Raw genomic sequence first — 57,671 nt, forward strand, 5'->3', positions numbered from 1 at the left:
CTGAGTCCGAACCATCTGGCCTCGTAAATACTGCACTGTAAACTGTAAAATCGTCGACTGACCTCGTAAATACTGCACTGAAACTGTAAACTCGCCGTCTGACCTCGTAAATACTGCACAGTAAACTGTAAATCACCGTCTGAGCGTCTTAGCTATTTCGGCAGAACAAAAGTGGCGTTAGTGCGGTACAAAAGTTTGCTAATTTGGTGCTAATGTGGCGTTAATATGGCGCTAGTAGCACTAATATGGTGCTAATTTGGTGCAAAGGTGGCGCTAATGTGGCAACTAAGTTAGTAACTTTTCTCGTTGTAGTTATGGGAGTACGTGTTCAGTGATTAGTTAGTCGCATTAGTCGAGTTAGTTGCTGTAATTTGTTATCAACCATTCCTTGTTTGACCAGGACAATTTGCCTGCCCCTGAGCCGTCAACAGAGGTAAGTCTAGATTTTAGACTAGCTGGGTCATCTGAAGTGTAGCTATAAGGTAGTGTTGTTAATCCGTTCCATGCAAATGCTTTAACGGCAGCGGGTGCAGGGGAGAGAGGGCTGTTCTTAGCTGTACTGTCTCCTCTGAACGTTGCTCCATCTAGTGAATAGATCGTATCTAAAGCTGCGATTGCACCTGTATATTTGCTATTACTTGCATCCGCTTGATTGTTGCGAAGAGGATACACTACATCAATGATTACAGAACTTTCAAGTAATACAGCTCCTCCTTCTGTCGAGATGGCTCCGTTACTTGTAACCCCGAAATGATACCCCTTGCTTGAGATCGCTTTTTCCATAGCGGAGGTTAGACGTTTTTTAGCCAATCTGGTATCTTCGTTGTCCATTACAATGTTATAGGCATGCGCATTACCACTACGAAGGCGGGGCATGCGGTCTTGTATATCTTTATAGTAGTTGTGATGGAGCGTCACAGAAAGAAGCGCATTATCAGCTGCAAATTCTGTTGCGCCTATTAAATGGCCCTTTTTTTGACTAGCGGCAATCGCAATGATGTCGTCTTTACTTAGGCCAACTGAGCTGCTTCTTAAATAAGCGTACATGGGATAGGCAGCCTTGTCGGCTTCCATTGCATTAATTTGCTGAGTAACCCAGCTGTTTGCGTTTCTATCATCCCCTAAGAAGGATGACCATGAAATGGTGACGCCGTTACTGCCTTTTTTAACATCGACAACTCCGTCATAAGATTTATTGAAGGTGCAGTGGTCGATCCATACGTTGTTGCTGTTCTCAATGGTGATGTAGTCCCAGTCGTTTTTATCGTAATTTCCTTTGGTTGCTTCATCCCATTCCCAAAGCTCATCAAATTCAAGGTTGCGGATGATGACGTTAGAGCTTCTTTTAAAAGTAAAAGCGGCATGTTTAATGGTTGCACCCTTAGCTGAAAAAATGGTCAAACCGTCGAAGTTGTCTATAGACAATTTGCTGACACCAGTCTCTATTAATACGGGATGTGTTAAAGCACTGTTATGAGCGCTAAATGGGGAGATCTTTGCCGCATCAGAAATTTCATTCCATCCCAGATCCAAGTCGTTCATAATTTCAATAACCTTTATTTTGGATCCTTTTCTCAGTGCAGTGGCAAGATCTGCTGCGCTATATACCTTTTTATAGAGTGGACTGGTTTCTTGGATATTTCCACCACCTGTTGTTCCTGTGGCAAACCCAGCCAAATCATATTCACTAACCTGAACCGGTGTAGGCGTGGGTGAAACAGTAGGTATCGGTGTAGCAGTCGGTATCGGTGTAGCAGTAGGTATCGGCGTAGCAGTAGGTATCGGTGTAGCAGTTGGTGTTGGTGTAACAGTCGGTGTCGGTATAGCAGTCGGTGTCGGTGTAGCAGTAGGTATCGGCGTAGCAGTAGGCGTTGGTGAAGCAGTCGGTATCGGCGTAGCAGTAGGCGTTGGTGAAGCAGTCGTTAATGGCGTAGCAGTAGGTGTCGGCGTAGAAGTAGGTGTTGGTGTCGGCGTAGTGCCATTGGTGTCAGAAACGGTCACGTTGTCGAACATCGTAATTGTTTTAAAGGTAACGAGCCCTGCTGCACCTTTTTTTAATTTGGAATCGGAAGCTGAGAGCTCCAGCGTATCATTTATATACAAGTTGATGGTATTTCCGCTCATTTCGAGTTTTACATTATACCAAACTCCTGTTTGCAGAGCGTAAGGTTTGCTGGACAAAGTTGTAGTAGATCCAGAAACCTTCTTTCTGATTTCCAGCATGCCATCATTATTATTATACAAAGAAGCTGCATAAAAATTATTTCCATCTATGTATCTGCCTGCAACATAAGTTCTGTTTGAGCCATTAAAATCAACAACTTTTACATCCGCTTCCACAGTGTAATCGCTCCAGGCTGGATCACCTGCAGAAGTACGTCCTTCTTTTGTGGCAGACTGGTAATATACGCTGTTGCCTTCGTCCTCAACAATAGTCCAATTCCCACTATTGGACGTCCATAGATTATCGCCCTCTTCAAAGCGGTCTTGGAAGAAGGTAGAAGCACTTGCCGGATACACAATAAAAAGAGAAAAGAGCAGGGTTATGCACATAGTAACACTCACATTTTTCTTGATTAATTTTAGTAAACTCATTGTAATCCTCCTTATATATTTATAAATTTATATTAATATAAATACATATATCGGAAATAAATATAAGTAATAATATGATTATAAAGTCCTTTTTTTAATTAGTGCTATAATAGCTTTTTGGGTATTCAACGATGAATTCTGATCTATACGAACTAGGAGTGATAGACTTGAGCGTAATCCGAATGGAGAACGTAACTAAGAAATATGAGAATACATTGATCTTTCGAGATATTTATTTTCGTGTGAGCAAGGGCGAACGTATTGGCTTAATCGGACGAAATGGAGCAGGTAAATCTACTGTTTTTAAGCTAATAATGGGAAAAGAGGAGCCAACGGCAGGAAAAGTAGAATTAGATCCCAATGTGAAGATCAGCTACTTCTCTCAATTTTCGGAGCTTTCCGGGTCTTTGTCTGTACAACAAGAGCTAGAACTTTGCTTCGAAGAGGTAGCAAACATTGAACAGGAGCTTAACCAAATAGGAGAACAGCTTGGGCAGGTGTCGGATGATGTCCAGATGAATGCACTTTTAGAGCGCCAAGCTGAGCTTTTTGAACAAATGGAGCATTTGGATGGCTGGAATGTATCTGTGGAAATCAATACGGTGCTGAGTAAATTAGGATTCGATGAGAGATCGCGGCATCAACCTGTAGAGGAGTTATCTGGAGGCTGGAGGAACCGCGCGGCACTGGCTAAAGTCTTAATTGAAGGGCCCGATGTTGTATTGCTCGATGAGCCTACTAATTTTTTGGATATGGAAGGGATCGTATGGTTGGAGCAGTGGCTGCACCGTTTCAATGGGGCGATGCTTCTGGTCTCTCATGATCGGCAATTTATTGACAGAGTGGTCACGCGGACGATAGAAATCGAGAACTATCATTTCCAGGAATATGAAGGGAATTATACCGATTACGTTCGTAAAAAGAAGATGCGCAAAAAAGTGCTCGATCGGCAATTTGAGTGGGAAGAAGAACTTCTCCTTGTGGAGTCTGAGGCCATTGAAAACCGCGGTAGTAAGAAGTCCTCTAAGGATCGTCTTTCGCGTAAGCTAACGGATATGAAAAAACGAGTGGAACCTCATCCTGTTAACGTATTAATCACTGATATCTATAGCAATTTACGTTTTCCTGACAAGCTGGGGGAAGTGAAGCGGATTGGACAAAGTTATGATGGCCGCTCCATCTTCCAGAACATTAGCTTCGATATTCAGAAGGAAGACCGGATAGCTATCGTGGGTCCGAACGGCAGCGGAAAGTCGACACTCATCAAGGTACTGACTGGACAAGAAGCACCGGAATCGGGGGAAGTGACTTGGGAACGAGGGGTCGGTTATGCGTACTTTAATCGGATGTGGGATGAGCTGGATCATAAAGATACTGTCAGCCATGCCGTAAATGTTTATGGACTGGGACTGGACGCACCGCGGAAAAAGGTGAATAAATTTCTATCGATGCTGCAATTCTCGGAAATGGATCTGAGTAAAACGATTGGCAGCCTTTCAGGTGGACAGCAGGCCAGAGTGGCTTTAGCGAAATGCCTTCTCTCCGGAGCTGCTGTCATTATTTTAGATGAGCCCACTAACCATTTGGATTTAACTAGTATTCAGGTGATGGAGCAGGCGTTGATTCATTTTCCTGGCGCTGTAGTAACAGTTAGTCATGATCGGTTTTTTATTGATAAAATAGCGACGAAAATGCTCACCTTTGAACCTGAATTAGGCATTACTGAGCAAAATGTCTAGGATTACGCGGGAAGTCGGATGATCACTGTCGTTCCTTCACCTACGTGACTGGAAATTTCAATTCCATATTTTTCGCCAAAATGAAATTGAATGCGATCATGAACATTTTTAATGCCAATATGTTCTTCATCTAAGGTATCTGAGGGTTGAGAGAGACGGAAACGCAGCTGTTTAAGTTTCTCTTCCTCGATGCCAATGCCGTTATCTTTAACGATAATCAGCATATCCTCCCCCGATATCACTGAGGATACCTCAAGCAGACCTGGTTCACTGCGACTTTCTAGGCCATGTACGATAGCATTCTCTACGATGGGCTGCAAGGAGAAGTGCATGACCTTAATGATCTCGCATTGCGGATCTAGCTGCTCCATGTACTGTAATTTATCTCCAAAACGCAACTGCTGAATCTTCACATATAGCCGGACATGCTCAAGTTCTTCGCGCAGGGTAACGGTGATTTTCCCGGTCTGGATATGAATCCGAAACAATCTCCCGACGATCCCCACCATCTCGCCAATCTCTCTCTGCCCATTGATGATGGCTTTCATTTGAATAGATTCAAGGACATTTGCCAGGAAATGCGGATTGATTTGGCTTTTGAGCGCACCATACTGGGCTACTTTTTGTTGAGCCTTGGCCATCGAAGATCGCTCAATATAGTTTTGCAAATCTTTTACCATCTTACGAATTCCATTATATAGAACCCCAAATTCATCTTGACGATTACTGTACAAATCCACATCGAAATTCCCCATCCCCACCAGCTTCACCTTCCGGCTTAACAGAATAATAGGTTTGGTTACGCGTTCCGAGAGGATATACATAAATAAGAGTGCAGTAACAAGCGATAAGAGCGCCAAAGTTAAAATGATTTTGCCAAGAAAAGAAGCCTGCTTAGTCATCTCTTTTTCATCAATATATTGAATGACCTTCCAGTTGGAGTAAGGAGAAGTAACAAAATTAATGTACGAATCCTTGTCATCAAAAGTACCATATAAGCTCCCGGCGTCATTGTTCATAAAAGTGTTAAGCGCCTGTTTGTCGATGGGGACTGGCTCTAAAGGACTCGTCTCCAATGAATCTGAACTGTAAACATTGCCCCCCTTATCGTCTAAAATAATAAATTTCCGCTTGCTATTCTCGGACAGCTTTAAGATTTCCCGTAATGAATCCAGCCGGATATCGATTAACATAACACCTAAGGGCTGCTTGCTTCCTTTTTTATTAATGACTCTGGCGATGGAGATGACGGATTGTTTGGAATTGGTGCGATAGAAGGGGAGGTGACTTCCAAACAGGATTACGCCCCCCTTTTTTTGCTGCGTCTGTAAATACCAATCCTCTTGGGTGTAGTCCTTCACATCATAATCCGCACGATTGAAATTGGCAGAATAGAATACACGTGACCCCGCGAAAATCTGCACACTGTCGACATTTTTAATCGTCATTTCAATCCCGCTGATGAATTGTTCAATCGTGTTTCCATACTGAATACTTAGATCATTCCCGATATTATCTTTGTTGATAGTCCAATGCTCGAGAGCGGTTTGTAATTGACTATCTACTTGGGCATTAAGGGTCCCTTTTTCAATACTTTGCAGGTACTGGTCGATGTTGAAAGAAAGATTATTAAGGATAAGATTAGAGCTGCTTTGATATTCATTTTTGACGGCTTGATTTGAAAATATATAGATAATCGCTGATATAATTAGCAAAGGAATAGTAATGGTCAGGATCATCAGCACAAAAATCTGCCGATTGACATGCCGCATCCGATAGCGTTTTTTTGGCTGGTTTATTTGCATCATTTTGCTTACCACCCCGATTGTTTTCTATAGTCTGATGGGGTCATGTTGGTGAAGAGCCGGAACGTTTTAACGAAATGCTTATAGCTCTTATAACCACACATTGTGCAGACATCGGTCACTAGAATTTCCGGTTTTTTTAAGCATTCCTGCGCGTATTCCATACGGATTTCGGTTACAAATCGCATATAGTTCTTATCGAGTTTTCTTTTGAACAGACGGCTTAAATAAGAAGGGTTATAGAAGAAGCGATCCGCTACCATTTGTAGAGTAATATCTTGATCAATATTAGCTCTAATAAAGGATTTAATATGTTCAAAGATAATCACATCCTGCTGATGGTTATCCGTCAGACCTTCGGTATATATGTTCCCCAGATGAACCATCCAATTCCCCAGCCACTCGAACATGACCTCAAGGGAGTGAAAATCCTCAACAAAAGTAAGGTTTAATAGTTTATCGCTGTACACACCATCCCTATGAATGTGGTTTTTATTAGCAAAGCGGATAATGACACTTATGATTTCTTGTACATACGCAAGCCATAGATCAGGTGAATGGCCATCTGTTTTATGCAAAATATCTTGTGCCAATCGTTGCATTAATTGTAGGATCTCTTGTTTATTGGCGTTTTCGATGCAGGAGATTATTCGTTTCTTATCGTTGTCATCTAGTTGGATAAGTGTTGGTTTAGTAGCTATGGCGCCTGCCTTTATAGATGAAATATGGAATATATTGCGTTCACTTTGATAGAAGCGTTGGTATAACAGCTTTTCAGACTCGTGAAGTAATGAAGTGATTTGAGGCAGTTCGTTCGTCAATGTACCTATGGCAAGATAAAGGGCAAGATGATGTTCTAACGTAAGCTTGTTCAAATGCTGATCGAGTTCAGTAAGTACTTGGGTCTCAAAAGGGACAATGCACGTTGCAGTCTGTGATCCCATGACTATTAGCCCGTATAGTTTGGATTTAGCAGCATATGTAAAAATAGATCGTGGCAGACTTGCCGGGAGATAGGCCTCCGTAGCAAGATGTATGAACTTAGTCGCCAGTTCTCGCATCCACCTTGTGGATGGTGAAGGTGTTTCTCTGATAGGGAAACCTGCCAAAACAAAAGGGAGATACAGATAATGTTTACTTTTAAAATTACATAATTCAGCGATTAAATTAGTGTCAATTGCAGGTTGTTCTTCTTCGAGTAGTAGCTTTATAAGCTGTGAGCCTTCCAGAGTAGAACGTTTCCTTTGTTCTTGTTGTTTAAGTTGCAGCTTGTTCATACACTCTTGAATCACGGTTAGGCTTTCTTCATATTCCAAAGGTTTGAGCAAAAAAGCATGCACACTCCCAAGTTTGATGGCTCGTTGAGCGTATTCGAAATCATTAAATCCTGTCAAAATAATAAACAAAGTATCAGGAAGGAATTGGCGAAGCTCTTCTATCATCTGAAGACCATCCATTTCGGGCATGCGAATATCAGTGATCACTAAATCTGGTTGCTCACGTAGTGCGGTAGCGACACCTTCTTTTCCATTCTCCGCTTCAACAATACTCTGAACACCAAGCTCCTGCCACGAAAAGTAATGTTTTAATCCCGTCCGTATTAACGGTTCATCCTCTACAATCATAAGCTTGTACATGAAATCCCTCCGGAAGACTAGATTTATAGTGGATTTTTAATCAACTATACCATCAAATGTAAGTTATAAGCTTAAGATTAAAATAATTATAGGTGAAATATGTAATGTATTATAACATTGAAGAGGAGCTGAAAGAAGGTATAGGTCAGAATACGACCCTAAATGTAAAAGGAGTGGGATTCTCCTAAATTTATAATTGATTTATGATTAGCGCAAGGAATGAGAAAGCATTTTATTCCACAAAAATAATAGGGGGTAGCACATGAGAGCAATGAAAAAAGGGCTAATGAGCATTGTTGGTGTCGCACTTTTAGGTACACAGTTAGTTGCATGCGGAAATACGAATACAGCGAATTCCGCCAATGAACCAAGTAATAATACTGATAAGAGTGAGCCCGCGGCCACTGAGACTGCTGCTAAACCAGTAGAAATAACATGGTGGAATTTTCCGAGCTTTCAAGCTTTAGATGGTGAAGTTGGCAAATACGAGAAGGAAATCATTGCAGCTTTTAATGAGAAGAATCCGGAAATTAAAGTCAACCTTGAAATGATCACCTTTGAAGGCGGCCCTGAAAAACTGAATGTGGCGATTGCTTCGAATACTGCACCTGATGTAATTTATGATGCTCCTGGACGGATTATTGACTGGGGTAAAAAAGACTTATTAGCACCTCTTAATGATATGGTGACCGATGAAGTGAAAAATGATATTTCGGAAGCCTTTTGGAAACAGTCAAGTGTTGGCGATGAGATCTTTATGTACCCGATCAATACAGCTCCTTTTATGATGGCGGTAAACAAGACCGTTTTTGAGAAGATTGGCGCGTTAGATTTGCTTCCTCTGGATAAGGAAGACCGAACTTGGACGTTTGAAGAATATAAGAAAGCGCTGGAAGCTGTTAAAGAAAAAGCACCTGATGTTATCCCTACAGGATTCTTCGCGAAGAGCCAGGCTGGAGATCAAGGTACTCGCGCGTATCTTGCTAACTTAGGTGTATCCAGATTTCTAAATGAAGATAATTCCGCAGTCGCGATCAATACTGATAATGCTGCGAAAGCGTTGGATTGGATCGTTCAAGCTACAAAAGATAAACTTAGCGTTTCTGGTGCGGCTTCCCTTGCGGCTGCTGACGTGAACGACTTATTTTTACAAGGAAAATTAGCCTTTACACTCAACTATTCTGCAGTACTTAAAGCTCAGAACGTATCTAAAAAAATGGTTGAATTCGAAGATGTTCTGCTTCCTTTCCCTACTTTAGATGGATCGGAACCTAAGCTTGAACCTTACCTCGGTGGTATGGCTGTATTCAATAATGGTGATGAAGCTAAGATTGCAGCTTCTAAGAAGCTGATTGATTTTATTGCTAATGATCCTGTATGGGGTAAGAAAAACTTGATTCAAACAGGTGGTCTGTCTGTTCGTAATTCGATTACAGGCCTCTATGATGATGCAGAGTACAAATACGCTGAGTATGCTCGTAAATTCACAACAGATGCACCTACCATTGCCGATGGATATGCTGATATTCGTACTTTCTGGTTCCCTGAATTACAACGTGCTTTAACTGGAGGCGCAACCGGTAAAGAAGCTTTGGACAGCTTTGCTGCAAAAGCAAACGAAGCGATTACGAAAGCAAAGGCTGCAATGAAATAAAAAAAGTGAATGGTGTCCAAAAGAATAGAGTGCGGGAAGCACTCTTTTCTTTTTAAATCATCGAAGAAATGGGGAAGGACTGTGGGGACAACGGTTCGCAAAATAAAAGGTTATGTGATTCGCGACTGGATGATGAGTTATCTCTTTTTAGTGCCGGCATTTGGGTTTTTCCTGCTTTTTGTAGCTTATCCGATGGTGAAAGGGGTCTATATTAGTTTCTTCGATTATTCGTTGAGAGATTTTAGCTTTATTGGCCTCGATAATTATATCTCCTTAATAAAAGATGATAATTTCAGGAAGTCGATGGGAAATACATTATTGCTTGTACTCATCACCGTACCCATCGTTATTATTTTCTCGTTATTTATCTCTATGAATATTTATAAGAAAAAAGAGTTTGCCAGATCATTTTTCCGCGGAGTGTTCTATTTGCCGGCTGTATCCTCGGTCGTAAGCATTACAGTCGTTTGGGGCTGGATTTATCATCCGAACTATGGGATTCTAAATTATTTAACCAGCTTTTTGGGAATGGAGCCTATATCCTGGTTAGGAGATACGAGGACTGCACTGCTTGCAATTATCGTGGTTCTGATAACGACCTCTGTAGGGCAGCCGATCATTTTATATGTGGCATCTATTGGGAACATTCCTACTTCTTACATAGAAGCCGCTGAGATTGATCGGGCGACGCCTTGGCAGATTTTCCGAAAAATATTATGGCCCATGCTAATGCCAACGAACTTATATATTATCGTGATTACCACGATCAACACCTTTCAATGTTTTGCGCTAATTCAGCTGCTCACCTCGGGTGGACCTGTGTATAGCACATCGACTGTAATGTATGGCGTTTACGAACAAGCCTTTATGCTCGGTCATTTTGGATATGCCTCGGCGATGGGTGTCATCCTTGCGATTGTGATCGGGATCATTTCTATCATTCAATTTAAATACTTTGGCAGTGATGTTGAGTATTAAGGAGGGGACATCATGAATTCTACGAATCCGTTAGAACTGAGAGCACCTATTGGCCAATCTAAGAAAGTAAGCAGATGGAAAAAAGAATTGACGATTCCAAAAATATTAGCCACTATCCTGTTGATTCTGGCAACGTTGTTTTTTATCTTCCCTTTTTATTGGGTGGTTTCAGGGGCATTTAAGCTTCAGACTGTAGCAACAACGATCCCCCCGGAATGGTTTCCGGCTAAGCCGACTCTGCAGAACTGGACCGAGTTATTTAAGAATCCCGTTGAGCGCTGGATGTTTAACAGCTTCATCATTGCTTTTTGTGAAATGGCAGCGATTTGTATCGTTTCTTCCTGTGCTGGATATGTGCTTGCCAAAAAGTCTTTTCCTGGCCGAGGGATTATTTTTACGATGTTTGTTGCCGCAATGGCATTGCCTAAGCAAGTTATTCTTGTCCCGCTGTTTACGATGCTTGCAGATTTTGGTTGGGTCAATACGTATAAAGGGCTTATTTTACCAGCGATTGGCTGGCCATTTGGAGTCTTCCTAATGAAGCAGTTCGCGCAGACCATTCCAGGAGAATTAATTGAAGCAGCCAAAATAGATGGCAGCTCTGAAATTCGTTTGTTCGGCACCATCATTTTACCTTTGTTAAAGCCTGCAATAGGGGCACTGGCAATCTTTACCTTCATCACTTCTTGGAATGATTATTTCAGTCAGCTGATCATGACCAGATCGACTTCAATGATGACATTACCACTTGGGGTAGCGACTCTTCGGGGTGAATTTACAACAAACTATGGACTGCTTATGGCGGGTGCTGCGTTAGCCTCTATTCCTATGATTGCAATTTTTCTAATGTTCCAAAAAGCCTTTACCCAAGGGATTACTATGGGGGCTGTAAAAGGCTAAATATTCTTATAACAACGTAAATTAGTAGTATGAATTAAACGACGGAGGCTGTAATTTATGAAATCATATGAGCTTGAATCCTTTAAAGGCATTATTATCGCTATGTATTCCAGTTATGATGCTGAGGGGGAAATCGATAAAGAAGCAGCCCGGAAATTAGCTCGTCATTATGCTACTACCGGAGTAAAAGGTCTTTATGTTGGCGGAAGCTCTGGCGAAGGTATGCTGCAATCTGTAGAAGAACGCAAACAAATGCTCGAGGCAGTTATAGCAGAGGTTGGAAAAGAGCTTACAATCATTGCTCACGTGGGTGCTCCATCTACAAGAGACAGTGTTGAACTAGCTATCCATGCTGAGAAAGTTGGCGCAAACGCAGTATCGGCTGTTCCAGCGATTTATTATCGTCTGTCACCGGACAGTGTTGAAAGTCATTGGCAGGCGATTATTGATAGTACGGCGCTTCCATTTATTATCTATCACATCCCGCAAACTACAGGCTTTCAATTATCGAAAAGCTTGCTGATTAAGATGGCAGCTCAGGATAAAGTAATCGGGGTGAAAATATCGGCGGAGAGCACGTTTGAGCTTCAGCAATTTAAAGCCGCAGGCGGGAAGGGTTTTCTAGTCTTAAATGGACCTGATGAGCAGTATTTGGCGGGCCGCAGTATTGGGGCAGATGGCGGGATTGGTGGAACTTATGGGGTGATGCCCGAGTTATTCCTAAAAGTGGAACAATGTTATGTGCAAGGAGAGATGGCTGAGGCGCAGAAATGGCAGTTCATCATCAATGAGCTCATTGTTGAATTGCTATCCTTTCCTTCATTATATGGTGCGTGTAAAGCGATCCTTAGTGTGCGTGGATTTGAAACAGGTCAGCCAAGGATGCCACTTTTACCGGTTAAGGATTCCGATCAGGAGCGGGTAGAAGCTCTGAACAATAGAATATTAGACTATATTCTTGAAGCGAAGGGATAGGGTTAATAATGACTCGAATAAGTGATATCTTTCCGGTGAAAGGTCTGATTGTTTCCTGTCAGGCACTTGAGCATGAGCCGCTTCATGGTGGGGATACAATGGCTAAAATGGCAAGAGCAGCGGTTCAATCAGGAGCTATAGGAATCCGGACAAATGGTGTTCCAGATATTGTAGCTATCAAAAAAGAAGTAAATGTACCGGTCATTGGACTTATTAAACGGGATATACCCGGATCAGCCATATTTATAACACCAACCTTAGATGAAGTGAAGGCGATTGTTTCTGCAAAAGCAGAGATTATTGCGCTTGATGTAACGAATCGGGAAGAACGCTTAGAGTCAGTAAAGCCATTAATAGAATATGCACATCTGAGAGGTGTGCTTGTTATGGCGGATATTTCGACATTTGAGGAAGGGCTTGCCGCCGAGAAATTAGGTGTGGATTTCATTGGTACCACGCTTTCAGGCTACACCCCATACAGTACACAGCAGGAAGGACCGGACCTTGTCTTAATTCAACAATTAAGCGGATCTGTGAACATTCCTGTTGTTGCGGAAGGACGGATATGGACACCGGAAGACGCAGCAAAAGCTAAGAATGCAGGGGCATCATATGTTGTTGTAGGAAGTGCAATTACTAGGCCACAATTAATTACTTCGAGATATGTTAAGGCCGTGAGCAATGTCAATGACTGACGGAGGTGAGTCCGTGATGGAAGGGTATGATCCTCATATAGAATATGCGATTGGAGTAGATATTGGCGGCACGAAAATTAATGCCGGACTCGTCTCTTCACAAGGGGACGTTTTACATACTGTAAGCTTAAGCACATTGGCTGGACAGAGGAAAACAATGGATCGCATTATACTAGCAATTCGGACATTAATGGATGAAATAACAGCACAACAAGCGGGAATTCAACTCCAAGGAATTGGCGTAGGATCAGCAGGGCAAATGGATTTGGAGGCGGGGCGTGTCCGCTCCGCTTCGGAGCTTATCCCTGGCTATGCTGGCACAGCTTTGAAGGATTTACTTCAGACACAGTTTCAACTTCCGGTAATCGTTGATAATGACGTGAATGTATTAGCATTAACAGAGAAATATTTAGGCTCAGGCAAAGAGGTAAAAGACTTTATCTGTCTTGCCCTTGGTACGGGCGTGGGTGGAGCGATAGTCGTAGACGGCCATCTTGTTCATGGTTCTTGGGGTGGGGCTGGAGAGTTAGGCCATATGTCCGTAGATTTCAAAGGACCTGCATGCGTTTGTGGTGGAACAGGCTGCTTGGAGCAGTATGCTTCAGGCACAAGCATCGCACGTCGCATGCGCGACAAGCTTTTATTACATAACCAGTCTCCAGAGAACGTAGACTCACGGGAAGTGTTAGCGAGATGGAGGGCGGGTGACTCTCTGGCTACAGAGTTAATGGAAGACACGATTGCTGCGCTCGGATCCGCGATCGCTTCATTAATCCATATTTTTAACCCTAAAGTCATCGTCATTGGCGGTGGAGTTGCTGAAGCAGGCGAACTTTTATTTGAAGGTATTAGAAGAGAAGTAAGGGGCAGAGTAATGCCATCTATGCTGGAAAATGTTCGTATTGAAGCGGCTTATCATGGTAATTTATGTGGAATGATCGGAGCGGGGCTGCAAGTGTGGGAGTATAGTCCCAATAAAGTAAAGAGAGCAGAGTTATAAGGGGCTATTCACCATCTATCTGTATAGCGAGTCACGGGGAGCAATACGTAGAAGCATTTAATTGTACATCGTACAACTATATTTCTCGAATCCCTCCAGCCGATGGGTATAAGTGTATTTTGTACAGCTATTTTCTTGATTTACAGCCTTAGTGGTGGCTTCTCGTGTTTTTAGTTGTATAAAATGCAGCTAAAGTCAAAATGATTGCATTCGCCTACGAAATAACTGTATAGAATACATTTATTCTATTTCTCAGATTCCCCAGCGATCCGGTGTAATTGAGCCATTGAAGATTGATTAGTGTTTTGGGATTGATTAATTTTTTAAATAATTAAGTTAGAACCACATGTGAATAATACTCCATGTGGTTTCTTTTATTAGTTATAGCCCACCCCGGTACCCAATGCCGAATGAACCCTTCGTTCAACCATCAACACAACTAACCCATGTTATAGGAAGCAGTTTTTCGCTTTTTACGTTGAATTTATGATGGTGATTCATTAATGTGAGTATATCACACGATATCGCTACGACGAATTCAATGTGTCCAAAGACTCGGGGAAATTCGACCTTAACTGGTCCGTCTCGGATAACTTATTTGACCAAACCAGCCTAGTTAAGATTTTAATTAGGCTTAAGGGATACAAATTTTCCAGTTTGTATCCCTTAACTTATATAACAAAGGATGGGAAAATTATGGTCGATTACAATAACAACGAAGGAATAGGCGGTTTTCAACAAGTCAGCTATCGTTCATTAGCTATTCATCCCATTGAGGCGAATTGGACCAGACAATCCCGATTCAGAGCTCCAACATCACTTTCAGTTTTGAAGCGAGTTGTTGACTCGGGGCGGCCGGATTTTTCATATGGATTAAGCTCGTTTACAGTGGATGAACAAGGGAGAGCCATTCTAGCTGTGGGGCAGGGTGATTTCGAGCTTAATCATCAATACGGCAAACCATATTTACCTATGTACATATGAAGATGAGTCACAAATTATTGGGAGACTCTATGCTTTTGACGCGGATGGAACCATAAGATGGGTTTACAAGTGCTCGTCCATATTTTGGTGCGATCCGGTTATTTCCCGTGAAGGAATCATATATGTTGGTCAAAATGTGAATTCCAAACTTTATGCTTTTAGTCCTGATGGAGAGTTGTTGTGGGAGAAACGGATGGGTCAAGGAGAAGGGCACCGTCCCCCTGTCATAGATCAGGATGGGGTTATGTATTGGTGTCTTTCTAGCCAGTTATATGCCATTGCTCCGGATGGCGAAGTGAAATGGATATACCAACCGGAGGAAAGTTACGTTGACACCAGCCCTTCCCTGGGCGCAGACGGTAATTTATACGTAAATTTGACCGGCGGGGAATTTATTTGTTTAACGCGAGACGGTGAACAGCTATGGAAAGCGGAAACTAAAGGTTTTGCAATAACTCAACCAATTCTCGGCCGATGCGGCAACGTTATTCAAAGTCGCTTAATGGATAACTCGATTGAAAGCTACTCCGTTGTTGATATTTTTTCCCAAAAAGGAGTGCATTTAGCGGAGACCGCAATCAAAGGTTCCATTCATTCGGTGATTTTGGCAAATGATGAAGTGATTTACGTCCTGTCTTCCTATTGGACGGCTAAGATGGAGCCTAAATGGGAACTCGTGCGGTTACAACCTGAAAAATTTTAAATAGTAGGTGGTTGAATAATGGGAACTTCATTTGCAAATCTCCATCGGGCAGTCCCAAGGCTGGACAACAGTCCTGGGGGAGAAATTCAACTGGGAAACGATTGGTGAAAGCGCAAGATCTTTGTCTAACTTGATCTCTTCCCTTGTACTTGCTATAGGATACTTTGATGATGATGTGCGGGAGAGTGTAGAGCAACTGGAGACTGTTGTGCCTGCTCCGCTTATTCTGAAATATGACTGGGTAGAGGAAGATGAGTCGCTCGGTCGGGAATTTGTTCAAGTCCGCAGAGACCGTCAAACTATCAAATCCTAAGGGGATTTGCTCCGGCACAGTGAATCATATAGTCCTAATTAAAAAATGTTTTTTTATAAAATGCTATAGATATGGTGGGAGAGTAAAAGCTCTGCCTATCAAATTCCCTTGATTTAATAGAATAATTTACCGATAATGTTAATGAGGGGACCCAAAATCAAATCCGTCATGAAGCAGGAGGCACTATCGGACAATGATGACTTTAATGAACATGGTGCGGGGAACGGAGAACGATCTTCCTGCTAAAGAGATGATTAAGTATTGGAATCATGAGCCTGGAACTTTAAAGATGGTAAGGGCCAGCAGCAATTTTATTTATAGCTTTCAGTGGAATGGTAAACGCTTTTATTTAAGGTTTACTCATGAAGAGGATAATTCCGCAGACAATATCCAGGCAGAGCTGGATTTTATGATGTATTTATTAGAGCAAGGTTATGAGACCGTCGCTCCTGTGCGTTCTAAATCTGGCAATTGGATTGAGACGTTGTTAACGAATCACGGGCGATACCACGGGGTAGTTTTTGAACAGGCCCAGGGTGAATATGTTTCACTTGATGAGATGAAGGAACCTCATTTTTATCAATGGGGCCAATCGCTTGCACGTCTGCATAATTATTCGGAAACCTATGCACCGAGCACGCCTTATCGCAAAAGCTGGGTCGATTCATTAAATTTTATTTATTCCGTATTGAGCAGACATCCTGAGGAGCATAAGGCGCTTAAGGAATATGAGCGGATTGAAGCTTGGTTATCAGAGCTCCCTTTTGGAGTAGGGCATACTGGGCTCGTACATTATGATTTTGAGATGGATAATATCTTTTATATGCAAGAAGAATCCCGCTACAGTGCCATCGATTTTGATGACTCTATGTATCACTGGTTTGCGATGGATATTACATCGGCGTTAAGAGACCTGACGGAATCGGATGATAATGAAAGTAGAAGAAACATTGACCATTTTATTAGTGGATATAGATCGGTTAAGCAGCTAGATGATGAGTATATTAAGTTGATACCTGAATTTCAAAGATTTGCAGACTTATACAGTTTTGCTAGATTACTTCGGTGTATGGAGAATACGGATGATTCTATTTTCCCGGATTGGGCGAAACAGCTTAAACTGAAATTAGAAAGAGTTTGTGACCGATTACGAACCGGCTTTCAACCACATATAGTGCTGAAGGATATCACTGAAAAAAACTGGTACGCTTGTACTCAATTAGAAGTATCGGATGAGCAAAAGGCTATTTTTCCTGAACCGGTGGTCTATTGGTTAGCAGAAGCAGCTTATTGTGGTATGACCCCGCTCGCTTTATACGCAGATGAAGAATTGGTAGGTTTCTCTGTGTATAGCGTAGATCCTGAGGACGGAAGTTATTGGATTATGGCTTTCATGATTGACCAGAAATACCAGAACAGGGGTTTAGGCAGAACGGGTATGGATACCTTAATTCGTTATATTAAAGCAGAACATCATTGCGACAAAATCGTTATTGGCTATCGGATCGAGAACGAACGTGCTTCGAATTTATATACATCACTCGGGTTCGTTGAAGTCAGTAGGGACGAGGTTGAAGTTATACGAGGGTTGGTAGTGTGAAAAGGAAGAAGCCGCCAAGCGTTTGGCGGCTCTTTTTTATATATGGAAATTAAATTAATCTACAGAGCCGGTACTCAGCAGCTGATCAAAAGAGACAGGGAATAGTGGCTCAATCAGCGATAGAATTGCTTTTGCATACTCCTGAATTTCTTTCTGAGCGTCATGCTCCAGTCTTTGATTTAAAAAATGAGCTACAGATTGAACTGAAGCTGTCCAGTACCATCGAACGAATAGTCCATAAGCAGGTAGAAACAGTCTTGCTTGTTCAGCACATATGCCATCTGCTAAAGCTGCTTCATACTTAGATAATCCTAACTCGGTGTATTCTTGAAGCTCGCGGGTGTATTTTTCACCAAGCTCCCATGCAATAATGTCACCACTGCCTTGTTTGGAATTCTCTGGTTTGGACCTCCATTCTCCCGCAGCAGGTTGATAAAAAACGGGTTCTTCTGTTATGTATCTGCGGCTGGATTCGTTCCAGGCTTCCAAGCTATCTCCAGTACCTTCGTAATGAGCAGAACCGACTACGTATTTCCACCACTGTCTCGCAACCATTAATGGGGCATAAACCTCAAATTGTGTGATGGCATGGCGGAAAGGAGAGGTATGTCCTTCACGGGCAAGGAATTTTATTAGTTTAATATCCCGATCACTAAGCTCAAAAGATTGTTTAGCATAAGATACACGCGCAGCGTTAGCAACCGTTAAATCTGAGCCCATATGATCTACTAATCTTACATAACCTTCATTTAAAACTTTGATTGTTGTCAATTTAATGCAGCCTCCTTTTCCAAAGCAGAGTAAATGAGTTCGTCACACCATTGTTGATTGCAAAATCTAGTCTCTCTGAGGATTCCATCCCTAATCATTCCTGCTCTAATCATAACTTTTTCAGATTGAAGATTCTCTGCATTGGCATATGCAACGACTCTATGGGCATTAAGTGAGCTAAAGGCGTAGCCTATCAGTGTTTTGACGGCTTCTGTCGCATAGCCCATTTTCCAGTATTCCGGCAGTAGGACCCAGCCAATCTCCCACTCTCTGATCTCTTCCCAATTTAACTTTATACTTACATTACCTATGGGTGTACTATTTTGCTTAGTACATACTGCTAAATCATAATGCTCACGCGGATCGCTGGTAGTCTGAGTCAGAATCGAAAGGAAGTTCTCTTCAATTTGTTTTGCATCTGGTGCGGTGTTTTCATATTTGTGAGACAAAGGATTAAGTTCCAGTTCTTCATAAAAAGAAAAATCATCGCTTGTATAATCTCTTAATATCAATCTATCGGTTATTATTTCCATGAGCTAACACCTCCTAATCCATGATTATAATGGAAGACTCTGTAATTATCACGGAGTAAATTCACTAGAAATACAAAAAAAAATTTCTGTAAATTTTTCTCTAGTAAAATTGTGGAATTGTGATACAGTAATTAAGGTTTATATATTTAGAGGGGGATGTAAGAAAAATGAAAGCTATGAAATGGAGCATCACTGCAGCGTTAGCAGTATCTATGTTGGGTCCAATACATACAGTGAAGGCGGCAGATACGCGTAACGTCGATTACGATCAAAGTAGTATTTTACGGAGTGCCAGTTCAGTTTCTTCATCATACAATGAAGGCAATCCGCAGGTTGAAGATTTGATTTTTCAGATGGATGCTACGGAAATCACTGTTGGGGACAATGTTCCGGTACAAATCTATGCTAAAGATGCCGATGGCATATCCGAACGCGTTCCGTTAGCTCAAGCAAATGTCATAATTGAAAAGCCTTATTTGCTGCAAAAACAAGCCGATGGCACAATGAAAGCCTTAGCGGTAGGAGAAACGAACGTAACGGTCAATTCAGGATCAGATTCCAAAACAATAAAAGTTTCGATCAGTGCGGACCATGATATTGATCAAGGTGCATTTGTTAATGGAACAATGTATTTGCCGGTTCAATCGGTTTTTCAAACGTTGGGAGCAACAGTCCAAGTTAATACAACAACTAAAACCTTTAGCATTCGTCTAGGTGATTTGCCAATACAGCTTCAACTCGGAAGCGATATTGCAATGGTGAATGGTGCGAAGGTCAAAATGAGTGGTAAGGTGCAAAAGATCGACGGATCTACAGTTTTTCCTGCCACGCTTTTAAAGACTGCACTGTCAGCAGAGTTAATTTGGGATGGAAATTATCAGACGATGGAGATCTACTTCGGCAAAGCAGAGTTGTTCGCCTATACGAAACAAACCGCACAGATTTTTAAGAAGGAAGAACAAGGAAACCTCGTTAAGTTCATTGGAAAAACATATTGGCTCAATCAATTCGACTCCGATTATAAGTTCCAAAAAGTCACTATTGTAGATATTCTACCTGATTATGAAGGTGAATTTGCCATTTCATTTAAGGTTTTATCGACGGGGCAAATTCTTAACTCTTATAAAATGTCGGGAGATGAGTTGATCCGTACATTAGGAAATAAGGAATATTTCTTAACAACGGATCCATTTAAAACCTATAAGTGGTCGGATGCGATTTGGAGTAAGATTAAAAAAAGCATAGTTGCTACTGGGATGACCAAGCAACAAGTGGAGTTTAGTTGGGGTAAGCCTATAAGTAAATCCACATTATCAGGTAGTGGCATTCAAGTGGAGACCTGGCAGTATGGTAATTATAACTATGTTACCTTTACGAACGGTGTTGTCTCCATGATTTATACGAATTAATACTTCCTAATTTCTGCGTTACTTTAGTCATAGAGCCTGTCTTTGCGACATATCATTTTGGAGAAGCACTTTCAGAATTAAAGTGTTGACTATTGTTGGCCGAAATGAGGGGTTTATTCATGGCAAAGTCAAAACGTGGACATGCACTTTGGAATTTACCATCTAGGGGCAGGGGGACTTGCCCAATCTGTCAGAACACCCGTATTAAGCTGCTTTATCCCAAGAAAAAAACGGATGGAGCAGTCGTTAAGGTCTGTAAACGCTGTGACAAGGCTCCGCAGACGAAAGTGGATGCCGTGTTGATTTAAAAAGAGGCTGTCTCAAAAGTGGATTTTTCTACGTATGAGGCAGCCCTTCTCATGAATAAAACAAAGAAGCGCTTCTCTAATAAGAGAGGCGCTTCTTTTAAATTCTACGGAGATTTAGTACATGTATGATTATTTCGTTATCCGATTAATGACCTGTTCGCGTCTAGGACCCACGGAAATCGTAGTAATACGCGTGCCAATAGAGGTTTCAATAAAATCAATGTAAAGCTTAGCTTGTTCTGGCAGATCTTCGAAGTCGGTGATCTGAGAGATATCGCTGTTCCAGCCAGATAAATGCGTGAATATCGGTTTTGCAGAGTTCAGTTTATTCGTAGCCGGGAACTTGTCGGTGATCTCTCCATTTTCAAGCTCATAAGCCACACAAACCGGAATCTCATCCAAATAACCAAGCACGTCAAGATTAGTCAACACGACTTCAGTGGCACCCTGCATTTGGCAACCGTAACGAGTAGCTACAGCATCAAACCAGCCCATACGTCTAGGACGGCCAGTCGTAGCCCCGAATTCCCCGGCATCGCCACCTCTTGTACGAAGTTCATCCGCTACGGGCCCTTCTAATTCCGTAACAAAAGGTCCAGCGCCGACACAACTGGAATAGGCCTTGGTTACAGCGATGACATTCGTGATAGCTGCTGCAGGAAGACCTGCACCAACAGGTGCAAACCCGGCAAGTGTTGAAGAGGAGGTGGAGTAAGGATAAATACCGTGATCAGGATCACGCAGAGCCCCAAGCTGACCTTCAAGTAAAATAGTCTCTCCCTTGGCATAAGCCTCTTGCAGTAGGTCTGTTGTATTGGCTACATAAGGCGCTAGCTGTGCAGCTTCTTCTTGCAGCTGAACCATTAATTCCGAGATTTGGACAGGCGCTTTCTTATATAAATGCTCAAGTAATATATTTTTGGAAGCGAGTAATTGTTCAAGACGTTTCTCAAGTCGGGCAGGATCAAATAAATCCGCTACCTGTATGCCTAGCTTTGCATATTTATCTGCGTAAAATGGTGCGATTCCTCGTTTTGTTGAACCGAATCCTTGAGATCCCAGACGTTCCTCTTCTAGTTCATCAAACAAACGATGGATTGGAAGCACGATTTGCGCCCGTTCGGATACGAATAATCTAGGTTTTGGCACGCCTCTATCCGTTAAAGCTTTCAGTTCTTTTATTAATACTTCTGTATCAAGTGCTGTTCCGGGTCCAATAATGTTTGTAACGGAAGGATAAAATACCCCAGATGGCAGCATATGCAATGAAAATTTTCCATATTGGTTTATGATGGTATGCCCAGCATTACTACCACCTTGAAAACGAACGACAAAGGAAGATTGTGCAGCTAGCACATCCGTCATTTTTCCTTTTCCTTCGTCGCCCCAGTTTGCTCCTACAATTGCAATTACGGTCACGCGTTTTCGCCTCCCAAGCTTGTTTTTGGCTACAGGACTAAGTATAATGCTAGTTAAATCATTAGAAAAATTGATATAAGTTATATCTATTATAAGGTGGAGTAATGACGTGGGGATGGACATTAATTTGGAGTGGTATCGCTCTTTTTATTGGGTAGCGAATACAGGGAGCTTAACTGCTGCGGCAGAACGACTCAATATTACACAACCGGCAGTAAGTCACACGATTAAACAATTGGAAGAGAAAATGGGCGGCCCGTTATTTTTTCGCACTTCTCGCGGGGTCGATCTAACAACAGAAGGAAAAGTACTGCTTAGCTTTATTGAGCAAGCCTTTCATCATGTAGACATGGGCGAAAGAGCGATCGCAGATATGAACAATCTGAACAGCGGCGAGATTCATATCGGAGCAAGTGACACCTTATGCAAATATTATCTGTTGCCTTTTTTGGAGCAATTTCATGAACAATTTCCCAATATCCGCATTCATATTACGAATCGAACGACACCAGAAACACTTACGCTTTTAAAAGAAGGAAAAATTGATTTTGGTATCGTCAGCTTGCCGACATCTGATAAACAGATTGATTTTCGCAAAAGTACTCAGCTCCAAGATTGCCTGGTAGGGGGCAAAGGTTTTCGTCATCTGGCGGACAAGACCATGCCGCTTGCAGACATTCAGCAGTATCCGTTGTTATGCTTAGAAGCGGGTGGGAGCACCAGAAAGTATATGGATCAGTTTTTAGCATCTAATCATCTGACGATTACACCTGAATTTGAACTGGGTAGTGTGGATTTGCTGGTTCAGTTTGCGAAGCGTGGTTTTGGCCTTGCTTTTGTTATTCGTGATTACGTAACCGAAGAATTGAAGAAAGGTGAGCTTGTCGAGATTCCTCTGGACCCACCTTTGCCAGAACGTAACATAGGAATTGCTACCCTGCGTGGAGTTCCTCTTACAGCTGCTTCAAAGTCTTTTCTAACATTATTAGAGTAGAATCAGGATAAAGAGCTATTTGAGCATACCTAGTGAAGAGGAGGAAAGGTAATGAATTCTTTACTGGCTCGGCTGCGTAAGGGATACGGGAAAAAGCTTCGGGCGCTTCATACCTGGAATGGCTGGCTGGTTGTGTTGCTCACACTCACAGGACTTGTGCTTGTAGGTGGCTTCTGGCGTGGCTTCTTAGGGGAAGGCAGAGTATGGATCAAAGGGCTTCATATCGTGATCGGTGTCGCTTCGATTATTCCGGTTATTTATTATTTGCTGCTGGCAGGGAAACATTGGAAACAATTGAAGGAGCGGCCTTGGCAACGTTTTAATGTAATCGTTGTACTTTCATTGCTGCTAGGCTGGTTCGTTTCAGGAGTGCTACTTTGGCAATTCCGCGTGGTGGGTCCACATGTATCGAACGTTGCTCTGGTCGTCCATGACTTATTGACCTGGATAGGCCTTCCTTATATTATTTATCATTCTTTGACCCGGGTAAAATGGCTTAAAGAACCGAGCCGGCGGGTAGTGAAAAGCGGCATTGAGACAGGTAGCCCTTCGAATCATCGGGAAACCCCGCAGCCGGTTTATACACGTAGAGCTTTCATACGCGGATCGATTGGTGTTGGGCTTGCGGTAACTATAGGTCCATCGTTTATAAAATGGCTCGGCAGTTCAATTGGAAATATCGGGGGCAGCGAAACGATTGAAAAGCTGATCGAAAGTGATCGCAATCAGTTGTTGCCTGCACCCCAGCCACTGGCAGCATCCTCACCCCCTCTCGGAGGAGGGGCGCAAGGTCAATTCCGTGTTTATACAGTCACTCCGATTCCGGAGTTTACGAACAACAATTGGTCTTTTACGATAGATGGGCTTGTGGAGCAGAATTTTAAGTGGAACTGGGAACAGTTCGTAAAGCTGAAGCGGACCGTTCAGGTGAGTGATTTTCACTGTGTGACAGGCTGGTCAGTCTATAAGAATACCTGGGAAGGAATCAAGCTAAAAGATCTTTTGAGTCAGGCCGGTGTGAAGCCCACAGCTAAGACTGTGAAATTCTATTCGGGTGATGGTGTTTACACGGATACGCTCACATTGGATCAAGCCGACATGGATGATGTGCTGGTCGCGGTAATGCATGATGGAAAGCCGATTCCTAGCGATCTCGGCGGTCCTGTACGGTTAATCGTTCCGAAGATGTTCGCATACAAGTCTGTGAAGTGGCTGAACCGGATTGAGCTGATCGAAGGCGATCATACGGGATATTGGGAGCAACGCGGGTATTCAAATGATGCGTGGGTATAAAATAGGGATCGTTAACCTTAATGGGCTTATTGCCTGTTAAGGTTTTTTTGTTGATTAATTCCTTATTTTTTTAACATATAGCAAATGAAGAGACGTAATAACAGAAATTGCTCCATACAATAGAAGTGACTGGATGCAGGAGGTGGTTGTGATGAACGGGGTTAGAGCCATAAAGCTGTTGGGACTTATTCTCGGTGTGGTACTACTGAACATTATCGTGTTGTCACCAGGTTTATTAGGGGTGGAAATCGGAGGAACCAGTGTATTTGAAACCGCTTTGGGTGTGACATTGTTGTTTGTTAGTCTACTTGTTGTTCTTTATGGAAGTTATATTTTATTGTTTAAACCTTCATCTATCCCTGCTGTGAAAACACTGAAATCTTATGAGGATTATATAGCTGCGCTTACTCAATACAAAAATGTCAAAGTGCTGAAAAAAGACATTGCGCTTGCTCTAGATCAGATATCCCGGATGGAAAAAAAGAGAAGTACCTTGTTAGATGTTTTAGGTCAGAGATTCGAATCCACTGAACTTAGCTTCAAAAAATTTAATGCAGTCAGTTATGAAGTAGCGAAGCTTTTTTACCTGAACATTCGAGGGATTCTGAATAAACTCAGTGTATTTGATGCCTCAGAGTTCACCCTTTTCTCCAGCCAGCATAGACCTTCGCAGTTCTCTGATAAATTGGTGCAAAAAAAGACAGCTTTGTACAATGAGTATTTGGCCTACGTAACGGGGTATCTTGGGGCAAATGAAGAGATTCTGCTGAAGCTGGATAAGCTCCTGCTGGAAATATCGTTACTTGACAGTACAGATTATACAGATGTTGAAGAGATGCCTTGTATGAAGGAAATTGATGAGCTGATCAAGCAGACGAAATTTTATAAGCAATGAAGGGGAGATGTGTATGGCTAATAAAGGAAAAACAGTAGCAGTTTTAGGAACCATTACGGTGGTAGTTTTTGCTCTCGTGTATTTTGGAATCACCTTAACCTCTAATATAGGAAAAACCAAAACCCAGATTTCATCCGAAGATGCGGGGAAGCAGCTTGAGAAGCTATACAAGAACATAAACGTGACAACTGCTGAGCAAATCAAAGGCCAGATTGACCTGGATCCTGTTGCGATTGGGGATTCATTACCAGATATCTCAAAGTTTCCTGTATCCGTAGACAATACAACAGATAGCTTTGTAGAGATATTCTCTTCTACAGAGAAATCAGGAACGGGTAATGATGGTTGGTTAAATGAAGTTGCTACAGATTTTAACAACTCTAATATTGAGGTGAACGGGAGTCACGTATCTGTGAAAATCCGTAATATTGCTTCAGGTACAGCGACAGATTACATAAGATCTGGGAAGTATGTGCCAGATGCCTTTACCCCTTCAAATGAGTTGTGGGGCGAAATGGTAAAAGCAAACGGGATGAACATTCAGGTGATCACTAAACGCCTTGTAGGTAATGTAGCTGGTATTGTTACCAGTAAGGCGAAATATGATGAATTAATAGAGAAATACGGTTCTTTAAACGTTAAGACGGTTACTGACGCCATAGCAAATAATGAATTATCAATGGGCTATACTGACCCTTTTGCCAGTTCTACGGGTTTAAACTTTCTGGTAACAGCGCTTGGGACATTTGGCGGTTCAGACTTACTTGGTGAGCAAGCGGTGCAGGGCTTTGAGAAATTCCAAGCAAATGTTCCCTTTATCGCCTCAACCACTTTACAGATGCGAGAGGCTGCAAAAACCGGTAAGCTTGATGCTTTTGTCTTAGAATACCAGATCTTTGTGAATGCAACAGATTTGAAAGGGGGGTATGTATTCACTCCTTTTGGTGTAAGACATGACAGCCCGCTTTATGCTTTGGGTGATCTTCCTCAGGAAAAACTCGATATTATTAAGAAGTTTGCTGAGTTTGTTGAACAGGAAAAATACCAGGAGCTGGGTGAGAAAAAAGGTTTCAATGGTCTTAATGAGTACCAATCAGAGCTTAGTACAGTGGATGGCAGTCTTATATCCTCAGCTCAAAAGCTGTGGAAAGAGAAGAAAAATGGCAATAAACCTATCGCCGCAGTATTTGTGGCAGATGTCTCAGGAAGTATGAACGGGGAACCCTTGAACCGCTTGAAGCAATCTTTATTAACAGGCCAGAAGTACTTGGGCAAGGATAACAGCATTGGTTTTGTCTCTTACTCTGATAACGTTACAATCAATCTTCCAATTGGAAAATATGACACGAACCAGCAGTCCATGTTTGTTGGTGCGATTGACAGTCTACAAGCAAATGGGGGGACGGCTACTTTTGACGGGATTGCGGTAGCCATCCATATGCTTCAAACGGAATTACAGCTAAATCCGGATTTGAAGCCGTTGATCTTTGTATTAAGTGATGGGGAGACCAATGAAGGGCATTCCTTGAATGACATCAGAGGTCTTATTGAGACCTACAAAATCCCGATTTATACGATTGGCTACAATGCGAATATCAAGGCACTTGAGAGTATTTCGAGTATAAATGAAGCGGCCAACATCAATGCAGATACAGATGATGTAGTCTATAAAATCGGCAACCTGCTCAATGTTCAAATGTAAGCTATTTTTTATAGGAGGGGTTCTATGTCGTTTACTATGGAAGTCGTAAGTCAGGAAAAGCTGAAATCAGTAATTGAGGAGCAGGTTAAACCTGAGCCTGAGGAAGTATCACAACTGAAAGCACTGGCAGTAAACAATGTCTCAGCCATTCTGGATCTGAATTTAGAGTCACTGGATAAGCGGAAAGCGGTGTTGCAATCCATTGATAGCTTCGGTATGGAAACGATGAGATCCTCTTCGGACAAAAATTCTCTGTTGCAGGTTTCAGTGGGGAATTTATCAAAGACAGGGGATGAAGGCGGCCAAGTAGCGAAAGGTTTGACGGAGCTTAATCTCCAGCTGAAGGATTTGGATCCCAGTGCAGTAGATTTTGCCAAGACGGGTTTTCTTGGGAAGTTCTTTAATCCATTACGTAGTTATTTTGCTAAATATCAAAAGGCGGATGCTGTCATTTCAGATATTATAATTTCTTTAGACAAGGGTAAGACTGTTTTGAAGAACGACAATACTACGCTGGAATTCGAGCAACAGTCCCTTCGGGAACTCACAAAAAAGCTACAAAAAGAAATTCAGCTCGGCATGCTGATGGATCAGGAAATAGAGACGCAACTGGAAGCGGCTAAGCTGCGTGATGAGGATGAGGAGAAAGTTCGGTTCATTACAGAAGAAGTGCTTTTTCCGCTGCGGCAGCGTGTCATGGATTTGCAACAGATGCTTGTAGTGAATCAACAAGGAATTATGGCCATAGAAGTGGTTATTCGAAATAATAAAGAGCTGATCAGAGGGGTGGACAGAGCTAGAAATGTTACCGTGTCTGCCTTGAAAATATCGGTTACGGTAGCTAGTGCGCTGTATAATCAACGAATTGTTTTGAAAAAGATCGAACTTTTAAATCAAACCACCGATAGCCTGATCAGCGGTACCTCAAAAATGTTGAAAAACCAAGGGGCGGAAATCCATAAACAGTCGTTAGAATCAAGTATTTCAGTGGATACATTAAAGCAAGCTTTTACAGATGTGCTATCTGCTCTCGATTCCATCAGTACTTATAAGCAGGAAGCTCTCCCCAAAATGCGTGAAACCATTAATCAGTTCAGAGAGCTGGCAGATAATGGCGAACAGCAGATTGTACGGCTGGAAAAGGGAAATAAGTTGGAGCTGTAGCCTAGAAAAATCATAAATCTGGTTAATTATGCGCCTTGAAGCTGCAAATCCTAGCCTTTAGTCTGGTATGACTCCAGCCCCAAGACTGTTTTGAGCCTTCTTTTTCCCACGTATAATGAGATTAATTGAAAAACGTGAGAGGAAGGACAATAGAAATGAATGATAAGTTATACACTATGCCGATGGGAGCTCTTGATTCCATGCATATTCCAGCAGAATCACAACCCCAATCTAAAACGCGCAAACGTGGAGCAAGTCCATAGACATATCGGAGTATTTTATACTTCTTAATCTCTTTGCCGCTTACGATTGTATATTTCGTGTTTATGGTGACAGGGCTGACGTTATCCATTGCGTTAACCCCAATATTCATCGGAATTCCTTTGTTTTTTGCAGTAGCTAAGGGATTGGATTACATCGTACAATTTGAGCAAGAGCTGGTCAGATCATTGTTAGATATTCCTAGACCTATTGAAGAGGCCAGATCGGATATGCAGCTGGAGGGAGCGGGCTTTCTGCAACGAATGAAGTTAGGTTTTCATGGAGCGAAGTTTGCCCGTAACGTCATGCTGATTATGGGTCGATTCGTATCCAGCATTATATTCTTTTCAATAACAGTAACTGTAGTAGCGGCTGCACTGGGCCTGATTACACTACCTGTGCTGCACCAGATTTTCTTGCAAACCATGGATTTGAACATCTTAGAGAATAGTGTGTTTGCTTTGTTCCAGATCGACTGGACATTATCCCAACAATATATCTCCTATGTAGTAGCTGGATTTGTTGTTGCCTTGTTAGCAAGTTGGGTGATTCGTATGCTTATGGATGTGCAACGTAGAATGCTGTTCGTATCCTACGAGGAAGGACAACAGTACTAATTGGAAAGAAGAGATTGTCTCAAAACAACCCTTTCTGAATCTGAATAAAACACCAGACAACGATCCTTCAGTTCGTGGAGAATCCTTGTCTGGTGTTTTTGGTCTGCGGGAAGGTTTGTTTTTGCAAATGATGAGCTAGTGGAAGCTGACTGATTGCTTCTTTGATTTTTTTGGTGTCGGATGTTGGTGTGATGTTGAAGGAATCTGCGAAATAGCTGTACTTTGTGCAGTTATTTCGAGTGCTAAAAGAATAATCCTGACTTTAACTGCACTTGATACAACTAAAAACTAGAGAATCCACTTATAAGGGCGTGATTTCAGAAAATAACTGCACAAAATACACTTATATCCAGTGATCGAGCGCTCTGATGGATTATAGTTGTATGAAATACAATTAAACTTGAGCGCTTTTACACATTGCCCCAACTTGTGAAAAAATGTTCATTATCCCATATAAATCCTGTATAATGAGAGTTGTGAAAACGTTTGAACAAAAATCAGGAGGGGTTCTATGCATTCAAATGGATTATTTAGATGGAGCTTTTTGGGGTTTGCAATATTAGTTTTGTTAGCGCTTTCGGGATGTTCCAGTTACGAAAATGTAAATGAAAAAGTTGCTACATCACCAACCCCCAATCCAACGATAAGCAATACTTCTAAAGCATCGGAGAACCCAACCAATAAGGTGGTAGCAAAGGGTACTGTGCACATAGAAAATATAGGTGAGCGGAGAATATTTGTTTATTTACCTGCAGGGTATGAAGCTGACAGCGAGCGTTATCCTGTTGTGTATATGCACGATGGGCAGAATGTTTTTAACACAAATACCAGCTCTTTAGGCAAAGAATGGAGAGTTGAGGAGATCATTGATCAGCTTGTTGCTGATGGAACCATGGAGAAGGTTATCGTGATAGGAGTCGCTTCAAGTGATGGATCAGAACGGGGAATGGAGTATGTTCCATTTCCGGATCAGTCTATTCCTTCGGATGGAGCGAGTGCAGCCGAATTTACCCAATATTTTATCAATACAGTTATTCCCTATGTGGATGGTGCTTACCGGACCATTCCCGATCGGGATCACCGGATGATTATGGGATCGTCATTCGGTGCTGTTCAGGCATTATGGATGGGATATCAACATCCTGAGACTTTTTCGTCGATAGGAGCTTTATCCCCTGCTACTTGGGTAGGCAATGGGCGCATGTTGGAGGAGTTGGCGAAAGAGTCCGGGAAGCCTGCCTTAAAGATTTGGCTCGACATGGGCGTAACCGAAGGAATGCCAATTGATCCGCTTGTGACTGTACTAAAGTCGAAGGGATTTGTATTAGGGAAGGACCTATTCTTTCAGATGGACCCTTTGGGTACACATGAAGAGAAGTCATGGAATAGACGTGTACATAGTCCATTGATTATGTTCGCCGGGAAAGAGGCTGAACAAACGACCAAGCATGAAGTAAGCGACTATCTGACATTAATCGGACCAGAAGCTATCGATGTGCGTCTTAATTTACTAGTTACTATGGATAATGGGATGGATTATACAATCCTTGACGGAGTTGAATATCAAGTGTTGAATCCTGAAGTAGGTCAGGTAGACAATGCAGGTAACGTGAGCTTCCTGAAGCCGGAATCCTTGAAAGTAAATGTTTCATTTCAAGGTGTTACTGAAGAACATTTGGTTAACTATGAGCATTATGTAAAGGTATTTAAAGTTTATGTGAAATCTCTTGATGTTGACGAGCATGGGGAGGAGTTCTCCATTAACCTGAAGCCCTCTGCTCGGAAATTAAATTCAACTCCTGAGTATATCTCAGCGCTAGTGAGTGCTGCTGAAAAAATTGGTATATATACAATTAAGGAGATTCAGGAGGATTCCATAAGTATAATCTTTAATACGAAGTAGTCATTGGAGTTCATAATCAAATGAGGTTATGCGCCTTACTTGGAATTACTGTGAGCGTAACTAAGGGAAAATGATCCCCTGGCTGATAACCAGGAATTAATCCCTGATACTTTAAACTAAAAGAAGCTGAGTCAATAAGTAGCGTTTCCTACCTATTGACTCAGCGTTTTTTATCGCAAAATATATCCCCCGTCCGGAAATAAAGTACTTCCTGTTGTATAGTTATTGGTCATCAAATAAATCGTTGTATGTGCTGCTTCGTCGGCATGGCCAACCCTGCCAAGGAGATTGATATTCGTATATTCGTCGTAAGCCTTGTCTCTAGTTTCCTGTTCTGCACCTTCCCAATTAAAGTTGGTATGAATGGTTCCGGGGGAGATGACATTTACCCGAATCGGTGCCAATTCTACTGCTAATGCTTTTCCCAGACTTTCAATCGCGCCGTTACAAGCTGCATAGGAGGCACCGTCTGCAAGTGGACGTTGGCTGAATGCGCCGGACATAAGAACAATGGAGCCTGTAGGGTTGATAAAAGGGATGGAATGCTTTACAGCATTATATTGCGGCCAGAACTTTGCATTAAAGCAACTGTGTGCAATCTCCAAGCTAGAAGTAATGGGTCCTCTAACATAGGAGGCTCCCGGAGTGAACAAATGGTCAAATGCGCCGATTTTTTCAAAGAAAGCTTTCAAGTTCTGTTCATTTTGATTATCTAGTGAATGAATTTCAACAGAATCGAATCCTAGAAGCATTTGAGCTTTCTCTAATTTATCTTGTGAACGCCCAGCGATTATGACAGCTGCGCCTTGTTCAACCGCTTGTTTGGCAGTCGCTAGCCCTATTCCGGAGCTTCCTCCGATAATGACGATGCGCTGGTTTTTTAATGAAATAGTGGACATATTTATCTTCTCCGTTCATAGTTAATTGGACTTATTAAGATCTGTTTTTTATTATTAGCTATAAAATATAACCTGCACAGTACGCACTTTTTTCGTACTAGGTACGATTTTTCGTACTAGCTGGTTCGAACATATAGTTATATAACTATCGAAAGAGGGGATCACATGGATTTGCTGGAGCCGAGATTGACTGGGGTTCTTACAACACTTGAAAAGATCGGTGGAAAGTGGAAGCCGCTCATTTTATTTATTTTATTGATAGATGGCACAAAACGATTTGGTGAACTTAGACGGATCATCCCTGATGTCTCCCAAGGTACGTTAGCTAAACAATTACGGGAGCTTGAAGAGGATCAGCTTATCGACCGGGTGAGTTATCATGAGCTTCCTTTGAGGGTGGAATATAGTATTTCAGAACATGGCAAATCGCTAATTACAGTGTTGGATAGCATGTGTGGCTGGGGTAGGATGCATAAAGAATATTTGAATAATACAAAGAAGTAGAGGGGGTACATTATTATTCATACTATTTTGCAGGAACCAACGGGTCAGACCTACAAGACGCTGGTACAGGTAGCTATGGAAGTATGTGATGAATTTATTCTAGTAAAACGTGATCAGATGGAGTTGGAGCCAGAAGGATTTAAACTGCTTGAACAGCTACAACCTTTTCTCAAAAAGGTCATAAAAGATGACTATTGGCCGGGGACTCGGCTTATGGGGCATTATGCAGATGTTTATTTTTTTCATTGTTCACCTGAAGCGGTCAATATTCTTTTATCCTGTTCCACCAGCTTGTACTCGTGGGTACAGACCAGGCTGCCTGATGATCTTTGTTTTCTAAAGCAGGGACAACCGTGGCTAATCAATACAGCCCATGAGAGAGAAAGCAATTTGATCACTGATGTGGATGAGGAACTTAATAGACTAGAGGAGTGCGGATTGTTGTTCCGTGACTTATCTGAGTTTTATAACGCTGATTAAAAAAACGGACTCATATTTATAGTGTAGAAGAACCCGCATTTGGTGCGGGTTCTTCTGCGTGTTCACTAATAATTCAACGCAACTGTTAAATTACAAGGTTTCATATAATCAAAGAAAAGTATTGATAATTATTCTCATATGATTTAATATGATAACGATTCTCATTATCATTACTTTAATTTGAAGAATGATAAATAAAATATAGATGGGGAGATTGAATATGAATCAGAAAAAATATTTATTAGCAGGGGTATCAGCAGTTTTAGCTTTGAGTTTGGCAGCTTGCGGTAACAATGAAAAGGATAAGACAGCTTCAGAAAAAAGCACAAATAATGCTGCAGTAGCAGCAGAAGGAACTGCAAATAACAAAGGAAATGCGGCTCAGGAGGCCGTTGCCACTGAACAAACCGTTACATATTTGGGCAAGGATTATGTCGTGCCTGCAGAGATTAATAATATTGTAGCAGCAAGTCTCGAATCTATGGAAGATGCTGCCATACTGGGAGTGAAACCTGTAGGTGTACTTGCAATAGCTGATGCCATTCCAGGTTATCTGTCAACAGAGCTAGCGGGTGCATCGTTAGTGGGGGATAAATTTGCTCCAAGTAATGAAGCGATTCTGCAACTGGATCCAGATGTTATCTTAGGGTCTTCCAAGTTTGGGGAAGATGTGGCTGGCGCACTTAATAAAATTCAAACGATGATTCCTTATTCACATATTTCAACAAACTGGAAAGATAATTTGCTCTTATTAGGCCAATTATCCGGTAAGACCACAGATGCAGAAAAAATTATTAGTGATTATGAATCCAAAGCTGCGGGTGCAAAGGCTGAAATTGGAGAAAAGCTGAAAGATCAATCCATTCTAGTCATTCGTATTCGTCAAGGCAGTATGTGTGTGTATCCTGCTGGCGTTTATTTGAATCCGGTTATTTATGAAGATCTGGGTGCTGCCATTCCTGAGGTGATCTCCTCTACAGAGGCACAAGCAGAGCTTTCATTAGAAGCTTTGGCGGATATTAATCCGGACTATATTTTCTTGCAGTTTGAGACTAGCGAGAATACTGATAATGCAACAGCACTTGATGATTTGCTCAAGAATCCGATCTTCAAAAGCGTTACTGCTGTCAAAAATAATCATGTGTTTGTAAATGCAATTGATCCGTTGGCACAAGGTGGAACGGCTTGGTCTAAAGTAAGATTCCTGGATGCAGCAATTGAAAACTTGTTGAAGTAAAACCGAAGGTGCGATGAATAAGATGAATACAAAAAATTGGAAAGTTATTTTGATCCTATCAACTTCTCCATTATTCATCGTATTAGCAATTGTTGTATCCGTCTTATATGGTGTTAAAGATATTGGAATATTGACAATATGGCAGGCGATTACACACTTCGATGCTAATAATGTGGACCACAACATTATTATGACATCTAGATTTCCGCGTGTAATCGCCGCTTTATTAGTTGGAGCGGCTTTGGCTGTTTCAGGGGCGTTAATGCAGGGGGTTACACGTAACTATCTTGCATCACCCTCGATTATGGGAGTAAATGACGGATCGGCATTTGTTATTACGTTGGCTATGGTGTTTTATCCGGGATTATCAAATGTTCAGATGATTATTTTATCCATGGTGGGTTCAGCGATCGGAGCGGGTTTGGTTTTCGGATTTGGTTCATTGGTTAAAAACGGCTTATCTCCAGTCAGGTTAGCCATTATTGGAACTGTAATTGGTACCTTTTTAAGTAGTATCGCGTCAGCAGTAGCGATGTTTTTTCAAGTCTCACAAAATGTTAGCGTTTGGTATAGCTCGAAAATACATACCGTTAATCCAGATATGCTAATATTATCAGTTCCTTTTATTATCGTTGGACTGCTCTTGGCGGTTAGTATTTCTAAGTCAGTAATGGTTGCTTCCCTGGGGGATGAAACGGCGATTAGTTTGGGTCAACGAACAAAATGGGTGAAAATTGTCAGTATTATATCTGTTATATGTCTGACCGGGACAGCAGTAGCTTTAGTCGGCAAGATAGCCTTTGTGGGTCTAATCATTCCTCATATTACACGTTTTATCGTAGGTATAGACTATCGCTTTATCATTCCTTGCTCAGCAGTGATTGGAGCTGTTTTTTTAGCGTTTTGCGATGTCTTAAGCCGTTATATTAACTTTCCGTTTGAGACGCCGATAGGTGTTGTAACAGCCTTTATTGGCATCCCGTTCTTCCTTTATTTAATTCGGGTTAAAGGGGGAGAACAGCGTGGATAGAAGTAAAATACAGTTTAGCCGCTATATGCTGACATTATTAGTTTTTATCCTGTTAACCCTTGTGGCGGGGTATTTTCATCTTACGAATGGCGTGTTTGATATGTCTGTAATGGATGTGATAAAAACACTGCTGCGAATAGATCCTAATGCTAAATTTGACCTGGTTATTTTTCAGTTTCGGTTACCACGGATCATTATTGCGTCATTAGTAGGAATAGGTCTGGGGATGGCGGGAACAGTCATTCAAGGGATTACCCGTAACGGGCTGGCTGATCCAGGTATCCTTGGGATTAATGCAGGCGCAGGAGCTGCCATCGTTGCGTTTATGTTTTTCTTTCAGATGTCGGGAGTTACTTTTTTCAAAGAAAGCTGGTTCTCGATACTAGCCATGCCGCTGTTTGGTTTTGTAGGTGGGCTTGCCGCAGTTGTGATTATCTTTATTTTCTCATGGCGGAATGGTGCACTCGATATGCAACGCTTGATTTTGACAGGGATCGCGATTAGCAGTGGTTTTGGTGCGTTGTCGTTGTATATTTCTCTGAAAATGAATGCAAGTGATTATGAGATGGCTGCGGTTTGGAGTGTCGGAAGTATTTACAGCGCGAACTGGACTTATATCATTATGATCGCACCTTGGGTGCTTATTTTAGGATTTGTAATGTATCGTAAAAGCTATTTACTCAATTATTTTCAATTGGAGGATTCCAGTACAAAGAGTTTAGGGATCTCCGTAGAAAAAGAAAAGCTGATCTTTCTGTTATGCAGTGTGGGGATTGTAAGTGTTTGTGTATCTGTATCCGGTTCTATAAGTTTTATAGGCTTGATGGCGCCTCATATCGCCAGAAGATTAGTAGGGATTAATCACCGCTATATTATGTTATCCAGTGCAGTGATTGGGATGTTTTTGCTGGTGATCTCGGATTATTTTGCCAAAACAATATTTCAGCCGGCAGAGTTACCCGTGGGTATGGTCGTTTCGATTATTGGTATTCCTTATTTCTTATATTTATTAGCAAAGTCAAGAGTGTAAGGGAGAGTGTACAGATAAAATGTCAACACAAGTAGAGCTCGAACACACAGAATCATGGAAACTAGAATCACAGAATATGGGTTACACGTACGATATAAAGGTTTCTCTTCCCAGAGAAGCAGCACCAGAAAAGGGCCTTCCCGTGTATTACATGCTCGATGGTAATTCATATTTTCAATTGGGTCGGGATGTTGTGAAATTGCAGTCAAGAAATGCCCCAAAAACTTTTATTGCACCAGCAATTGTGATTGGTATTGGACATTATGGTTCAGATGAAGAGGTCTCTAAAAGAAGATTTTATGATTTCACACCTCCTGCGAAGCAGTATGTATATCCGGATCGATTGAAAAATGCTGACATTGGACCACATGGTGGGGCTGAGAAGTTTTTGGCTTTTTTAGAATTAGAGTTAATGCCAGCAATTAACAAGAAATATAATGTGGATCAGCATAAACAAGCCTTGTTTGGTCACTCCCTCAGCGGTTTATTTATCCTCTGGACGCTATTCACTCGTGCGAAGCTATTCCAGTATTATTTGGCCTCTAGTCCATCCATTTGGTGGAATGATCATGAAATCCTGACGTATGCGGAGCGGTTCTATAACAATGGTCAAGTGAAGATGACCGATAAACAAAAGTTATTGATTACCGTAGGGAGTGAAGAGTCGTTTATGGTCGATGACGCAGCAGGTTTATTTTCAAAATTGAACGAGTATGCTTTGCCTAATTTAGAGGTTGAGCACTATGTCGCACCCAATGAAAATCACGCTTCTGTAGTACCAACGATTATGAGTAGAGCGTTTCGAGTACTGAACTGTTAAGGAGTGGGGATATGACGCAAATGAGGGCAGGCGAGCTTGTGCTTTTTGAACATATGGATCGTCAGATTACCGTATATTTACCGAAAGAATATCATCTAATTCCGGAGCGGATATTCCCAGCGGTTTTCTTACAGGATGGAGATTTTTTGTTCAAAGAGGCGATTACAGCTATAGAGAAAGATGTGGAAGAGGGAGTAACAGAGCCGGTTATTTTTATAGGGATTGATTCTCAGCTGCGGAATGATGAATATACCCCTTGGGAAATGCCTGCTCTTTTTAAGGATTGGTCCTTTGGGGGCAAGGGCGATAATTATTTGAATTATGTCTATCAGGATCTTGTACCCTATATCAAAAGCTCCTATCGCATCTCCAACGAGCCGGAGAAATTAGCTTTGGGTGGTGTTTCACTAGGTGGATTAATAAGTCTGTACGCGATGTACAAGACTGAAGCTATTGTTGGGAATTATATATTCATATCTGCGTCTGTATGGTTTAAAGATTTCATTCATTTCATGGAGACTTCAAGACTAGATAGGGAATGCAGAATTTATATGTATGTTGGTGAGCAGGAAGGGATCCACAAGACAAATGCCCAGAAGGACATGGTACCTAACAGCAAACGTGCTTATGATATTTTAAAAGAGAAGATTGATGGAGCGGATCAGCGTGTGAAGTTTGAGACGGATCCGCTGGGCACGCATAATGACACGTTTTTCCTGCAATATTTTCCGAAAAGTATCAGGTTCTTATTTCCTGCAAAATAAACATAATAGGACGATCAGGAGAGAGTATCCTTGCATCGTCCTATTTATCGTGTGATAGCTGCTCTAGTTATTCTTCTGTAAATTCTCAAGATGGGCATCCAAATTGTCGAAGGTTTGGGAAATCCCCTCTAACATCCCCATATCTATAACTTGTTGCAAGGCATCCGGAGAAGAGTATTTACCGATATTCACCAGCTTCGTCTGACCCTCCAGGTCGATAAAATCTAGTTGGACAAGCGTCTCAGGCAAATCTTTTGAAATATTCCCCTCTGCATCTGAGAACCCATCTGTATAAATGACTTGTTCTGGGACTGTGATTTCCTTATACAACGCCTTGCCCCAAGATTCCATACCGTAGAAATCACCTTGATTCTTATCCACGCACTTCATGCAATAATGCCAAGTACCCCCTGGACGGAAATCGATATTACATACGGGAAGCGTCCAACCTTTTGGACCCCACCAGTGCTTCAAATGCTCAGCCTCAGAAAAAGCCTTGAATACTAGCTCACGTGGAGCTTGGAATACGCGCTCTAATACTAATGTGTTGCCATCAACAACTTTGGATACCACTTGGTTAGACGGGTTAGAATTTGTCATGGGATAGATCCTCCTCAAGATTTTTTATTGTTTTCATTGCTCTGTAGCTTTTGCAAATAATCATCCAGTCGATCGTATCGATCTTCCCATATATGGCGGTAGGAGTCTAACCAATCGTCTATTTCCTTAAATGGATCAGGACGGAGCTTGCAAATGCGCTTGTTAGCAACAGCTTGAACTTCAATTAAGCCCACTTCACTAAGGACGCGCAAATGCTTGGACGCTTGAGGCTGCCGTAGCTGAAGACTTTCTGCAATCTCCCCAACGGTTAGAGGATTCTCGCGTAATAGTTCCACGATCTGCATGCGGTGTGGCTCAGCTAAGGCACTCATAACGTTAGTATTCATAAACAAGGATCACTTCGATTCATTAAATTCATTCGTATCTCTATTATGACGTAATGTGGTTGAGCGGCTCTATAGCGTCTCCTTTTTGGTATTTCCTGTTTGTGATGATAATATACCATGAAGGGAATATTCCTGTAAAGGAATATATAATAAGCTTTGTATGACAACTGCTAGAGAAGGGCATGATACAAGCATTAAAAAGAAATATGTTCCATGATAACCATCAAACTTTACAAAAAACATAGGAATAGATATAATTAAGTATAACTTATCGGGTTTTAGAATTACGCAAGGGGCCTAACGCCAGTGGGCTCCTTTTGTATTTCTTGGCCATGTTACAGGAGGGTGAAGGTCATACACAATGAAAAGATTATGGTTTGTGTTCATTATGGTCCGCATGGGGAGCGTTTAATCCGGCGTGGTGTCCAACTATCTGAAATTATAGGGGCGCCATTGTTTGTATTAAATGTCGATAGTTCGGATATTGATGAATATAATCAGAGCAAAGAAATGTATATGACGGTCTGGAAACGTCTTGCCGATGAAGCTGGCGCAGAGTTTATCATTCGGAAACGTGAAGGCCGAAAAACAACAGATATTATTGTAGAAGTTGCTGAAGAGAATGAGGTTACACAGATCGTCATTGGACAATCTGCTCAAACTCGGTGGCAGGAGCTTACCAAACGTAATTTCATCAATGAACTCATTGGTAAAATGAAAATGATGGATCTGCATGTCGTGGCTGTGCAGAGGATGCGTGCCGGACTGGAAGAAACCCATGAGGAAGGCGTTATCGCCTACCTGGTCAAAAACGGGGCTGAGTATCAGCTCAGTGATGAACCTCAGGGAGAGTATTCGCTTAAGGGAAAGTTCTTCCACGAACTACACACAGAATTTGAGAACGGTTTATTCAGAATTGAGCAAGAAGATGGAAAGGCTAGATATCTGCATATTTGTGATGGCACATTGACTGATTCTTTATAATCAGGCTTGCCCTTATCAACATTGGGGCCTTGTATATAAGGCCCTACCAATCATATGATCTTTGGCTTTTGGTAAAAAAGTAAGTACTAAAGTTCACAACTTGATAAGCTCAAGTGGAAAAGGAGGACTGCCTTTGCTGCATGTAATCATACTTGTTCCGTTTCTAATGGCCTTAGTAATCGCACTTTTGTCCAAGAGAGCACCCAACCTTCATAGAGGATGGCTTGTTTTCCCTGGTTCACTCGTTTTGTTTGTTTATTTCTTAACCCGGATTCCCGTTATTAGGGGTGGGGATTTGGGATATGAAACCATTTCATGGATTCCTTCACTAGGAATTGATTTGGTGTTCCATCTGGATGGATTAAGTTTGTTGTTTGCTTTGCTAATCACTGGGATGGGTAGTCTTGTGATTATTTACTCAATTTATTATCTGGACCGGCGAAAAGAAGCGTTAACCCCTTTTTATATTTATCTAATGTTATTTATGGGGGCGATGCTTGGCGTTGTGCTCTCGGATAACTTGATGGTGTTATACGGCTTTTGGGAATTAACAAGTGTTTCGTCATTTCTGTTAATTGCCTTTTGGCATCGGCGGCAAAAATCGCGGTATGGTGCTCTCAAATCTATGTTGATTACCGTATTTGGTGGTTTAGCGATGTTTGCCGGCTTTTTAATGCTTTATGTAATGACAGGCACCTTTAGTATCCGGGAAATTTGGAGTGAGGTTGGCGATATTAGCGGGCATGCTTTATTTATTCCGGCGATGCTGCTAATTCTCTTAGGCGCCTTCACCAAATCAGCGCAGTTCCCCTTTCATATCTGGCTGCCGGATGCCATGGAGGCACCGACACCCGTCAGCGCCTATCTGCACTCGGCAACGATGGTTAAAGCTGGATTGTATCTTGTCGCCCGTTTCAGCCCTGTTTTTGCGGGGCAATATGAGTGGTTCTGGGTTGTGTCAGGCGTCGGTTTGATCACCTTGATTTATGGCTCCATCCAGGCGATGAAGCAGACGGACCTGAAGGCTCTATTAGCCTATTCAACGATTAGTCAACTTGGACTAATTATGGGATTGCTGGGAATGGGATCGGCAGCGGCATTTTATGTAGGGGAAGATTCAGTCTTTTATACTGCTGCAACAACAGCGGCTATCTTTCACCTTATTAACCATGCCATCTTTAAAGGCTCTTTGTTTATGATGGTCGGTATAGTTGACCATGAGACGGGTACCCGAGACCTGCGAAAGCTGGGCGGACTGATTTCCATTATGCCGGTTACCTTTACGGTAGCGATGATCGGCAGTTTCTCGATGGCTGGTTTGCCGCCATTTTCCGGGTTTTTAAGTAAAGAGATGTTTTTTACGGCTGTTCTGAATATCCGAAACTTGGATATATTGTCTATTCCCTCGTTGTTTACGCTCTTCCCGGTTTTGGCCTGGATTGCCAGCGTGTTTACTTTTGCATACAGTATGATTTTGGTTTTCCACACCTTTTTCGGAAAATATCAGCCTGAGAAGCTGGACAAAAAACCGCATGAAGCCCCATTTGGACTTCTGCTTGCCCCGTGCCTGCTAGCAGTGCTGTCTATATTTATCGGTTTTTTCCCGAATATATTATCCAAAACACTTATTATCCCTGCAATGAATGCTATTCACCCAATCTTGCAGACCGGAGAACCCTTTGTTGTGAATATTCATTTCTGGCACGGCTTTACACCAGAAATATGGATGACACTTGGTGTTGTGATTCTTGGTATGATTGTTTACCGAATCTATGGCCGCTGGAGTCTGGTCGATAAAGAATGGGGTAGTGGCTACACTTTAAATCAAGTCTATGACGGAGTAATCCGGCTGGTCGAGAAATCGTCTAAGGCGTTGACTGGCACCTATATGACAGGTTCCATGCGCCATTACTTGATGTATATCTTCGCTTTCCTGATCGTAGCCATTGGTGGAGCCGTGTGGTATACCGATGGAATAACGCTTGGGACAACTGAATATGCTCCGTTTTCTTTGTTTGAAGTTATTGTTGTTATGGTTATGCTTGTGGGCGCTTTGGCTATCCCATTTATACGTTCCAGAATTACAGCTATTTTGTTAACAGGAATGGTTGGTTATATGGTTACTTTACTCTTTGTTCTGTTCCGGGCACCTGATCTGGCGCTTACGCAGATGATTGTCGAAGTAGTATCCGTTACATTGTTCCTGCTATGTTTTCGGCATTTGCCTAAGCTGGAGAAAGAACCGCTCAAACTTCGGTCCCGCTTGCCTAAGCTAATTATTTCCATTGGGATGGGAATAACCATGACATTGGTTGCACTTGCTGCTTTAGGCAGTAGTCCGTTCGAATCCATCTCGAAATATTATGTGGAGAATAGCTATACCTTGGGTGGCGGTAAAAATATTGTTAATGTTCTGCTCGTTGATTTCCGCGGCTTTGATACCATGTTTGAAATTACAGTGCTTGGCCTTGCCTCACTTGCTATTTATTCCATGATCAAACTGCAACTGGATACGGATGGAAACATTGCCCCACTGAAGCGGGCTGAGAAGGATAATAAACCACGTTCTTCTGTAAGTGATGATGTGTTACTACAAGCGGTAGCTAAAGTAGCCTTCGTTATGATACTAATATTTTCGCTTTATCTGTTTTTCGCCGGACATAATAATCCGGGAGGCGGATTTATTGGGGCTTTGATGGCATCAGCCGCATTGGTACTGCTCGCCATTACTTTTGGGATTGATATGGTTGAGAAGGTATTGCCTATCGACTATCGTAAGTTAATCGCGGTTGGGGTATCTGTAGCTTTTCTTACAGGAATAGGTTCGTTTTTATTCGATGTACCTTTTCTGAGCCAAGCGTTTGGCTATTTCCAACTGCCACTTATGGGAAAAACAGAACTGACCACAGCAATGTTCTTTGATCTTGGTGTTTTCTTAGCTGTTATTGGTGTCACTATGAATATCATATTTACGATCGGGAGGGATAGCTAATGGAGCTTATTATTGCCCTGGCGATCGGTGTACTGTTTTCCGTAGGTGTTTATCTAGTTCTTTCCAAAAGCTTGCTGCGCATCCTTCTGGGAACCACTTTAATAACGCACGGCGTTCATTTGTTGTTACTGACAATGTCTGGCCTCAAGACAGGTGCTGCACCATTGCTGGGTGAGGAAGCGGAAGCTTATGTCGATCCTTTGCCGCAGGCGCTCATTTTGACCTCTATTGTAATTAGCTTTGGAGTAACAGCATTTTTTATTGTTTTGGCATACCGGACTTACCGCTCGACGGGTACCGATGATGTGGAAGGAACCAAGGAGGAGAGACGATGAACAACTTGTTAGTGCTGCCTCTGCTGATTCCGGCCATTACGGCAGTTATACTCATTTTTCTGAAAGAACGAGTACGTCTGCAACGAATCATAAGTGCCGTCAGTGTGTTTTTAAATATCTTTGTTGCAGGATTCATTGTGTATCAGGTAAATACAAACGGTATCCAGACCTTATATATGGGGGGATGGCGTCCACCTTATGGCATTGTGTTTGTTGCCGATATGTTTTCGGCATTGCTAGTGTTGACTGCGGCCATTGTTGGCGCGGCTTGTCTGTTTTTTTCCTTCGCTAGCATTGGGGAAGACAGAGAACGGTTTTATTACTATCCGTTTTTCCATTTTTTATTAACCGGGGTGTTTGGTTCTTTCCTCACCGGGGACCTGTTTAACTTGTTTGTCTGTTTTGAGGTGCTGTTAGTTGCCTCTTACGCTTTGATCGTACTTGGTGGGTCCAAGGGTCAACTGCGAGAGACATTAAAGTATGTATTAATTAATGTGATTTCCTCTTCCTTGTTTGTGGCGACGATTGCTTATTTATATGCCGCGACAGGAACACTGAATATGGCGCATCTATCTATGCGTGTAGCAGAGGCGGGACAAGGCGGAGTAATGAACGTCATTGCGGTCCTGCTGCTAATTGTATTTTCGATTAAGGCAGGTTTACTGCTCTTTTTCTGGCTTCCCGATTCTTATAGTGCACCGCCATTGGCTGTTAGAGCCCTGTTTGGGGCTTTGCTAACCAAGGTCGGATTGTATGCAATTACTCGTACCTTTACTTTGATTTTTATTCAAGAACCGGGACTTACCCATACATTGATTGCTTGGATGGCGGGGGCGACGATGATACTTGGGGCAATCGGGGCATTGGCTTACAACGATCTGGGCCGAATATTTAATTATAATATCATCATCAGTGTAGGATTTATTGCTTTTGGGATCTCTGTCGCGACTCAGGATTCGTTAAATGGTGTAGTGTTTTATTTAATGCATGACATGGTTGCCAAAGCATTATTATTCTTCCTGGGTGGGATGATTATCTCAGCTTCAGGCACTGACCGCTTAAGAGAAATGGGTGGTTTAATCCGACGTTATCCGTGGACCGGCTGGATGTTTTTTGTATTGACTTTGGCATTGGTTGGTGTTCCACCCCTTAGTGGTTTCGCTGGAAAAGTGATGATGGTGCGGAGTGGATTTGGCGAGAATCACGTGGCTCTGGCGCTGATTGCACTTGCGTCAAGCTTCGTAGTGTTATATTCCTTGATCAAGGTATTCCAGCAAGTGTTCTGGGGTGGGGAGAAAAGGGAGGAACAGGTCAAACCGCTTCATTATAAAGCTATGATGGCACCGGCAGCTGTTCTGTTCGCGATTGTAATTCTGATGGGTGTGGGTGCGGAGACGGTAAACGGACTTGTCAGCCAAGCCGGAGCTGTACTGGCTGATCCAGCACTATACATTAACGCTGTCATGAAGGAGTGATACTATGGCTTTTCAACTATTATTGAATTTCATGATAGCATTCCTGTGGATGTTCCTGCACAATGACTGGACTGGGCCACGTTTCGTCATTGGTTTCTTGATCGGTATCCTCATTCTGCTCGGAATGCGACGTTTTTGGCCCAGATTATATCTAGGAAAAGTGTGGGCAATTATTAAGCTAATCCTGTTGCTGCTGCGGGAACTGGTCGTTTCAAGTTATGTAGTGGTAAAAGCCGTTCTGAGACCGGAGCTTAATATACGTCCAGCAATCTTGAAATATACTACAGAGCTGAAATCGGATTGGGAAGTGGCTACTTTGATCACATTGCTCTGCCTTACTCCCGGATCTGTGGTACTTGAAGTATCGGATGATAACCGGACTTTGTATATTCATGCCATGGATGTTGAGGATCCCGCACAGTTCAGAGCGAATATCCGTGACACCTTTGAGCGTGCGATATTGGAGGTGACCCGTTAATGATCCAATTTATTCTTATGCTCTCGCTTACGATTATGGCGCTGGCGATTGGTGTATGTGCTTGGCGGTTGTTGAAGGGACCTTCTTTGCCCGACCGGGTAGCGGCACTGGATACGATTGGAATTAATCTGTTAGCCATGGTAGCCGTTCTTTCGGTTTTACTCCGAACGCAGGCTTTTATCGAAATTATTTTGTTAATAGGCATTCTTTCCTTTATCGGCACGACGGCATTTGCCAGATACATCGAAAGGGGAGTGGTGCTAGAACATGGAAACGATCAAGACAGTCGGTGAATTGCTGTTTGCTTTGTTAATTCTGATGGGGGCATTGCTTAGTGCTGTAAGTGCTTATGGACTGATTCGGCTGCCTGATGTTTATCTGAGATCGCATGCCGCTGCTAAAAGTGCCACCCTTGGTGTTTTATGTGTTCTGAGCGGGGCCTTTCTATATTTTGCATTTTTTCTAGATCATATAAGTGCTAAGCTGCTACTGGGGATTGTCTTTGTATTTATGACCTCACCTTTATCTGCGCATTTGACGGGCAGAGCTGCTTATCGCTCTGGGGTTCCCTTATGGAATCGCAGAATTCAGGATGATTTAAGAGAGGTATTGGAGAAAGAAAAAGCTGTAGCAGCATCCCCTGAACGGGATGTGCCTCGAGAATATAATCCAGAAAATGTTAATCAGTAATTTCGGATACAACAATAAGTTTGGATCGTAATAGCTAAAAAGCAACAACCCTGCATGAAAATGCGGGTTGTTGCTTTTTTAGATTAAAACTACTCTTTTTTTGTTATCTTAACGAACTAATATTTTGCCTTCTCCAGCAAGGATGCGAAGTACCCTTGGGAGTCGATCACCGTCATTCTCAGGGATGTCCAATTGAATGCCGTAGTGGAAACTGCCTTGCTGTTCTTTGTTCCATTTCAATATTCCTTCTATGTACATAGATTCATCCGTAAGATTCATTTCCATGCCAATGCGTACTAGGTTATTTTCTGGGTTGATATTGAGGGGTAACGATAAGTGGCAACCCGATCGACTGATGTCGAACAATACAGCCCTTACAGGCTTGGAAGGAACCTGGATTCCGTTAATTGTAAGAATATGAAGATCAAATGTTACAGGTTCTTTAAGGGTATATCGAAAAGGTTCGGTTCTGCGATTAGTGTTCATATGCTCCTCCATACTTTTCCATGTCATATAAATTATCGACATAAAAGTAGGATTAGTGAAGAGCTGATTCTATTTTTGATTTATTTCACTACTTTAGCAGGCTCGTAGGTAAGGCAGCGCAGACTTTGATCAGGATAACGCATTTCTGCCGTGTAGCTGCTGCCATCTTCCAGCATCATCTGAACAGCGACCATGCCGCGTTTATCATTGGTTTCAGTGTTGATCAGTGCTGCTGTAGCAATTTTCCGGCTTTCTTTTTGTTTATCTGTAAGGATAGCAATGGCCGCATTGATCCAACGTGCATCTTTATAGATAGTGCTGGCAGCAGAAGCGCTAATTGGTGTTCTTTTCAGAGCATTATTAATCGCGGTCGTATTCACTACCATACCGTTTATGGGATCAATTAGTACATCATATTCCCAGAATTCCTTCCCTTGCCCTTCTAGGGTCTTGGCGTTATATGGACTGAAATGTACAGCCCATGTCCACGGCGGCGAGGTTTGGGTATCACTCAGAATAACCCGCATCTGTAGCTTGACAATGTCGACATCGTATAATTTTCGAACGCTTGTAGCAGCAAGAATAACGGCATCAGTCTGACTCAAATTCCCTGCAGCAGGCGGTGTGACAGTGGTCCGTTTGGATTCAGAAGTCTCATGACCCGCCATATCTATGAAATTGTTAATGGGTTGTATTTCTTTAGGACTCATCTGCGGTTGTAGATCGTCATTCTCTGTGGACACCGGCGTTGGTGCTTCCAACTTCACCCCAGGGGTTTTGGTTCTGGTTAAAGCTAAATGGGTGGTGTTTTGAATGACAGCACTGACGATTAGCAGACTCCCCGAGAACAGGAGTATAGCTAAAGTAGTGGGGAATTTTTTGTTATTCACTTGAATAACCTCCATTTACTTCGGATGATACTGAATCTTCCTAAACCTTAAACTATAGATGTTATAGAGTAAGTGAACAGATGTTATGGAGTTGTAAAAAGATGCGGATACTTGTCCCTTGACCTAAAGTAGAATTCAGTGAAATTCTGGCTTGATGTGCATCTGCGATTTGCTTGCATAAAGATAAACCAAGACCCGCACCCCCGTATTCGCGTGTACGCGATTTTTCACCTCGATAAAAGGGTTCAAAAACACGCACGCTCTGTTCCGGGGTCATCCCAAATCCCAAATCACATACTTCCAATATGGCTTCATCATGTAATACATAGGCAAGCATGCGGATGGTGCTCCCTTGCGGGGATGCATGAATGGAATTCTCGACAAGGTTAACCAAGAAGGAAGCTAGCAGATCATGATCACCCCAAACCGCAGGGATGGAATAATCCATTTCTAGCTTGATGCCTGCTTCGTCCAATTTAAGCTGCTCAATCTGTTTAACCGATTTGAACAAATCTGAGATATCTACCTGTTTCAGAGTCAGAGGATGATGCCGTAGAACAGACAAATCCAGCAGTTTGAAGGCTAAATTCTTCAGGCGTAAGGTTTCACTAAGGATATATTGACCAGCCATCTGCTGTTCTTCCTGTCCTATATTTGCGGAAGTCAGAAATTCAGCAAATCCCTGCATACTGGTTAAAGGTGTGCGCAGTTCGTGGGCGAGGTTATCGACCATTCTCTGCTTTTCATCGGCCATATTAGACAGTTCGATCACGTGCTGCTCCACTGCGTTTGCCATTCGGTTAAAGTTCAGGGCTAACTCACCAAATTCATCTTTACTGCGCAACTGTACGCGCTCGGTATATTTACCTTCAGCGATCGTTTTTGTAGTCTTTGAAAGCTGTTTAAGTGGTTTGGTCAGCTGCCGGATCAGCAAGTAGAGTAATAGGAGCAGAATTGGACCGATAATCCAGTTAATCATTACAAAAAAACGGTTCAGCTCATGCTGCTTAGCATACAGGTCACTGATGTCACGTTGATAAACGATCGTCAAAGCTTGATAGGGAGCAGGGAGCTCAGTAGAGAGTTGAATAGAATGTGACTCCGGTGTTGAGACTGATGGGACTCCAGCATTCGGATAAACCAGCTGGTCATTCTCCCAGAGCTGTAGTCCGATTCCCTGCTTATGATAAAATTCACCATAGGATTGAGCCACGCTGGAGATTAAAGTAGAGGTAAGTGTGGCCCCACGGGTCTGAATCGATTCAAGATTTTCATAAATGTTGTTTGCAATTAATAGCTGTTCGCTTGAAGCACGCTGCATTTCGCTGTCCATGTTTAGCTGCCAGCTTTTTTTCATAATCATGATTACACTTACATCTAGGGCGACGATGAAGAAAGCGAGGACTGACAGCAGAATTTTATGCCAGAATCTCATACTAGACCTGAACTTCCAAGCGGTAACCAAGCTTAAATACGGTTTTAATTCGTTCTTCCCAGCCTAGCTTTTTGCGCAGCTGCCTGATGTGAACATCTACGGTACGGGTATCTCCTTCAAAATCATAGCCCCAGGCTAATTCCAGCAACTTTTCCCTTGATAAAGCAATATTTCTGTTGCGGATAAGGACCTCAAGCAGCTCAAATTCCCTAGCAGTTAAATCTACGGGTATCTGATCCACCATGACAAGCCTCTCAAGATAACGTACCTCAACGTTTTCACAGAGAAAATTGGAAATGCCTTTTTCGCTCCTGCGTAACACCACATTGATTCTTGCCAACAATTCAAGGATTTCAAAAGGTTTAATGATATAATCATCGGCGCCCAGCTCAAAGCCTTTGATGCGATCAGCCAGTGAATCTTTTGCGGTGATCAGAATCACCGGAATTTGTAAGTGAGCAATCCGCTGCATGATCTCAAAACCATCCAGTTCGGGCAGCATTATATCGAGCAGAATTAAATCGGCCTTTTCACGTTCCAGCAGTTCAATAACCTCCAGCCCGCGATAAGCCTTGCTATAGGTATGTCCGACTAATTTTAGGTTCATAGTAATTAAGTCACTGATTGCACGTTCATCTTCTACGACTATGATATGGCCCATAGTTCATTGTTCCCTCCTAAGCTAGCAAATCACTTCCTAATGCTAATAAACTATAAACAACTTATTACAGAATTGTCCAGTGCAGGTATGAAAAAGCATCTAATTCTTCATAATTTGGTTTGTTGATAAAGCTCAAAAAGGACTGAAAAAGAGAGCGGTAGCAGTCTCTTAATCAATCCTAAAAAACATCATTATAAACCTTCGCAACTCTTGATTAATTGGAAATTCCATCTGTTGTTGACTTAGATAAGGTGGCATCGGGGGCAATAAATTCGTGAACGATTTGACGAAAATATTCGTGATTATCATAGCTGTTGTACATACGCCAGGCCATCGTTTGGGAGTTGCCGAAAAATAACCGCTCAAACTGGGTTTGACGACCTCCGAATGCACCAGCTCCTAGTTCCCAAGCTAGCCGGTATAAGGCATTTCGATACCACGCATCCGAGACAGTTCCCTTCAAATACTCATAAAGATACGAACCGGCACTTGATGTAAAGTCGGCTTCAGAGGGGATCATGATAAGACTGCTTGAACTGAGGTTTTGAACCATTTCAACCATCTCTGGATAAAACTCTGAAAAGTGAATGGTTGAAGCCAACAGTGGCCCTTTATCTGGAACGAGATATCCAAATTTGTCGAGCGAAGCCCCAATTTCCGCTGCAAGTCTTAAGGCTTTGAAAGTTTCTAAATAAGTTAATATTCTGGAAATAGGCAAAATCGTGTAGGCCTCAAGGACAGCATTTTGTTCTGCCGCCAAAGACTCTAGCATACCAAGAAAAAACTCGGTCTTTGCAATATAGCGGGTGATAATTTGGTGGGCCATATGCGTATGAAAGTTACTCTCGCCGAATAATCGGGAACAGTACAACTCATCGCCATAATAAAATATACGATCATGAGGGATCAGTACGCGGTCAAAGATAACAAGGGTATCCATTTCTTCATATCTTGAACTTAACGGATGGTCGTAGGTGGATGAGGCAGCGTAGCTTTCACGGCAAAAAAAAGTCATCCCAGTCAGATCATTAGGCACCGCGAAGGCAAATGCAAAGGGATTATCATCATCCACAAGTGAGGGTGAGGGAGTCGGGAATACAAGCATTTCATCGCAGGTAGCTCCCTGTGTTGCCATCATAAAAGCACCGGTAATAAACATCCCTTGATCATTGATTTCTACGACTTTTGCAGCAATAGAATCCTCTGTAGCATCAATCTGGCCGGATATTTTGCTGGCTTGAGGCTGGATGAAGGCATGGGATAATGTAATGTCATGATCTCGACAGTAGGCATAGTATTTTCTGAGGTTCTCAGCATATTTCGGATTATGATCCTCAAGGATATCTGCAGCTGTGAACAGAGACATGATGGCCGTATTCATATAATCGGGCGAACGTCCTAAAAATCCGTGATGTCTGTTGGACCAGAGTTCAATCATTTTTCTCCGGCGTTCTAAATCTTCAGCATTTTTGGGTGGAAGAAAAGATAAACCAACCGGATCTCCAGTATCAGGTGAGGGATAGGTCATCTGAGCCAAATAACGTTCATCACACTGCATGTTATACATTTCGGCTTGTGTTTGTATGAGACCCTGAAAGGCAGGGTGTTTGGATAAAGGACCTTCAACACGTGTTCCTTTGTACCAGATATTGATCTTTTGCCGGTCGATTCGTTCGATGTATTGATTACCTGTTTTTATAGGCATAGGTTCCACCTCTTTGAAGTCATCTTTGACTAATAAAGCCGTATTATTGCTATTAATGTACGTAATCATGAATCTCCGTGTACATTGTCCATGTACCGTGTGTGGGCAGGGAGTTTAGGGTTGACATAAACGATGCTGACTTGTATATTTTGGATATTGGATTACAAGTGTAGTCATACAAAGGAAAGAAAGGCGGATAGGATGATGTCTTCGGAAACACCAAAGATCTCGGATGCCGAGTGGGAAGTAATGAAGGTGCTGTGGGCAAGTGCCCCACGCACTGCAGGTGAGATTGTTGAAGCACTAGAAGGCAGCAGGGACTGGAACCCAAAGACGGTACGGACGTTGATTAAGCGTCTGACAGAGAAACGGGCTATTGGTTATAACCAGACAGGTAGGGTGTATTCCTATTATCCGCTGGTACGGGAAGAGGAATGTGTCCAATCGGAGACACGATCCTTTCTGAAGCGGATTTACGGTGGAACTTTGCGTCCGATGTTGGTCAATTTTTTGCAGGATGAAAAGTTGTCCCGGGAAGATATTGAAGAACTGAAGAGAATTTTGGATGAACGAAAGGACTGAGCCGCTTGCTGGAAGCTGCATACAATCTGTTCGTTAAGGTATTGTCGCTGTCTGCCATGGCGAGCGTGCTGGCTCTGCTGATCTTATTGACCCGCTTCCTGTTCAAGGATCGTCTGAAACCTACCTGGACGTATCTTCTGTGGATACCCTTGATCGTAAGGCTGGCTATACCTTGGGCACCAGAAAGCACATTTAGTATTTTTAATCTGTTGCCGCTGGAGAAAGATACGGCGCAGAGTCCCTTTATTCCGTCAGCGCAATCGGAAGTTGGCTTTACTTATGTACCAGAGTTGACTGGAGGGGTAGAGGAACCGACGTCAGTTACTGGAATTGAAGAAACTGGACTTTTGCCGGGAGCATCTACATCGGATGATGTGGCACAAATCAATCCGCAAATAGACAGTTCTTCCGAGGCGACCAATTCAGGATGGGAACCGATACATGTACTGGTTGTGGTGTGGTTTGGCGGAGCGGCGGTGGTGCTGGGCTTGTCGGTTCGAGCGCAACTGCGATTTACCGCACGGGTTCGACAGGAAACGGAGATCCATTCCTCAGAAATCCAACGGTTGTTCGAATCCTGTAAGCAGGAGATGCAGGTGCGTCGCCCAGTCAAGCTGATCGGGACGAAGCAGATTGCTGTACCGACACTACTTGGCGTTATGCGGCCCAAGTTGCTGCTGCCCACCTCCACGTTACACACTCTGGAGACGAACGGGCTCCGTCATATATTCCTTCATGAGCTGGCGCATGTGAAGCGCCATGACATTTTGCTAAATCTGCTGACAGGTCTGCTGTTGGTCATGCATTGGTTTAATCCGCTGTTGTGGTATGCCGTACGCCAAATGAAAGAGGATCAAGAGGTTGCCTGTGATGCTCTGGCCTTGAAGCATCTTGAACCAGCGTGCCACAGAGGTTATGCCTTGACACTTCTCAAATTGTTAGAAACCTTACCCGATCCGATCCGTTTGGCAGGTACAGCTGGCATTTCGAGCAGTAAAAAGGAAATGGAAAGAAGGATTATTATGATCACCAGACACAAAAAAATTACGGCAAAAAGCTCACTGCTGGGCCTAGCTGTAATTATGATCTTAAGTGGCTGTACCCTTACAGGAGCAAAGCTAAATTCTGCATCAGCTCCGGCAATGAGCGCTCCTGCTACTTTTCAGGCAGAAGTGCAGGATAAAAATACAACGGCTTCCGGCGTTAAAGGCACTCTATTGGCGGAAAAAAACGGAATCACGGTATCTGCTAATCCCACTGCTGAGAATACACTTTTGCATAAAGTCACGGTAGATGTGCGTGGTGAAGTAAGCCGTACGTTCTTGTGGAATGCAGGAGAAGATGAAACTCGGCCTCCATTGATTGAAGAAGCAGATGTGAACGGAGATGGAACTAAAGAAATTTTCATACGAATTACGACTGGTACGGGTACCGGACTTTCTATGAGTGAGATTCATGTGCTCAAGCCTGCTAGCTTGGAAGAGCTTGTAGTCGAAGATCCGATCGAAACGTTGAATCAGAAGCTGAAATCATCCATTACACATCGAAATAACCAAACTTATGTATCTGCTGAACTGGACGGAAAGCATTTGACCAAAGTGTATGATTACACTGAGGGAGCTTGGGGAGAGAAGGTCGGATTTGGCTCTATAGTTTCATACGAGCTGATAGATGACCAAATTGTAGCCCATTTGTCCGGTGCGGCGTCTATGTCTGAGTTTCCGCTCGAAGTTATTGCCGTTTACGGGAAGAATCTGACCATTGAGAGCGCACAGATGTACTATGGATCGTTTATATCTCCACCACTCAGTGAACAGGATATCAAGTCCATGATGGAAAAACAGCTTCCGGCAACTGGTTGGACCTTTAGCAAAGACGGAGATCAGTATAGGGTGGATATAGATCCACTGAATGGCGTAGGGGAAGGCAATAGCTATAAAATAAATCCGCTTACCGGAACGGTTCATGACGTAACTTCTGGCAGTCCACTGAGAAGTCTTGTAAACCGTGAAGCGATAGATCTGTGGAACATCTCTAACGGTACAGAATACCAGAAGGAACTGTATAAGTTACTCCAACCTATCTTTGATACAGAGGGTTTCAAGCCAACAGGTACGGACTGGATTTCAGGGTTTATCGGGGATGGTTATTTGTTCAGTGATGTTAGGCAAGGAAGCAGGGAATTCACGATTAAAGTAGATGTCTTTACTGGTCAGTGGGAGGAAATTCCTGACCCGTATCAATCGTCTAGTTTCAGAACCACACAATAACAACTAAGCCCGCGCTTCAGCGCGGGCTTTTAGTATTATTCCTCACTTTTAGCAATCCTCAGATTTCTCTCATACAAAATCCAATCACTCCAGTTTACCTTCGTGCATTGACAAAAACGACATCAGTGTCATAAAATTACAAAAGCGACAATGTTGTCACTTTTGTAATGGAGTTTCTTTTAGGAAGTTGGAGGTATGAATATGGCCAAGAAATCAGTGGAAAAAAGACAATTGATTCTAAGCAAAGCACTAGAGTTATTCATTCGCAAAGGATTTCATGCTGTGACGATGAGCGATATTGTGGAGGAATGCCAGATCAGTCGCGGTGGTTTATACCGTTACTTCAGTTCTACGGATGATATATTCCGCGAGCTGTTACGTGCAAATGCGGTACACACGCAAGAGATCTTTGAAATTATGATGGAGGCGGGGCAGCCTTACCGGGAGATCATGGAGCTATTTTTGTCCGGGCAAAGGGCGGAGCTCAGCCAGATAAATAATAGTATGATGACTGCGGCATATGAGTTTTTTCTTTCGCACAAAAGCAAACAGGATAGAGAGTTCTTACAGCAGCAATACATACAATCGGCGGCTTTTCTCAGTCGGCTGATCCAGTACGGCAATGAACGGAAAGAATCCTCAGTGGATTCTCCTGATTCGGCTGCAAATCAGTTATTAATTTTTTTAGAGGGGCTGCGGGTGTTGGGTTTATCCGTCGATCTTACAGATGAATTTCTGGAAGAGCAGTTCAAATGGTTTCAAAATACTCTGTTCGGAGGCAATCCCCCTTATGAAAACAATCCTCTCTGTTAACAAAGTAACGAAGCAATATAGGAGTAATGAGCTTATTCTTAAAGAGGTTTCAATGGAAATAGAGGAAGGCAGCTTCACTGTAATCATTGGACCAAGCGGCTCAGGCAAATCAACCTTGCTCAACATCATGTCCGGATTACAAAAGCCGAGCAGAGGTAGTGTTTTTTTCGGAGACAGTGACATTACACGATTTAATGAACATGAGCTTGCAGATTTCCGCAGACTGGATATCGGTCAAATTTTCCAGCAATATTTGCTGCTGTCACATCTCACCGCGGAAGAGAACATCAGGCTTGGGGTGCCTGGATCGGGTGGAGCGTTTTCTGTGCAAGAGCTGGCAGAACTGCTAGATATAGCTGACGTTCTGGACCAATATCCAGGGCAATTGTCGGGAGGCCAGCAACAGCGGGTAGCCATTGCCAGAGCATTGATCAAGAAGCCAAGGATGTTGTTCTGTGATGAGGCAACCGGGGCTCTGGATGAAAAAAACAGCCGAAAGGTTATATCTTTGTTGCATCAAATCTGTGCTAAATATGGTGTAACTGTACTTTTTATCACCCACAATAACGAAATTGCCAGCACCGCTGATCGTGTTATTACGATTAAGGACGGGGTGGTAGTGAAAGATATTCCTCACAAGAATCCAATCCCCGTGGACCAAATGAGTTGGGATTAGCACAGGACAGACTTATGGGAAATGGGGCGGAATTGGTTTGTACTATTTAAAAAAACAAATATATTGCCTTTTGAAGCAAAATCGTACTTATGCTGCAGTGTTGCTATTGATTATAATGCTAACCTCTTTTATGTATTTTTTTGTGCAATTTTCGATTGATCGGAATGTAATGAATTTGGATGATTACTTAACCACTCAAAAACAGGAAGATTTTAGATTTCAATTAAAGGACTCAGCAGATATTAAGCAAGCTTTAAAGGGGTTAGAAACGCAACTGGTTACCGAAGAACGCAGCATTAAAAAAGTGAAGGAGGAGAACAAGACTTATTTCCTGCTGAACGAATCTCGGCGGCTGAATTTACCCTATATCGTAGAGGGGAGACTGCCAGAGCAAGCAAATGAAATTGCGGTATTGCCGCAATTTTTACAGCAAAATAAACTGCTTGTTGGCGATTCCTGGGTAATTGGAGCAACAAGCTTTACGATTAGTGGTTCAATGTATTTGCCGGATTACTTAACATTTGTACCCTTTGGCGAGGTTCAGCAGAATTATGCTGGCGCCACGTTCGTTCTTGTATTACCGGAAGCCTATGATAGTCTGAAGGGGCAAGAGAGTCAATATTATGCGGCAACATTGCGTGAGGACAAAAATGTTGTTACAACGGAAAGTTTGCGGGCAGATTCAACTTTCTCATATGTAGCGTCCGCTTCCGAGATAGATAGTGATACGGAACTGCAAAAGGCGTTGGAATCAAACAAAGGTCTGGCACAGTCTTTTTTGATAGTGCTGGGATTGATATCTTTGTTCATCTTTTATATGTTCTTTAAGCGCTTCATGGCACTACATAAGCAAGATTTTGGCTGTTTTATGGCGTTAGGCTTTACTAGAAGGCAAATAGCTTTTGTAATGGCAAAGTTCACCTTAGGGATTGCGATCACGGGTTGTCTCTTGGGGATGGGGCTTGGGTATCTTGGCTCCAACGTGCTTATGGGGATGCTGGAAAGTACTTATTCCTTTCCATATTTTGAACGGGGGATTTATTTCGGATCTGTTGTTAACGGTATCTTAATTCCAGTCGGGGGAGCACTGCTTATAACGTTATGTGCTGTGTTTCCGTTTATGAAGCAAGAGACTCATGATTTGTTAAACATTTCAATTTCAGCACAGCCCCGCCCGATCAAAGGGGTTTTGCGGGCCGCCAACCGTGTAGTAAATCGATTGCCGGAGAAGTACCGGTTGTCTTTCCGTGTTGCTCTCCGTAAATGGAATAACTTAATCTTAAGTGCTTGTGCGATTCTTCTGACTACATTGTTGTTCATACTGAGCTATTCTTTATATCAATCCAGTGGTGCAGTCGTGGATACCCAAATGTCGGGTATAGAATATACCTATGACATTACTTATCCGCAATCTCAGAATGATATTGAGAATACCAGGTCCTCCCGGATGTATTATCTCCAGCAACCCGTGCAGCTGGCGCAAAAGAACGGCGGTGTTATCTCAGCACAAATGCTGGGACTCGACAGCAGTGGGAGTCTATTCACACTGCTCGATACCCATCATAACAGACTTGAGATTGATAATCTGAGAGGAGTCATTGTCAGTCGCTCGTTCAGCTGGTTGTATGGCATCGAGAAAGGGGATTCTCTTAACCTTATATTGAATCGGCAAACTGTGAAAGTTATGGTCCAAGCTATTAGCCAAAACGGAGATGCGAATACGATATATACATCCAAAGCTAATCTGGCCGGATGGATGAATACGGACAGTTCACTGCACACTGGCGAATTTAGCAATGAAATAAATACATCGACCAACGTTAAAGTGGTTACTACCGCGGATAAAAGAGCTGCGCTGGAGAGCAGCGCCGTATCCAATCGTTCCAGTGCTGTCATTAATCAAATAATCGGCATTGTAATGGGTTTCCTGCTTATATATCTGATTCTCCTGCTTAACTTTCAGGATAGTACCCGGGATATGAGAATACTCAGACTGCTTGGCTACAAATCTGCTGAAATTAGCCGGTTACTGATTGATGTATACAGACCATTGCTAGTGTTGCTCTATATAATTACACTTCCGGTTGCAGTGTTTATTACAGAACAAATTTTGCGGATTCTATCATTGCAGACAGGCGATTATATGCCATTAAACCTGAATATTTGGCTGCTGATTTTTCCGCTAGCTCTCATTTTGCTGCAATATATGCTGGTTATGCGTATATTCAAGCGTAAGCTACGGAGAGAAAGTAGAGATGACAGCCTGTCCGGGTTATTATAAAAAAGTTTTGGTACAATTTCTTTGAAACTAAAAGCAGCCAGTACGCACCGATAGATTATCGGCATGCATTGGCTGCTTAATTTTTTTATAAGGTAGGACAGTCTTACGACTGTGAAACTTACGGATGACTAAAGGACTATTCGACCTGGAATTGGTTTAATTCGTCCTGAAGCTTTTTGGACAACTGATTGAGCTGCAGGGATAGCTCGGCAACCTGTTCAATGCTGTCCAATTGTTCCTGCGTACTCGCGCTAACTTCTTCCGTTGAAGCGGAATTCTCTTCTGTAGTTGAAGATATGATTTCGAGTGCCTGTAGGATTTCATCTTTGTGTTTATGGACTTTGGAGGTGTTGCTGCTGA

At 42.5% G+C, this 57,671-nt stretch carries 54 protein-coding genes (1 of these 54 running past the window's edge); 39 read left to right on the forward strand and 15 right to left on the reverse strand.

Annotated features, from left to right (window positions below; all coding sequences use genetic code 11):
• Positions 1 to 357 precede the first annotated feature (357 nt).
• Positions 358 to 2,595 carry a pectate lyase family protein gene (locus MHH60_RS26955; protein WP_256715128.1) on the reverse strand — a complete coding sequence of 746 codons (2,238 nt, stop codon included), beginning with the start codon at positions 2,593 to 2,595 and terminating at the stop codon, positions 358 to 360.
• A gap of 167 nt (positions 2,596 to 2,762) precedes the next feature.
• Between MHH60_RS26955 and MHH60_RS26960 the strand changes: the two genes are divergently transcribed.
• Positions 2,763 to 4,334: an ABC-F family ATP-binding cassette domain-containing protein gene (locus MHH60_RS26960; protein ID WP_076135578.1), complete on the forward strand. Its 1,572-nt coding sequence runs from the start codon at positions 2,763 to 2,765 to the stop codon at positions 4,332 to 4,334.
• Between the two features lie 2 nt (positions 4,335 to 4,336).
• On the opposite strand, the gene MHH60_RS26965 is transcribed toward MHH60_RS26960, so the two are convergent.
• Positions 4,337 to 6,142, reverse strand: coding sequence for a cache domain-containing sensor histidine kinase (locus MHH60_RS26965; protein WP_076135580.1), 1,806 nt, complete (start codon positions 6,140 to 6,142; stop codon positions 4,337 to 4,339).
• 5 nt (positions 6,143 to 6,147) lie between these two features.
• The gene (locus tag MHH60_RS26970) at positions 6,148 to 7,776 is read right to left on the reverse strand and encodes a response regulator transcription factor (protein ID WP_076135582.1); all 1,629 of its coding nucleotides are present in this window, start codon (positions 7,774 to 7,776) and stop codon (positions 6,148 to 6,150) included.
• Between the two features lie 262 nt (positions 7,777 to 8,038).
• Here MHH60_RS26970 and MHH60_RS26975 point away from each other — a divergent pair, with 262 nt between their 5' ends.
• From MHH60_RS26975 to MHH60_RS27020, 10 genes are all read left to right on the forward strand, one after another.
• Entirely contained in the window at positions 8,039 to 9,430 is a 1,392-nt protein-coding gene (locus MHH60_RS26975; protein ID WP_076135584.1) for an ABC transporter substrate-binding protein, read from the forward strand.
• Positions 9,431 to 9,511: 81 nt separating this feature from the next.
• On the forward strand, positions 9,512 to 10,408 hold the full coding sequence (locus tag MHH60_RS26980) for a carbohydrate ABC transporter permease (protein ID WP_428323518.1): 897 nt from the start codon (positions 9,512 to 9,514) through the stop codon (positions 10,406 to 10,408).
• Between the two features lie 12 nt (positions 10,409 to 10,420).
• The gene (locus tag MHH60_RS26985; RefSeq protein WP_076101717.1) at positions 10,421 to 11,308 is read left to right on the forward strand and encodes a carbohydrate ABC transporter permease; all 888 of its coding nucleotides are present in this window, start codon (positions 10,421 to 10,423) and stop codon (positions 11,306 to 11,308) included.
• A 57-nt stretch (positions 11,309 to 11,365) separates the two neighbouring features.
• The gene (locus MHH60_RS26990) at positions 11,366 to 12,283 is read left to right on the forward strand and encodes a dihydrodipicolinate synthase family protein (protein WP_076135585.1); all 918 of its coding nucleotides are present in this window, start codon (positions 11,366 to 11,368) and stop codon (positions 12,281 to 12,283) included.
• A gap of 8 nt (positions 12,284 to 12,291) precedes the next feature.
• Complete coding sequence (locus MHH60_RS26995; protein ID WP_076135587.1) at positions 12,292 to 12,978, forward strand: N-acetylmannosamine-6-phosphate 2-epimerase; 687 nt, start codon at positions 12,292 to 12,294, stop codon at positions 12,976 to 12,978.
• Positions 12,979 to 12,994: 16 nt separating this feature from the next.
• On the forward strand, positions 12,995 to 13,978 hold the full coding sequence (locus MHH60_RS27000; RefSeq protein ID WP_076135589.1) for an ROK family protein: 984 nt from the start codon (positions 12,995 to 12,997) through the stop codon (positions 13,976 to 13,978).
• Between the two features lie 696 nt (positions 13,979 to 14,674).
• Positions 14,675 to 14,962 (forward strand): hypothetical protein, encoded by a 288-nt coding sequence (locus MHH60_RS27005; protein WP_143766704.1) that lies wholly within the window; start codon positions 14,675 to 14,677, stop codon positions 14,960 to 14,962.
• A complete protein-coding gene (locus MHH60_RS27010) occupies positions 14,907 to 15,665 on the forward strand; it encodes an outer membrane protein assembly factor BamB family protein (protein ID WP_076135591.1) in 759 nt (252 codons plus the stop codon). Before MHH60_RS27005 ends, MHH60_RS27010 begins: the two co-directional genes overlap by 56 nt.
• Before the next feature lie 31 nt (positions 15,666 to 15,696).
• Positions 15,697 to 15,978, forward strand: a complete 282-nt coding sequence (locus tag MHH60_RS27015) for a hypothetical protein (protein WP_076135593.1) — start codon at positions 15,697 to 15,699, stop codon at positions 15,976 to 15,978.
• Between the two features lie 193 nt (positions 15,979 to 16,171).
• Entirely contained in the window at positions 16,172 to 17,578 is a 1,407-nt protein-coding gene (locus MHH60_RS27020; protein WP_081389006.1) for a GNAT family N-acetyltransferase, read from the forward strand.
• Between the two features lie 54 nt (positions 17,579 to 17,632).
• Here MHH60_RS27020 and thyX read toward each other — a convergent pair whose 3' ends face one another.
• Both thyX and MHH60_RS27030 read right to left on the reverse strand, forming a co-directional pair.
• On the reverse strand, positions 17,633 to 18,298 hold the full coding sequence (gene thyX, locus MHH60_RS27025) for an FAD-dependent thymidylate synthase (protein WP_440941442.1): 666 nt from the start codon (positions 18,296 to 18,298) through the stop codon (positions 17,633 to 17,635).
• A 47-nt stretch (positions 18,299 to 18,345) separates the two neighbouring features.
• The gene (locus tag MHH60_RS27030; protein ID WP_076135597.1) at positions 18,346 to 18,882 is read right to left on the reverse strand and encodes a GNAT family N-acetyltransferase; all 537 of its coding nucleotides are present in this window, start codon (positions 18,880 to 18,882) and stop codon (positions 18,346 to 18,348) included.
• A gap of 167 nt (positions 18,883 to 19,049) precedes the next feature.
• On the opposite strand from MHH60_RS27030, the gene MHH60_RS27035 reads away from it, so the two are divergent.
• Both MHH60_RS27035 and MHH60_RS27040 read left to right on the forward strand, forming a co-directional pair.
• Complete coding sequence (locus MHH60_RS27035; RefSeq protein WP_076135599.1) at positions 19,050 to 20,291, forward strand: stalk domain-containing protein; 1,242 nt, start codon at positions 19,050 to 19,052, stop codon at positions 20,289 to 20,291.
• A 119-nt stretch (positions 20,292 to 20,410) separates the two neighbouring features.
• The gene (locus MHH60_RS27040; protein ID WP_036686376.1) at positions 20,411 to 20,599 is read left to right on the forward strand and encodes a hypothetical protein; all 189 of its coding nucleotides are present in this window, start codon (positions 20,411 to 20,413) and stop codon (positions 20,597 to 20,599) included.
• Between the two features lie 129 nt (positions 20,600 to 20,728).
• Here the strand turns inward: MHH60_RS27040 and MHH60_RS27045 are convergent, their stop codons facing one another.
• The gene (locus MHH60_RS27045) at positions 20,729 to 22,018 is read right to left on the reverse strand and encodes an adenylosuccinate synthase (protein WP_076135601.1); all 1,290 of its coding nucleotides are present in this window, start codon (positions 22,016 to 22,018) and stop codon (positions 20,729 to 20,731) included.
• A 115-nt stretch (positions 22,019 to 22,133) separates the two neighbouring features.
• On the opposite strand from MHH60_RS27045, the gene MHH60_RS27050 reads away from it, so the two are divergent.
• The 7 genes from MHH60_RS27050 to MHH60_RS27080 all read left to right on the forward strand — a co-directional run bounded on the left by MHH60_RS27050 (position 22,134) and on the right by MHH60_RS27080 (position 30,847).
• Positions 22,134 to 23,012: a LysR family transcriptional regulator gene (locus tag MHH60_RS27050; RefSeq protein WP_036686616.1), complete on the forward strand. Its 879-nt coding sequence runs from the start codon at positions 22,134 to 22,136 to the stop codon at positions 23,010 to 23,012.
• Positions 23,013 to 23,063: 51 nt separating this feature from the next.
• Positions 23,064 to 24,305, forward strand: a complete 1,242-nt coding sequence (locus MHH60_RS27055) for a molybdopterin-dependent oxidoreductase (protein WP_076135603.1) — start codon at positions 23,064 to 23,066, stop codon at positions 24,303 to 24,305.
• Positions 24,306 to 24,456: 151 nt separating this feature from the next.
• A complete protein-coding gene (locus MHH60_RS27060; RefSeq protein ID WP_076126022.1) occupies positions 24,457 to 25,200 on the forward strand; it encodes a hypothetical protein in 744 nt (247 codons plus the stop codon).
• A 13-nt stretch (positions 25,201 to 25,213) separates the two neighbouring features.
• Positions 25,214 to 26,902, forward strand: coding sequence for a VWA domain-containing protein (locus MHH60_RS27065; protein ID WP_076135605.1), 1,689 nt, complete (start codon positions 25,214 to 25,216; stop codon positions 26,900 to 26,902).
• Positions 26,903 to 26,926: 24 nt separating this feature from the next.
• Positions 26,927 to 28,066 carry a toxic anion resistance protein gene (locus MHH60_RS27070; protein WP_076135607.1) on the forward strand — a complete coding sequence of 380 codons (1,140 nt, stop codon included), beginning with the start codon at positions 26,927 to 26,929 and terminating at the stop codon, positions 28,064 to 28,066.
• Positions 28,067 to 28,356: 290 nt separating this feature from the next.
• The gene (locus tag MHH60_RS27075; RefSeq protein ID WP_256715135.1) at positions 28,357 to 28,944 is read left to right on the forward strand and encodes a sensor domain-containing protein; all 588 of its coding nucleotides are present in this window, start codon (positions 28,357 to 28,359) and stop codon (positions 28,942 to 28,944) included.
• A gap of 511 nt (positions 28,945 to 29,455) precedes the next feature.
• Positions 29,456 to 30,847 (forward strand): alpha/beta hydrolase, encoded by a 1,392-nt coding sequence (locus MHH60_RS27080; protein ID WP_076135611.1) that lies wholly within the window; start codon positions 29,456 to 29,458, stop codon positions 30,845 to 30,847.
• 170 nt (positions 30,848 to 31,017) lie between these two features.
• Here the strand turns inward: MHH60_RS27080 and MHH60_RS27085 are convergent, their stop codons facing one another.
• The gene (locus MHH60_RS27085; protein WP_076135613.1) at positions 31,018 to 31,746 is read right to left on the reverse strand and encodes an SDR family oxidoreductase; all 729 of its coding nucleotides are present in this window, start codon (positions 31,744 to 31,746) and stop codon (positions 31,018 to 31,020) included.
• Positions 31,747 to 31,911: 165 nt separating this feature from the next.
• Here MHH60_RS27085 and MHH60_RS27090 point away from each other — a divergent pair, with 165 nt between their 5' ends.
• The 7 genes from MHH60_RS27090 (at position 31,912) to MHH60_RS27120 (ending at position 37,611) form a co-directional block, all read left to right on the forward strand.
• A complete protein-coding gene (locus MHH60_RS27090) occupies positions 31,912 to 32,250 on the forward strand; it encodes a winged helix-turn-helix transcriptional regulator (protein ID WP_076135615.1) in 339 nt (112 codons plus the stop codon).
• Positions 32,251 to 32,277: 27 nt separating this feature from the next.
• Positions 32,278 to 32,730 carry a hypothetical protein gene (locus MHH60_RS27095; protein WP_081389007.1) on the forward strand — a complete coding sequence of 151 codons (453 nt, stop codon included), beginning with the start codon at positions 32,278 to 32,280 and terminating at the stop codon, positions 32,728 to 32,730.
• A gap of 220 nt (positions 32,731 to 32,950) precedes the next feature.
• Positions 32,951 to 33,967, forward strand: coding sequence for an ABC transporter substrate-binding protein (locus tag MHH60_RS27100; protein ID WP_076135619.1), 1,017 nt, complete (start codon positions 32,951 to 32,953; stop codon positions 33,965 to 33,967).
• Between the two features lie 22 nt (positions 33,968 to 33,989).
• Entirely contained in the window at positions 33,990 to 34,997 is a 1,008-nt protein-coding gene (locus tag MHH60_RS27105; protein WP_370510757.1) for a FecCD family ABC transporter permease, read from the forward strand.
• Positions 34,998 to 35,022: 25 nt separating this feature from the next.
• The gene (locus MHH60_RS27110) at positions 35,023 to 36,027 is read left to right on the forward strand and encodes a FecCD family ABC transporter permease (protein ID WP_076135772.1); all 1,005 of its coding nucleotides are present in this window, start codon (positions 35,023 to 35,025) and stop codon (positions 36,025 to 36,027) included.
• Positions 36,028 to 36,046: 19 nt separating this feature from the next.
• On the forward strand, positions 36,047 to 36,847 hold the full coding sequence (locus MHH60_RS27115; RefSeq protein ID WP_076135624.1) for an alpha/beta hydrolase: 801 nt from the start codon (positions 36,047 to 36,049) through the stop codon (positions 36,845 to 36,847).
• Positions 36,848 to 36,858: 11 nt separating this feature from the next.
• On the forward strand, positions 36,859 to 37,611 hold the full coding sequence (locus MHH60_RS27120) for an alpha/beta hydrolase (protein ID WP_081389008.1): 753 nt from the start codon (positions 36,859 to 36,861) through the stop codon (positions 37,609 to 37,611).
• A gap of 63 nt (positions 37,612 to 37,674) precedes the next feature.
• Here the strand turns inward: MHH60_RS27120 and MHH60_RS27125 are convergent, their stop codons facing one another.
• Both MHH60_RS27125 and MHH60_RS27130 read right to left on the reverse strand, forming a co-directional pair.
• The gene (locus MHH60_RS27125; protein ID WP_076135626.1) at positions 37,675 to 38,211 is read right to left on the reverse strand and encodes an SRPBCC domain-containing protein; all 537 of its coding nucleotides are present in this window, start codon (positions 38,209 to 38,211) and stop codon (positions 37,675 to 37,677) included.
• Positions 38,212 to 38,225: 14 nt separating this feature from the next.
• Positions 38,226 to 38,558 carry an ArsR/SmtB family transcription factor gene (locus tag MHH60_RS27130; protein ID WP_076135628.1) on the reverse strand — a complete coding sequence of 111 codons (333 nt, stop codon included), beginning with the start codon at positions 38,556 to 38,558 and terminating at the stop codon, positions 38,226 to 38,228.
• A gap of 345 nt (positions 38,559 to 38,903) precedes the next feature.
• Here MHH60_RS27130 and MHH60_RS27135 point away from each other — a divergent pair, with 345 nt between their 5' ends.
• The 7 genes from MHH60_RS27135 to mnhG all read left to right on the forward strand — a co-directional run bounded on the left by MHH60_RS27135 (position 38,904) and on the right by mnhG (position 45,512).
• A complete protein-coding gene (locus MHH60_RS27135) occupies positions 38,904 to 39,542 on the forward strand; it encodes a universal stress protein (RefSeq protein WP_232061321.1) in 639 nt (212 codons plus the stop codon).
• Positions 39,543 to 39,669: 127 nt separating this feature from the next.
• A complete protein-coding gene (locus MHH60_RS27140; protein WP_076135776.1) occupies positions 39,670 to 42,534 on the forward strand; it encodes a Na+/H+ antiporter subunit A in 2,865 nt (954 codons plus the stop codon).
• On the forward strand, positions 42,534 to 42,869 hold the full coding sequence (locus MHH60_RS27145) for a Na(+)/H(+) antiporter subunit C (RefSeq protein ID WP_036686402.1): 336 nt from the start codon (positions 42,534 to 42,536) through the stop codon (positions 42,867 to 42,869). Before MHH60_RS27140 ends, MHH60_RS27145 begins: the two co-directional genes overlap by 1 nt.
• Entirely contained in the window at positions 42,866 to 44,344 is a 1,479-nt protein-coding gene (locus tag MHH60_RS27150; protein ID WP_076135630.1) for a Na+/H+ antiporter subunit D, read from the forward strand. The genes MHH60_RS27145 and MHH60_RS27150 overlap by 4 nt, the downstream gene beginning before the upstream one ends.
• 4 nt (positions 44,345 to 44,348) lie before the next feature.
• Positions 44,349 to 44,822 carry a Na+/H+ antiporter subunit E gene (locus MHH60_RS27155; protein ID WP_076126047.1) on the forward strand — a complete coding sequence of 158 codons (474 nt, stop codon included), beginning with the start codon at positions 44,349 to 44,351 and terminating at the stop codon, positions 44,820 to 44,822.
• Positions 44,822 to 45,115, forward strand: coding sequence for a Na(+)/H(+) antiporter subunit F1 (locus tag MHH60_RS27160; protein WP_076135632.1), 294 nt, complete (start codon positions 44,822 to 44,824; stop codon positions 45,113 to 45,115). Before MHH60_RS27155 ends, MHH60_RS27160 begins: the two co-directional genes overlap by 1 nt.
• Positions 45,090 to 45,512, forward strand: coding sequence for a monovalent cation/H(+) antiporter subunit G (mnhG, locus tag MHH60_RS27165; protein ID WP_076135634.1), 423 nt, complete (start codon positions 45,090 to 45,092; stop codon positions 45,510 to 45,512). Before MHH60_RS27160 ends, mnhG begins: the two co-directional genes overlap by 26 nt.
• A 108-nt stretch (positions 45,513 to 45,620) precedes the next feature.
• Here mnhG and MHH60_RS27170 read toward each other — a convergent pair whose 3' ends face one another.
• The 5 genes from MHH60_RS27170 to MHH60_RS27190 form a co-directional block, all read right to left on the reverse strand.
• Positions 45,621 to 45,998, reverse strand: coding sequence for a PilZ domain-containing protein (locus tag MHH60_RS27170; RefSeq protein WP_076126051.1), 378 nt, complete (start codon positions 45,996 to 45,998; stop codon positions 45,621 to 45,623).
• Between the two features lie 80 nt (positions 45,999 to 46,078).
• On the reverse strand, positions 46,079 to 46,888 hold the full coding sequence (locus MHH60_RS27175) for a hypothetical protein (protein WP_076135636.1): 810 nt from the start codon (positions 46,886 to 46,888) through the stop codon (positions 46,079 to 46,081).
• A gap of 61 nt (positions 46,889 to 46,949) precedes the next feature.
• Complete coding sequence (locus MHH60_RS27180; protein WP_076135638.1) at positions 46,950 to 48,323, reverse strand: sensor histidine kinase; 1,374 nt, start codon at positions 48,321 to 48,323, stop codon at positions 46,950 to 46,952.
• A gap of 1 nt (position 48,324) precedes the next feature.
• A complete protein-coding gene (locus MHH60_RS27185) occupies positions 48,325 to 48,984 on the reverse strand; it encodes a response regulator transcription factor (RefSeq protein WP_076135640.1) in 660 nt (219 codons plus the stop codon).
• A 214-nt stretch (positions 48,985 to 49,198) separates the two neighbouring features.
• On the reverse strand, positions 49,199 to 50,689 hold the full coding sequence (locus tag MHH60_RS27190) for a 4-hydroxyphenylacetate 3-hydroxylase family protein (protein WP_076135777.1): 1,491 nt from the start codon (positions 50,687 to 50,689) through the stop codon (positions 49,199 to 49,201).
• 204 nt (positions 50,690 to 50,893) lie between these two features.
• On the opposite strand from MHH60_RS27190, the gene MHH60_RS27195 reads away from it, so the two are divergent.
• The 5 genes from MHH60_RS27195 to MHH60_RS27215 all read left to right on the forward strand — a co-directional run bounded on the left by MHH60_RS27195 (position 50,894) and on the right by MHH60_RS27215 (position 57,311).
• A complete protein-coding gene (locus MHH60_RS27195; protein ID WP_076135642.1) occupies positions 50,894 to 51,271 on the forward strand; it encodes a BlaI/MecI/CopY family transcriptional regulator in 378 nt (125 codons plus the stop codon).
• 5 nt (positions 51,272 to 51,276) lie between these two features.
• Positions 51,277 to 53,541, forward strand: a complete 2,265-nt coding sequence (locus tag MHH60_RS27200) for a M56 family metallopeptidase (RefSeq protein ID WP_076135644.1) — start codon at positions 51,277 to 51,279, stop codon at positions 53,539 to 53,541.
• 201 nt (positions 53,542 to 53,742) lie between these two features.
• Positions 53,743 to 54,354, forward strand: a complete 612-nt coding sequence (locus tag MHH60_RS27205; protein WP_076135646.1) for a TetR/AcrR family transcriptional regulator — start codon at positions 53,743 to 53,745, stop codon at positions 54,352 to 54,354.
• Positions 54,332 to 55,030 (forward strand): ABC transporter ATP-binding protein, encoded by a 699-nt coding sequence (locus MHH60_RS27210; protein ID WP_076135648.1) that lies wholly within the window; start codon positions 54,332 to 54,334, stop codon positions 55,028 to 55,030. The genes MHH60_RS27205 and MHH60_RS27210 overlap by 23 nt, the downstream gene beginning before the upstream one ends.
• Before the next feature lie 115 nt (positions 55,031 to 55,145).
• Positions 55,146 to 57,311: an FtsX-like permease family protein gene (locus MHH60_RS27215; protein WP_341161181.1), complete on the forward strand. Its 2,166-nt coding sequence runs from the start codon at positions 55,146 to 55,148 to the stop codon at positions 57,309 to 57,311.
• Positions 57,312 to 57,447: 136 nt separating this feature from the next.
• Here MHH60_RS27215 and MHH60_RS27220 read toward each other — a convergent pair whose 3' ends face one another.
• On the reverse strand, positions 57,448 to 57,671 hold the end of the coding sequence (locus MHH60_RS27220) for a methyl-accepting chemotaxis protein (protein ID WP_076135652.1). 1,840 nt of this gene lie beyond the right edge of the window; only the last 224 of its 2,064 coding nucleotides appear in the window; its start codon lies beyond the right edge, outside the window; it ends in the stop codon at positions 57,448 to 57,450.

Origin of the sequence: Paenibacillus sp. FSL H7-0716 (assembly GCF_038002705.1) — a bacterium.
In the GTDB taxonomy this organism is placed as follows: Bacteria; Bacillota; Bacilli; order Paenibacillales; family Paenibacillaceae; genus Paenibacillus_AQ; species Paenibacillus_AQ odorifer.

Excerpts from the sequence above, each read along its gene's own strand:
- MHH60_RS26955 (WP_256715128.1), bottom strand. The coding sequence starts at position 2,595 with ATGAGTTTACTAAAATTAATCAAGAAAAATGTGAGTGTTACTATGTGC.
- MHH60_RS26965 (WP_076135580.1), bottom strand. The coding sequence starts at position 6,142 with ATGATGCAAATAAACCAGCCAAAAAAACGCTATCGGATGCGGCATGTC.
- MHH60_RS26970 (WP_076135582.1), bottom strand. The coding sequence starts at position 7,776 with ATGTACAAGCTTATGATTGTAGAGGATGAACCGTTAATACGGACGGGA.
- MHH60_RS26975 (WP_076135584.1), top strand. The coding sequence starts at position 8,039 with ATGAGAGCAATGAAAAAAGGGCTAATGAGCATTGTTGGTGTCGCACTT.
- MHH60_RS26985 (WP_076101717.1), top strand. The coding sequence starts at position 10,421 with ATGAATTCTACGAATCCGTTAGAACTGAGAGCACCTATTGGCCAATCT.
- MHH60_RS26990 (WP_076135585.1), top strand. The coding sequence starts at position 11,366 with ATGAAATCATATGAGCTTGAATCCTTTAAAGGCATTATTATCGCTATG.
- MHH60_RS26995 (WP_076135587.1), top strand. The coding sequence starts at position 12,292 with ATGACTCGAATAAGTGATATCTTTCCGGTGAAAGGTCTGATTGTTTCC.
- MHH60_RS27000 (WP_076135589.1), top strand. The coding sequence starts at position 12,995 with ATGGAAGGGTATGATCCTCATATAGAATATGCGATTGGAGTAGATATT.
- MHH60_RS27005 (WP_143766704.1), top strand. The coding sequence starts at position 14,675 with ATGGTCGATTACAATAACAACGAAGGAATAGGCGGTTTTCAACAAGTC.
- MHH60_RS27020 (WP_081389006.1), top strand. The coding sequence starts at position 16,172 with ATGATGACTTTAATGAACATGGTGCGGGGAACGGAGAACGATCTTCCT.
- thyX (WP_440941442.1), bottom strand. The coding sequence starts at position 18,298 with ATGGGCTCAGATTTAACGGTTGCTAACGCTGCGCGTGTATCTTATGCT.
- MHH60_RS27030 (WP_076135597.1), bottom strand. The coding sequence starts at position 18,882 with ATGGAAATAATAACCGATAGATTGATATTAAGAGATTATACAAGCGAT.
- MHH60_RS27035 (WP_076135599.1), top strand. The coding sequence starts at position 19,050 with ATGAAAGCTATGAAATGGAGCATCACTGCAGCGTTAGCAGTATCTATG.
- MHH60_RS27040 (WP_036686376.1), top strand. The coding sequence starts at position 20,411 with ATGGCAAAGTCAAAACGTGGACATGCACTTTGGAATTTACCATCTAGG.
- MHH60_RS27050 (WP_036686616.1), top strand. The coding sequence starts at position 22,134 with ATGGACATTAATTTGGAGTGGTATCGCTCTTTTTATTGGGTAGCGAAT.
- MHH60_RS27055 (WP_076135603.1), top strand. The coding sequence starts at position 23,064 with ATGAATTCTTTACTGGCTCGGCTGCGTAAGGGATACGGGAAAAAGCTT.
- MHH60_RS27060 (WP_076126022.1), top strand. The coding sequence starts at position 24,457 with ATGAACGGGGTTAGAGCCATAAAGCTGTTGGGACTTATTCTCGGTGTG.
- MHH60_RS27065 (WP_076135605.1), top strand. The coding sequence starts at position 25,214 with ATGGCTAATAAAGGAAAAACAGTAGCAGTTTTAGGAACCATTACGGTG.
- MHH60_RS27070 (WP_076135607.1), top strand. The coding sequence starts at position 26,927 with ATGTCGTTTACTATGGAAGTCGTAAGTCAGGAAAAGCTGAAATCAGTA.
- MHH60_RS27080 (WP_076135611.1), top strand. The coding sequence starts at position 29,456 with ATGCATTCAAATGGATTATTTAGATGGAGCTTTTTGGGGTTTGCAATA.
- MHH60_RS27085 (WP_076135613.1), bottom strand. The coding sequence starts at position 31,746 with ATGTCCACTATTTCATTAAAAAACCAGCGCATCGTCATTATCGGAGGA.
- MHH60_RS27090 (WP_076135615.1), top strand. The coding sequence starts at position 31,912 with ATGGATTTGCTGGAGCCGAGATTGACTGGGGTTCTTACAACACTTGAA.
- MHH60_RS27100 (WP_076135619.1), top strand. The coding sequence starts at position 32,951 with ATGAATCAGAAAAAATATTTATTAGCAGGGGTATCAGCAGTTTTAGCT.
- MHH60_RS27105 (WP_370510757.1), top strand. The coding sequence starts at position 33,990 with ATGAATACAAAAAATTGGAAAGTTATTTTGATCCTATCAACTTCTCCA.
- MHH60_RS27110 (WP_076135772.1), top strand. The coding sequence starts at position 35,023 with ATGCTGACATTATTAGTTTTTATCCTGTTAACCCTTGTGGCGGGGTAT.
- MHH60_RS27115 (WP_076135624.1), top strand. The coding sequence starts at position 36,047 with ATGTCAACACAAGTAGAGCTCGAACACACAGAATCATGGAAACTAGAA.
- MHH60_RS27120 (WP_081389008.1), top strand. The coding sequence starts at position 36,859 with ATGACGCAAATGAGGGCAGGCGAGCTTGTGCTTTTTGAACATATGGAT.
- MHH60_RS27125 (WP_076135626.1), bottom strand. The coding sequence starts at position 38,211 with ATGACAAATTCTAACCCGTCTAACCAAGTGGTATCCAAAGTTGTTGAT.
- MHH60_RS27130 (WP_076135628.1), bottom strand. The coding sequence starts at position 38,558 with ATGAATACTAACGTTATGAGTGCCTTAGCTGAGCCACACCGCATGCAG.
- MHH60_RS27145 (WP_036686402.1), top strand. The coding sequence starts at position 42,534 with ATGGAGCTTATTATTGCCCTGGCGATCGGTGTACTGTTTTCCGTAGGT.
- MHH60_RS27150 (WP_076135630.1), top strand. The coding sequence starts at position 42,866 with ATGAACAACTTGTTAGTGCTGCCTCTGCTGATTCCGGCCATTACGGCA.
- MHH60_RS27155 (WP_076126047.1), top strand. The coding sequence starts at position 44,349 with ATGGCTTTTCAACTATTATTGAATTTCATGATAGCATTCCTGTGGATG.
- MHH60_RS27160 (WP_076135632.1), top strand. The coding sequence starts at position 44,822 with ATGATCCAATTTATTCTTATGCTCTCGCTTACGATTATGGCGCTGGCG.
- mnhG (WP_076135634.1), top strand. The coding sequence starts at position 45,090 with ATGGAAACGATCAAGACAGTCGGTGAATTGCTGTTTGCTTTGTTAATT.
- MHH60_RS27170 (WP_076126051.1), bottom strand. The coding sequence starts at position 45,998 with ATGAACACTAATCGCAGAACCGAACCTTTTCGATATACCCTTAAAGAA.
- MHH60_RS27180 (WP_076135638.1), bottom strand. The coding sequence starts at position 48,323 with ATGAGATTCTGGCATAAAATTCTGCTGTCAGTCCTCGCTTTCTTCATC.
- MHH60_RS27185 (WP_076135640.1), bottom strand. The coding sequence starts at position 48,984 with ATGGGCCATATCATAGTCGTAGAAGATGAACGTGCAATCAGTGACTTA.
- MHH60_RS27190 (WP_076135777.1), bottom strand. The coding sequence starts at position 50,689 with ATGCCTATAAAAACAGGTAATCAATACATCGAACGAATCGACCGGCAA.
- MHH60_RS27195 (WP_076135642.1), top strand. The coding sequence starts at position 50,894 with ATGTCTTCGGAAACACCAAAGATCTCGGATGCCGAGTGGGAAGTAATG.
- MHH60_RS27205 (WP_076135646.1), top strand. The coding sequence starts at position 53,743 with ATGGCCAAGAAATCAGTGGAAAAAAGACAATTGATTCTAAGCAAAGCA.
- MHH60_RS27210 (WP_076135648.1), top strand. The coding sequence starts at position 54,332 with ATGAAAACAATCCTCTCTGTTAACAAAGTAACGAAGCAATATAGGAGT.
- MHH60_RS27215 (WP_341161181.1), top strand. The coding sequence starts at position 55,146 with ATGCTAACCTCTTTTATGTATTTTTTTGTGCAATTTTCGATTGATCGG.